Here is a 56,436-nt window from a genome sequence, read left to right on the forward strand (position 1 = left end):
GCGGTCATTGGCCGAGAGTTCTCGTTTGAATTGTTGGCTGCAGTGGTACCATCCAAGCCCAAAGAACTTGCGGCCGCTTTGGCGCTGCTTGTGGCGGCAGGCCTGATCGGCGCGCGAGGAAGTCCGCCGCAGGCGACCTACACCTTCAAGCACAGCCTCGTGCAGGAGGCGGCCTATTCGACCTTGCTGATCAGTCGTCGCCAGACGCTACACAAGCACATTGCCGAGGCGTTGCAGAGCAGGTTTACGCAGATAGCCGACGTGCAGCCGGAACTATTAGCCCATCATTTCGCTGAAGCGGGACTAATCTCGCAAGCGATTGATTGGTGGAATCGGGCTGCTTGCCGGTCAGCAGAGCGGTACAACAACGTTGAAGCGGTCAGCCAGTTCAATCGGGCTTTGAGGCTGCTGACGGAGCTTCCGGATGAATCGCCGCGGCAACGCCGGGAGTTCGAACTGCGGGTTGCACTCATTGAGCCGCTATATGCGACCCATGGCTATTCGGGGACGGAGGTCGAGCAGAACTACGCCCGGTTGCTTGAACTCGGCCAGGGCTTGACAGAAACGCGGCAACTGTTGCGCATCCTGTGGGGTCGGGCCGGCGGAGCTTTGGTACGGTGCGACTTTGCGCGTACCGATGCCTACGTTCAGAATTTTCTCGAGTTGGCGCACAATGCCGGAGATGCAACGTCGGCAGCGCAAGGAGTTCGAATAAATGCAATGATAGCGCTCGCTAGCGGCGAGCTGGTCATGGCGCGCGAGCGGTTCCTCGCAGTGATAGATCAATTTGAGCGCGCAGGCACGGCGACGACGCTCGGCAACTATCTGACGATTCCGCGTCCAACGACCCTGGCGCAATATTCGATCGCCGCGCAACAACTCGGGCTTCTAGACGAGGCAGAGGAACTATGTGCGCGCAGTTTGCGTGAGGCCCGCGAGAGCAGCCACCATCTTACAAGCTGCTATGTAATCTATCATTGCGCGATGAAAGCAATGGTTGATCAGGATCCTGCCACCGTTTTCTCGCTAGCTGAAGAGCTCGTTGAGATCATGGATAGCCATCATGTTTCCTACTGGGAATGTTTCACGGAAGCGCTTCTTGGCTGGGCCTCGGCCAAAACAGGCGCATTGGATACTGGCTTGGCCCGACTGCATCGCAGCGCGGATATCCGCGATAGAATGCAGACCAGGATCTGGAGTCCCTATTTCCTGATCAGCGAAGCCGAAATCCTGTTGCATAACCAGAGGGGCGGCGAGGCCGTCACGTTGTTGGATCAAGCAGCGACAGAGGCCAACGCGACTGGGCAGCACTACAGCGAGGCTGAAGGGTTTCGGGTACGAGCCTGCGCGAGACTGTCCCAAGGCGCACCGCTCGCGGAGGTCGAGGCGCTGTTTCAGCAAGGACTGGCAATTGCGCGACGGCAGAGCGCGCGGCTGTTCGAACTACGGACCGCGACGAGCCTGGCACAAGTTTGGCGGGATGTCGGACGACTTGATGATGCACGCGCGCTGCTCGCGCCTACTTTGGCTTGGTTTACCGGCTGTCGCGGCAGCGTGGACCTGAACCAGGCTCGCGAGGTGTCGAACAGCATGAGTTAATTCGATCTTGCGAGCTCTGCTCATCGCGGCTTGGGAAGAATCAGTTTGTATCGCTGCCAACGGGAGCACTGTCAGCCGCGCTTATTCCCTGAGTCTCTCACCTAGATACTTGCGAAGGAATATTGCGCCGTCGCGACTCCTCCCGGCATGCAGCTGCTTAACCATCTGTTAACCATAGCTTAGTCATGATGCTGCTGGTGTGTATGTGTTCTCGACGAGCTTGAACTGCATGGCGCAGCGTAGTTCCAGAGCGCCGGTTGGTGGGGATAAGGACGTCCTGAGCTTCCCCTCACCGCTGGCACCAGACAAGGGAGCAACAGCCCTCGATCTGGTATATCAAGCGGCCGATGTCTTCCGCGGTATGGAGGAGCGCGCCCGCGAGACCGAAGCCCGTGCCCAGTCGCTTTGCACGAGTGCCCTGGAAAGATTGCGGCTTGCGGAAACGCGAGCGGAGGCCGCCGAGCAGGCACAACGTGAACTGATCGTCGCTGCCGAACGTAAGTTGCAACATGCGTGCCGAGCGCTGGAACAAGCCCAGTCCTGTATTGAAGCACAGAAGGACAAGTTGACGGCCGCGGAGCTTCGTGCCGAAGTTGCCGAAGCCGAAACGCGACAAGCCAAGGAAGCGCTCGCGCTCGTTGAAGAGGCCATTCGCAAGCGTCTGCTGTGCGCAAACCCGCATGCCGATGGCAGATTGGCGGCGGTAGCTTGATCGATTGCGACTACAATGGCTCACCGGGTGCTACCGCTCGGGGGCGCGGCACGGGCGAACTCACCCCGCTGTGAGCCTGGCAGTACCGCCTCCTTTAGCATTTGAAATCGGGTGGGATGGGGTTCGACCCAAATAGGGTCCGGTGCAGCCTGAGAGACTCATTTTACTTACGGGACCACACGCCGCGTGACCCGCACGCGCCAACTCAGAACCGGGCGGTAACCAACTATTAACCATGTTGGGCGGGGGGCGCTGAAAGAGAGTCCGACCTTGCCGATCCGCTTGCAAGGGATCATTCTAAGGCTGGGTTGATCGAAGCGGCTCTCGCGCCACCAGCGCCCTAGCGACCGGAGCCAATGATGCCAGTGCCCGACGGGGCCCGCGCCGACAGTGCCAGCGTCCTAGCGGCCAGAGAAAGCGAGCATCGACCTCCGCGCCCCACGCCGCGCAAGCGCTGGCGCGACGGAGGGGCGCGGTTGGGGTAACGCCCAACGCGTAGGAGGTTGCCATGCACCTTCATTCATACCGGGACGAAAGTCGCTCCAGGCACTTCGACTTGATCGGCCACAACTGGTCAATTGACCTGATCACAGTAACGGCTGCTGGCATCCTGGTGGTGGGCTTCGCCGGCGCCATCGCAGCCTTGCTGGTCCGATAAGGCCCTTGGTCTGTGCTCCAGTTGCAAAGCCGGGCGCGCTGCAGGACGGACGAACCGGGCTAAGGTCGGGAAGGCGTCGTCTTGACCGGCGGCAGGCCGGTACGATCGATCACGTCTTCGCCGACGATCTTCACGGGCTTCGCATCTCGATCAAAGGACATGAGGGCAAATAGCCGATCTCGACGGTGAAGCACGTCGAGAGCTGATTGATCTCGTTTGGTCCGGATCTATTCCGCGCAGCGTGCCGTATGGGCCATGAAGATCCGCCTCCAAGCACCAAGATCGGTCCTACCGCGCGGCCCGACAGAAACACTGGATCACGGTGAAGAACCGAAGCCATCCGGCGATGGAGCGCGAGATCCAAGGAACGTCCGCTCGTCAATCCGGTTGGCAAGTGAGGTCTCGCGATCGCATCTTGCCAGACCTGGAGCGACTTCGTTGGCAAAAGAATTGGTCTCGAGGACTGAGCTTGAACTCATTGCTCTTCAGGAAATTCGAAGCTTTCCTGGTGCCGAATTGGTTATCCCCGTCGAGCTCGAGTGCGACTTTGGTCGGTCTGCCGGCATAAATTGGACACTCCATGTCGTCGCGAAGGAAGGGGCCGATCTTGATCGTATCCACCACGCGGCCAAGACGACCAGTGACCGGCTGAAGCGCAGATACGATCTTCGGTTGGGCTAATTCCGCTCGCTCAGCAGAGGCGACCGCATGGCAGGCAACGAAGCGATCGAGCAACAAAGGTGGAACTATGACCGTCCTCCTTCACGTCAACACTGGCAAACAGGTTGGCGATGCAGAGCACATCAAAGTCTTCGCCACGGCTGATACGGCGGAACGGTGGTTTGAGGAGAAACGACCCGGAGGGTGTGGCGTTCGAATACGAGGTTGTGGAGTGAATCACGTAGGCCGAAGACAGCGATTTGCATACCGGCAATCGCAGCCCTTGCGCCGGCTATGAGCGCGGCACTAGAGGCCGCGAATTGCGGTGATCGAGGCACGCGTCGGAGCCGGACTCGTTGACGCCATAGCCGAGCTTGCCCATGCCCCCGGTGATGCCGATGGCACGCGCGCGAACTTGGCGCTGGGCCCCACGGAATCGATGCCCTAACTTGTCGATCGACTTGACCTAGATCAATCCCTTCTCGGTAACGCGCAAGCTGCGCACGTAATAGCCTTCTCTCTGAACGGCTGACCTGATCTCGTCGCTGACTTTGCAAACCCTCTTTCTGCTCCTGCGCCACTTATGCCTGGAGCCAAGCGCGGGTATCGTTGAGCCCGCGCTTAGGACGAGCAAGTCGCGCTTATCGTTGCGATAGACATCAAACATCTTTCGCCCCCGTTGATCATACTGAAACAAAAATCGACATATATTTCGGTCTCGACCGCGCAGCCTAATGTCTCGGATGTCGACGCGGGTTGTAAATGTGCAACGGTCGCCACTTTCTGCGTCACGGTGTCCCGGTTGGGAAGGTACTGATACATGCCCCCAGCGCATCAGCGTCATCCTTGGCATGTACAGTTGTCATTCTGACTGCTCGCCGAGAGTCGAGCGCTGCCCAGATCGAACCTTGATCTAGATCAAGCCGAGGATAGCCGGAGCGGTGTGCGTCACCCGGCGGAAATGGGTGATCAAGGAGTTCGACCAAGCTCGACCAAAAACTTAGGGCGGGTATACCGTCTGGATGTGGCCGCCAGCTTTGAGAATTTGTGCTTGGAAATCAACGCGGAAACATCTTCATAAATGATTGAGTGGGAGTAGGGGGGCGGCTGGCATCGCGCGGCTTAGAGTAGTTTGGTCGAGTTGTTTTCGCCTCTTTTGCGTTGAGTTTCTGACCGAAGTAGTGAGCTTGACCTATCCCAGCAGAGGTCCGAAATCCATTACGTCTTAACTGATGGAGTATCGCGGCGCGCTCGATCGTACAAATGGATCGGGCGTTTAAAGTCTGGCTGGGAGCACCGACAGGTTTTGGCGCAAAGCGGCCGAAAGCCGAATTGCCGCTCCCGCCGGAATTTGCGGCAGTCCGGCTCCGCGCAGTGCTCTGCGCAGCTTCAAAACAACCCTCATGGGGACGTGCACTATAGTAGATCAAGCGGACTCTGGAGGCAGCGGATTTGGGCAGCTGACCTGGCGGAGTTGCAGCATTAGCGGCAGCGATCCCGCGCGGCTCCAATTGCTATGCCGTTCGTGTAGTCCGGTTCGGCATTCCGCCGGCCGCCACGATCTCCGCGCTCAAGACCTCGATCGTCGTGCGATGCCGCATTGCCGTCTGCCGAATGAGCGCGAACGCGTCCTTTTCTGACATGTCGTGACCGCGCATGATCTGCAGGACGGCGGCGAACACGACCCGCCGGGACCGGATGCGATCCTCCAGCTTTTCGATGTGCGCGGCTTGCTCCAATCTTTGTTGCGCTGAATCGAACGCGACCACAAGTGCGGTGTAGAGCCCTGCAGAACGGAGCGGCTTGACGAGAAATGACGCGGGTCGCAGGTCCAGCAGCCACTTCAATCGACTGGGCGTTTCAGTTCCGATCAGCGCAATAATCGGGATGCTGCCTTTCCACAAGATGGCATGGTCGGACTTGATGGGAATGCAGTCTGCATCCAACAGGATGACGTCGGAAGACTGGTCACGCGGCGGCTCGGCCGGATCATGCTCGGAAATCGTCATGCCGAGGCGACTGAGCTGGCGGCGTACAATCGGGATTTCGCGCTCATCCCTCATCACCATGAGAGCGCGACGGCCACGGACGGAAAAGGGGGATGGTCTGGTCATTTCACGATACGCAAATGGTTCGAGCGTTTCGCTGCTGCATCATTTCTCTTTCCCGACCTCCTGCCAATCGCGCTCAGGTCGAGGTTCGAAAGATAGGGATCAGGACGTTCAGGGGCATCCGCTTCCCAGAAGATGCTGAACTGACATCCAGGCATGGAGCGTGCCAGCCGCGGCGTAAGGAAGCAGTGATTGTTCTCGGGATCGACCCAAACCGGACCCTGCGGGGAATCGTAGCGATGATTTGCCGCGGCGCGCCGCACGGCGCCAACCTCCGCCGAACCCGCGCGGCGGATGGCGCGGGCAAGCAGCATGACGCACACATAAGTGGACTGTCCGTCGACCGAGAGGCTGCTGTCCTCGCCATGGCGCGCCTTCCATCGCGCCACAAAGCTGCGATTTTCGGCACCCTCGATGCTCTCGAAATAAGCGGATGAGGTGATGCACCCGACCGAGGCCGCCGATCCGATCAGCTTGAGCTCAGGCTCGCACAGGCTGCAGCTCAGCATCGGGATCGAGAGGCCGGCACGCGTCGCCGCCGCATGGAGGGCGCGCATGAACGCGTAGCTGGATTCGCCGACCAGCGTATTGAACACGACCGGGGGTCTTCGGTCGATGACCTCCGTGACGATGTGGTCCACCGCGGTCTCACCGAGTTCGAGCAGGCGTTCGGCAAGGATACGGCCGCTGGCGCTGGTCACGATTTCGCGGATGACGCGGTTCATTTCCCAGGTCCAGATATAATTGGACCCGATGCAGAATACGTCGGCGGAGATGTGGTCGAGCATGTGACGCACCAGCGGCACGACATGCTGGTTGGGTGCGGCGCCGACATAGATGACGTGGTCGCTGCTTTCGAACCCTTCGTAGCGCGCGGGATGCCAGAGCAGCCGCTCGGTCCGTTCGACGATCGGAATGACCTGCTTGCGTGAGGCCGAAGTGTAGCAGCCGACGATATGACCGACGTGCTCCTCGCGAATGAGATCGGCGCAGGCGGTGTGATATTCGGCGACGACCCCGCCGGGATCGCGGAGGTGAGCTGTGAACGTGAAGTCGAACGCGTCGCTCTGGTTGATTTCGTCGACCGCCATCAACGCGCTCTTGCGCATTTCGCCGGCCATCATGGTGTAGGGTCCCGACTGGGAGAACACGAGGCCGAGAGGGATGGACGGCTTGCTCACGAAGAAACCCAGATGCTGTGCGGCAACAGTCTCGTCGCAGGAAACTAGGCCTTGCTTCCTTGCATCGTCAATCCGCACTGCACGCCATTGATGCGGCCAGCATAAAAAAGGTGCTGACGTCGCATTGACAAGGCTGGCGGCGCTAAGACACAATAACGGCTACGTGAGCGCGTGCATGGCGAAAGAGTTCTCGCACAGCCGATGACGTCTGAGTGACGACTTCCAAGTTTCGATCTGCACCGTAACCTACGCGACCATTGATAGCATCGGCATTGTTGCCATTCGGGGCCTTCTCGGGCCGCGGGTGGCTTTTTTCGTTTTGTCTCCCCGACATGAAGGGTGGAGCATGGCAGTTCGCCTTCCGACGCTGGAGCAGATCGAGGGTCTCGGCGCCGACTTTGGTCTCGTCCTCACCACCGATGAGATCGCTGCATTTCAGCAGGCTTTCAAGGGGCCGTTGACGTCCTACGGCCGCCTGGACGAGCTGGTGCCGCCGACGCTGGCGCCGGTCGCGCCTCGCTCGCCGGGCTATCGGCCTGTGGCGTCCGAAAATCCTTACGGCGCCTGGTACTGGAAAACGAACATCCGCACCGGCGCAGAAGGGGTGTTGAACGGCAAGAAGATCGCGATCAAGGACAATATCTGCGTCGCCGGCGTGCCCATGATGAACGGCTCGGCGCTGCTCGAAGGCTACGTCCCCGAACTTGACGCCACCGTCGTGACGCGGATCCTCGACGCCGGTGGCACCATCGCCGGCAAGGCAGCGTGCGAGGATCTCTGCTTTTCAGGCGCGAGCCATACTTGCGCCGGCGGCGTGATCCGCAATCCGCACAATCCGGCTCACAGCGCCGGCGGTTCCTCCGGCGGCAGTGCCGCGCTGGTGGCATCGGGTGAGGTCCCGATGGCGCTCGGCGGCGACCAGGGCGGCTCGATCAGGACGCCGTCGAGCTGGTGCGGCGTCTACGGTCTGAAGCCGACCTGGGGCCTGGTGCCGACCACCGGCTCGATGCCGATCAGCTATTCGGTCGATCATTGCGGCCCGATGTGCGCTTCGGTCGAAGACGTCGCACGCCTGCTGACGGTCATCGCCGGTCACGACGGCTGGGACACCCGGACCATTGCCGCGCGCACCGGCGACTATATGGCGGCGCTCGGCAATCCGGCGAAGGGATTGCGCATCGGCGTATTGCGCGAAGGGTTTGGGCATCCCGAGAGCGATCCCGCGGTCAACGAGAAAGTCCAGCAAACCATTGCGGCGCTGGGCAAAGCAGGCATCGCAAGTGAGGACGTCTCCGTGCCATGGCATCTCGATGGACCGCACGTCTGGAGCGGCGTCATCCTGGAGGGCGCCGCCGAGATGATGCTGAAAGGCTACGGCGTCGGCAACAACGTCCAGGGCTACTATCCGGTCTCGATGCAGGAGGCGCTTGCGCGCGGCATGGGGACGCGGATCAACGACGTGTCGCCGACGGTGAAGCTGGTGCTGATGCTCGGCGAATACATGCATCGCTACTATCACGGGCGCTATCATTCAAAGGCGCAAAATCTCCGGCTCTTGCTGCGTCGGGCCTACGATGACGCGCTGCAGAAATTCGACGCGCTGGTGATGCCGACGATTCCATTTACCGCGACGCCGATCCCGCCGCCCGATGCGCCGCTCAACACCGTGATCGACGTCGCGCTCAACATGCAGGCCAACACCTGCTCGTTCGACGTTTCCGGGCATCCTGCCTTCACCGTGCCATGCGGCCGCGTCAATGGTTTGCCGGTCGGCCTGATGCTGGTCGGGCGCCACTTCGAGGAGGCGACGCTGATACGGCTGGCGCGGGCGATCGAGGCCGCCGGAGACTGGAAATCGAACTGAACAAGGCAAATCCGGCGTCGGCGTGCTTGCATTGTCGATTGCCGCCGAGGATTTCGCAATGACCGACGAAACCTGGCTGAAGAGCTCGATCATGGCAAAGCGCGGCCTCGCAAAGGGCCACGCGGGACGACGCCACGAGCTCACGATCGAAAAGCAGGGTCCTTTCCATTACGTCTACGGTCCTTACACAAAGCCGGTTCTCACCATCGATCCCGGCGACGTCGTCGCCGTCGAGACCGAAGACGCCTTTGGCGGCGTCATCACCAGCGAGAAGGACAGTCCGACCGCAAAGCTGAAGTTTCCCTTCCTCAACCCGCAATGCGGCCCGATTGCCGTCAACGGCATCGGGAAGGGCGATTGTCTGGCTGTGCATATTCTTGCCGTGGAGACCCGCGGCGCGCAGCCGGCCGGCAAGACCTGCATCATTCCGGAATTCGGCGGCCTTGTCGGAACCGCGTCGACCGCATTGCTCAATCCGCCGTTGCCGGAGCGGGTGAGGGTCATGCATGTCGACAAGGACGGCGTGCGCTGGAGCGACAAGATCACGCTGCCGTACCAGCCGTTCATTGGCACCATCGGCATATCGCCCGAGATCGAGGCGATCTCGTCGCTGCAGCCGGACTATCACGGCGGCAACATGGACCTGCCGGACGTCGCGCCGGGCGCGATCCTGTACTTCCCCGTGCATGTCAAGGGCGGCTTTCTCTATGTCGGCGACTGCCATGCCGCCCAGGGTGACGGCGAATTGTCGGGCGTCGCGATCGAGCAGCGCGCGACCGTGACGATGCAGATCGACGTCATCAAGGACTGGAGCTTTGCGTGGCCGCGGCTCGAGACCAGGGAATTTATCATGACGATCGGCAGCGCCCGGCCGCTCGAGGATGCGGCGCGCATCGCGTATCGCGAGCTGGTTCGCTGGATGAGCGCCGATTACGGCTTCGACGAGATCGACGCCTACATGCTGCTCAGCCAGGCCGGGCGGATGCGGCTCGGCAACATGGTCGACCCGAAATACACGATGGGCGCGTCAATTCTGAAGAAATACCTGACTTCATGAAACATCGGCAACCGCGAGGAGGACTAGTGCTATGAGGGTCAATCGCAGAACGTTCATGCAGGGTACGGCGGCCACCGCTGCCGCCGGGATGTTTTCCTCCAGCGCCGTTGCGGAAGAGCCGATCAACGTCGCCAGCATTCACGATCTCTCCGGCGGCCTCGACATCTACGGCAAGCCGATGGTCGACGCGATGACCCTTGCCATCGAGGAGGCCAATGCGGCGGGTGGTCTCTTGGGCCGACCGCTCAAGCTGATCAACTACGACACCCAGTCGAACATGCAGCTCTACACCCAGTTCGCGCAGCAGGCGGCCCTGAAGGACAAGGTCGCGGTCGTCCATGGCGGCATCACCTCGGCCTCGCGCGAGGTGATCCGGCCCGTGCTCGACAAGTTCAAGACGCTCTATTTCTACAACACCCAGTATGAAGGCGGCGTCTGCGATCGCAATCAGTTCGACACCGGTGTCACTCCGGCGCAGACGGTGGAGAAGCTGGTGCCCTATGCCATGAAGAAATGGGGCAAGAAGGTTTACGTGATCGCGGCCGACTACAATTACGGCCAGATCACCTCGCAATGGGTGAAGAAATACGTCATCGAGAACGGCGGCGAGGTTCCCGCGATCGACTTCTTCCCGCTCGACGTCACCAATTTCGGCCCGACCATCTCCAAGATCCAGGCAGCCAAGCCGGATTTCGTCTGGTCGGCGCTGGTCGGCGGCGCGCACATCTCGTTCTATCGCCAATGGGCGGCCGCCGGCATGCGCAAGAGCATTCCAATGGCGTCGACCACTTTTGCGGTCGGCAACGAGCACATCGTGCTGTCCCCCGATGAATGCAACGGCATGCTGATCTGCTACAATTATTTCCAGGACCTGAAGAACCCGGTCAACGAGAAGTTCGTCGCAAGCTTCCTCAAGCGCTTCGGCGCCGACTATCCCAACATCACCGAGCTCGCGATGGGAACCTATCAGGGGTTCCGGCTGTGGGCCGAAGCGGTGAAGAAGGCCGGGAGTATCGACCGGATGAAGGTCATCGAAGCCCTCGAAACCGGCATCAGCATCGACGCGCCGTCCGGCAAGGTCACGATCGATCCGCCGACGCATCATTGCGTGCTCGACGTCCACATCGCCGAGGTCGCCGACAAGAAGCTCAAGGTGCTGGAGGATTTCGCCCAGCAGAAGCCGGCCGATACCGCCGCGGTCTGCGATCTCATCAAGAACCCGACCGACAACCAGCAATATGTGATCAAGATTTGAAAGCGGGCCGACCCTCAATTCTTCCTTGGGAAAGGTGAAAGTGGATCTCGTCGCTCTCCTGGCCATCCAGGTCCTGTATGCGATCGCCAGCCTGGCGCTGATCAGCGTCGGGCTGGCGATCATCTTCGGCATGATGCGCGTCATCAACCTCGCGCATGGTGAGTTCCTGATGCTCGGCGGCTATGCGGCCATCGTCGCCACCAGCCACGGCATCAGCATCTGGATCGCGATGCTGGTGGTGGCGCCCATCGTGGTCGGCCTCATCGGCGTCATCGTCGAGCGGACCATCATCCGCTTTCTCTATGGCCGCATGATCGACACCATGCTGGCGACCTGGGGTCTCAGCCTGTTCCTGGTCGGGCTGACCACGGCGATCTTCGGCAATACCACGGTCGGCATCTCGGCGCCGCTCGGCAGCTTCCAGATCGGCGCCTACCGTACCAGCGTCTACACGCTGTTCGTGATCGCGGTCGCGGCCGTGGTGCTCGCTGCGATCTTCGCACTTATACGCTGGACGCGGCTCGGCCTGATCGCGCGCGGAACGATGCAGAACGCCAACATGGCGGCAGCGCTGGGCGTCAATCCGCCGCGCGTCTATGCCGTCACGTTCGGCGCCGGCGCCGCGCTATCGGGGCTCGCTGGCGCGGTGCTGGCGCCGGTCTCCGGCGTCTTTCCCACCATTGGGGTCGCCTATGTCGCCAAATCCTTCATCACGGTGATCGGCGGCGGCGCCGCCATCCTCAGCGGCACGGTGTCGGCATCGGCGCTGTTCGGGACCATCAACCAGATCGCGACCTTCGTCACCACGCCGGTGTTCGGTGAAGTCGCGTTGCTCGCGGCCGCAATCATCCTGATCCGCCTGCTGCCGCAAGGCATCACCGGCCGCTTCTTCCGGAGAGGGCTGTGAACGCCCGCTCGCTCAATCTTGTCGGCCTCGGCCTCGTCGGCGTGGTCGGAGTTGCGTTCCTTGTGCTGGTGCCGCGCGTCGTCGAGCTCGACGTCGTGCTTGAGCTCACGGTCTACATGATCATGGCGATCCTGGCGCTGAGCCTCGCTCTGGTCTGGGGCTATGGCGGCATCCTTTGTTTCGGCCAGTCGGCGTTCTTTGGGCTCGGCGCGTATACCTACGCAATCGCGATGTTCAACATCGGCGAGAGCACGGTCCCGCTTCTGCTCGCCGTCATCGTGCCGGCGGCCTTTGCGGCGCTGCTCGGCTATTTCATGTTCTACGGTCGCATCAGCGACGTGTATCTCGGCGTCATTACGCTGACGGTGACGCTGATCCTGTTCAATTCCATCAACTCGACGGCGGGACCGGAATTCCATATCGGCTCGGCACGGCTCGGCGGCTTCAACGGCATTCCCGGCATCCCGCCGCTGAATTTCCCGGGCAACAAGGCTGCGCCGATCGATCTCGAAGGCATGTTCTATCTGGCGACTGCCGCACTGCTCGCGACCTATTTTGGATTGCGCCTGCTGCTGGCGAGCCGGTTCGGCCGCATCATCGTCGGCATCCGGGAAAACGAACGGCGCGCCGAGCTGCTCGGCTATGATCCGCGCGCCTACAAGCTTGCGACATTCACCATCGGTGGTGCGCTGGCCGGATTTGCCGGCTGCCTGTTCGCCAATTGGGGCAACTTCGTCAGTCCCACGATCTTCGGTCTCGCCCAGTCCGCGCAAATCATCATCTGGGTCATCGTCGGCGGGCGCGGCACGCTGATTGGGCCGATCGTCGGCTGCATCGGCATTCAATGGCTCACCACCGCGCTCGGCGCCAACCAACCGAGCGGCGGCTCGGACCTGTGGGCCAAGATCTTCGCCAATGCACCGTTGATCTTCGGCATCATCCTGATTGCCTTCGTGCTTCTGGTGCCCAAGGGGCTGGTGCCGACGCTTGGCGATATCGGCCAGTCGCTGCTCGCCTCGCGTGGCAAGGGAGCCAAGCGGCTCCAGCCCAAACGGGCGGAGGAGGGCTGATGGCCGCACCGCTGCTTCAGACCCAGGATCTCAGCATGCATTTCGGCGGCGTTCGCGCCGTGCGCCATGTCAATTTCTCGCTGGCCGAAGGCGAGCTGCGTTGCCTGATCGGTCCCAACGGGGCGGGCAAGAGCACATTCTTCAAGATGCTGACCGGGCAACTGGAGCCGACCCATGGCCAGGTGCTGTTCCGCGGCAAGGACATTTCGCACGCGCATGCCCACGACATCGCTCGGCTCGGCATCGGCATCAAGACCCAGGTGCCGAGCGTCTTCGATGGTCTTTCGGTGCGTGAAAATATCTGGCTGGCGGCAAACCGCCTTCATGCCGGCGACAAGACGAGGCGCGTCGTCGACGAGATGCTGACGCGGGTCGGCCTGACGGAAGCCGCCGATCGCCTGGTGGGGCAGCTGGCCCACGGACAGCGGCAATGGGTCGAGCTCGGGCTCGTGCTGGCGACCGATCCTGAATTGATCCTGCTCGACGAGCCCGCCGCCGGCATGACCCATGAGGAGGTCAACAAGACGGCTGAATTGGTGCGCGAGATCAACCGTACCAAGGCGCTGATCGTCGTCGAGCACGACATGCAGTTCATCCGCATGATCGCTAAGCAGGTCACCGTCTTCAACCAGGGGAGCGTGCTGGTCGAGGACACCGTGGACAACATCATGCGCAATCCGCAGGTGCGCGACGTCTACCTGGGCAAACAGGCGGCCGCATGATGCTCGATGTACAGGGATTGCGAACGGGGTACGGCCGGATTCCGATCCTCAACGGGGTGAGCTTCTCCGTCAATGAGGGCGAATTCATCGGCATCCTCGGCCACAACGGCATGGGCAAGACCACGCTGCTGAAGGCGCTGATGGGGTTTTTGCCGGCGACCAGCGGCCGTGTGATGTTCGGCCATGACGATGTCACGGCGATCGAGCCCTACCGGCGCGCGCGGCTCGGCCTCGGCTACGTGCCACAGGGCCGCGAGATATTCCCCGGGCTCACCGTCTACGAGAATCTGCGCATGGGCTGCAGCACGCAGGACGGCGTGGAAGGCGACATCATCGCAACCGTGCTGGAGGAGTTTCCCCGCCTGAAGCCGTTGCTCGATCGCCCCGGCGGCGCGCTGTCGGGCGGCGAGCAGCAATTGCTGGCGATCGCGCGCTGCCTTTGCGGCGACCCGCGGCTGATCCTGCTCGACGAGCCGACGGAAGGCATCCAGCCCTCGATCATCGACGAGATCGCCGACACCCTGCAGCGGCTCCGGGCCAGGAGCGGGCTCACCATGATCCTGGTCGAGCAGAATCTGGACTTCATTGCTTCGCTGTCGCAGCGGATCCTGATTATCCAGAAGGGCGCGATTACCCGGGAAGTGGCGCCGGGCGAGCTCGGCGACGCAAGCCTCGTCGGAGAATTCGTCGGTATCGCAACGTAGGCCCGCCGCACGCGGGCATGATCAGAGGGAGACCCAAGCCATGGCCGTCAGGAGACCTACACTCGATCAGCTGCGCAGCGTCGCCGAGGATCTCGGCATGCATATGGGCGATGCAGAGCTCAAATCCTACGACGCGCTGATGCAGGCGAACTACGCCGCCTACGATGCGGTCGATGCCATGCCGGACTATGTGCCGGCAGTGAAGTATCCGCGCACGCCCGGCTATCGTCCCGAGGGCGAGGAAAACAAGTTCAACGCCTGGTACGTCAAGACCGAGATCAAGGGCGCCCCGAACGGCAAGCTTGCCGGCAAGAAGATCGCGCTCAAGGACAACATCTCCCTCGCCGGCGTCCCGATGATGAACGGCGCATCGACACTGGAGGGCTATATCCCCGATACGGATGCCACGATTGTCACCCGCATGCTCGACGCCGGCGGCACCATCGTCGGCAAGGTGCATTGCGAATATTTCTGCTTCTCCGGCGGCAGCCACACCTGTGCGGCGGGTCCCGTACACAATCCGCACAAGATGGGATACTCCGCCGGTGGTTCGTCCTCAGGCAGCGCGGTGGTGGTGGCGACCGGTGAGGCCGATATGGCGATCGGTGGCGATCAGGGCGGCTCGATCCGCATTCCGGCCGCTTTCAGCGGCATCTACGGCATGAAGGCGACTTATGGCCTTGTGCCCTATACGGGCGTGATGCCGATCGAGCTCACGATCGACCACACCGGCCCGATGACGGCCAATGTGCGCGACAACGCGCTGCTGCTGGAGGTGCTGGCAGGACCCGACGGACTTGATCCGAGGCAGGGCGCGCTCAAGGTCGGAAAGTACAGTGACGAGATCGACGGCGGCGTCCGAGGATTGCGTATCGGCGTCGTGAGAGAAGGATTTGGTCATCCGAGCTCGGAGCCGGACGTCGACGCGAAGGTCAAGGCTGGTGCCGACCTGTTCCGCAAGCTCGGCGCCACTGTCGAGGACGTCTCGGTCCCGATGCACCTCGCCGCGCCGGCGATCTGGCTGCCGATCGCCGCCGAAGGCGCCACCGAGTTCATGATGAAGGGCAACGGCATGGGAACGAACTGGCGCGGTCTCTACAACACCACGCTGCTTGACGCCCACTCCGCCTGGAAGCATCGCGCGGACGAACTGTCCGACAGCCTCAAGATCACGATGCTGCTCGGCCAATATTTCACCAAGCACTATCGCGGGCACTTCTACGCCAAGGCGCAGAATTTGAACCGCAAGCTGCGCGCAGCCTATGACGAGGCTTTGGCCAAATACGATCTGTTGCTGATGCCGACCCTGCCGATGAAGGCGACGCCGATACCCCCGGCGGATGCGCCGCGCGAGCTCTACATTCAGCGCGCGTTCGAGATGGTTCCCAATACTGCGCCGTTCAACGCCAGCGGACATCCGGCGATGAGCCTTCCCTGCGGCCTGAGCAACGGTCTTCCGATCGGGCTGATGTTGATCGGCAAGTATTTTGACGAGCCGACGATCTATCGCGCCGCCGCCGCATTCGAGGGCGCCGGCGACTGGAAGAAGATGTAACCGGACCGAGGCGGCCTGCCGGCATGCGAGCAGGCCGCCGCACCAGCAACGGAGGCGACCATGGATCTCGGATTGCAGGGAAAGAGAGCGCTCGTAACCGGCGGCAGCAAGGGCATCGGGCTTGCAATCGCAGAGCTGTTCGCGGCCGAGGGCGCCAACGTCGCGATCTGCGCGCGCCAAGCCGACGAGGTTGGCAACGTCGTGAAGAGGCTCGCGGCGAAAGGAGTCAAATCGTGGGGCAGGGCGATCGATGTCGCCGATCCGGTCGCGTTGAAGGGCTGGATCGACGGAGCCGCCGCTGAGCTCGGCGGCATCGATACCATCGTCTGCAACGTCAGCGCGCTGGCGGTCGGCGACACGCCGGAGACATGGGAGAAATCATTTCGTACCGACATGATGCACACCGTCAATTCAGTCGCGGCCGCGGTGCCTTATCTGGAGAAGTCGAAATCGGCTTCGATCATCATCGTCTCGAGCGTGTCGGGCTTCGAGGTCGATTTCGCCGCCGGCTCGTACGGCGCCTTCAAGGCGGCCCTGATCCACTATGCCAAGGGCCTGAGCAACCAGCTGATCGCCAAGGGCATCCGCGTTAACGCGGTGTCGCCGGGCAACACCTATTTCGAAGGCGGCATCTGGCAGAACATCGAGCGCGGCATGCCGGATCTCTACAAGACGGCGATGTCGCTCAACCCGACCGGACGCATGGGCACGCCGCAGGAAGTTGCGGCCGGCGTCGTTTTCCTGGCGAGCCCGGTCGCGAGCCGCATCTCGGGCACCAACCTCATCATCGATGGGGCGCTCACAAAGGCTGTCTAGCCAGACGTTCGTCGAAGTGGTTGTTGTAACTCGCATAGGAATGGCGACGATGTCGAGGCGCATGTTGGGAGAACGAAAAGATCATGCGGATTCGAGTTGCGCTGGCTTCCGAAGACGCCAAGTTGAACGCTAGACTCCTTCTTCTGAGATCTTTGTAGGGGCGAAGGCCGTTGGGAGTGGCGTCGCGCATTCGGCCGCGCGCCTTAAGACCCACTCGCAGGCCACTCTATTGGACGAGGCACCCTGGTCGAAGCCCCAGGGCCGGCAGCTCTTGGCGCAAAGCGGCCCAGTATGGCTGGCGCGCAGTGGCAAGTGAATGCGAGGCGCATTGAACGAATGGACCAGCGCGTTCCTCGTCTCTGACGGTATTTGAAGCCACGGCGCACCAGTGCGGGCATGGCAATCTTTGGCTACGCGGGTAGCGCTGATCAGTCGATTGACTCCAATAGGTAGTGGATTCGCCAGCATTGCGAATGGCTCGAATTTTTCTGTGAATTCAAGACCGAAAGATTGCGGCGGACATCCCGTCGGGAGTTGTCCGTCAAACTTGAAGATTTGTGATTGCAAATCAAGGGCGAAACGTCGTCCGAAATGATTGAGTGGGTAGTGCGGCCGGCTAGCATAGCGCACTGTGGCGCAGTTTGTTCGAGTTGTTCTCGCCTCCTTCGCGTTGAGAGTTCTGATCGATGTGGTGAGCTTGGCTTATCGCAGCAGAAGTCCGAAATCCATTGCGTCTTCACTCATGGAGTATCGCAGCGCGCTCGATCGTACAAAAGAGTCGAGCGCTTAAAGCCCGGCTTGGCACACCGGCAGGTTTTGGCGCAAAGCGGACTCACTGGCCGTCATGTCCGCACTGCAATCCTTGAGCGGTTTCCGTTTGCGACGGATCACCGCTCCTCAATACGCCCCGGCTTAAGCCATTGTCTTGAAGGGGCTTTTTCAATCGAGGAATGAAAGACCCGTGTGCAGCTACGGTGACTACCTACGGATCGCGTTCGACGACGGTTGATGCCGGCGCAAAAGCGGACGCGACCAACTGCATCGCAGATCTCGACAGATGCATCATTGACCGCTGCAGGCCGAGATGATCGCTCAATGTTGCCCCCTCATGCTTGGGGCGGAATAGACCGCGCTCGTGAAGGATAGGAATTACGAGTACAGAGCAATACGGCGTGGATAGCGCGCCCGAACTGCTTGCGGCGTCGAAAACCGCTGGCGGGATATCAACGCGCTACGGGTTCATTGCCGCGGGCGATACGAGACACTGCGTTGTAACATTCAAAATTCGGAAACGTCTCCGACAGCGAAGCCAGCGAAGCGACCTGGCCGGTAGGGCTTCGGATCGACGATGGGCGCCGCCCCGGTCACGATATCCGCGACCAGATGGCCGGAGCCTGGACCGATACCAAAGCCGTGGCCGCTGAAGCCCGCGGCCAACATCAAGCCGGGTAGACTCGAAACCTCTCCGATGACCGGCACGCCATCGGGTGTCGAGTCGATGTAGCCCGCCCATGCAGCCGTGATTTTCGTGTCCCGCAGTGCAGGTAGAAGTTCGAGGGCGCGCCGGTGCGTGAGTTGAATCGTGCTTCGATCTGGTGCCGGATCCAGAATGCGAACACGCTCCATCGGCGTCGGGCCGTCGAGCCGCCAACGACGGAGCGTTTCATGTCCCGACCTTACACCCTCGAGGCCGCCGGGGAGCAGACTGCGCCAGCGCCGCAGGAACATCGGGAGGAATTGCGGGGCGAAGCGCAGTTGCTGCGCGGTCGGATCGACCCGCCCTCGGCCGCTGATGGCGAGTGTATATCCGCCATCGCAGCGTTTCGTCACCGAAATGCTGGAGGTATGCATTGCATCGGGCAAGCCCTTCGCGCCCTGCGATACTGAAAGGATCGACGACCGGATTGATGCGAGCGGAAGGCGGATGCCGGACTGGTGGCAGAAGGAGGAGGACCACGCCCCGCCTGCCAATATGGCGACCTTCGTGCGAATCGTGCCGCGCTCGGTCACGACCCCACTCACCCGACCGCTTTGGGTCTCCAATCCACGCGCCGCGCAGATCTGGTGCACGGTGCTTCCAGTTTTCAGAATGGCCCGCGCGACCGCAGGCGCCGCATTGGCGGGATCGGCGATGCCGTCGCTCGCCGAGAGGACGCCGCCCTTCCAGGCCCGCCCGGTGGCTGTCCCATGGGATGTCGCTTCGGTCGCATCAAGCATGCGAGTGTTGACGCCGACGCCCCGGGCGAAGTCGCGCCAGCGCGCCCAGCCCTCAAGTTCGGTCTCATCGTTGCTCAGATAGAGGAGGCCGCAGCGAGAGAAACCGGTATTCTCGCCGCTTTCAGCGCCAAACCGCTCCCACAGGTCCAGGCTTTTGGTCGCCATCGGCAGCTCTCGGGCATCGCGGTTTTGCTGGCGGCACCAGCCCCAGTTTCGGCTGGATTGCTCGGCTCCGATCCGACCCTTCTCCACGAGTGCGATCCTGAGGCCCCGCATTGCGAGATAGTAGGCGGCGAAGACCCCGACGATCCCGCCTCCGATGATTACCGCGTCGGCGCTGGCGGGGAGATCCGGCGATGTCTCAATGTGGCTGAGTGGCGCGGTCATCCTGCGTTCCTGGACTTGGACAGCTGCATCCTAGCTCGCGCGGTCGAGCGGGCGGCACCAGATTTCGTGACATCTCAGCATTTTATGCTGTATGCTCTCAGTGCTATAAAATGCTGTTCTGTCCGGATCTTGCTCGTCAGTGATGGACGCTTACCGCAGTCGAAGTAAGATTGTGGTCGCGCTGCGCCGAATTTTCTGCTGCGGCTACTCGACGGAGGACGGTCAATGAAGCTGGATCGGATCGACATCAAAATCCTCCACGAGCTCCAGAAGAACGGGCGCATCACGAACGTCGAGCTTGCCGAGTTGGTCAATCTGTCGCCCAGCCCATGTCTCATGCGCGTGAAAAGATTGCAGACCGAGGGCTATATCGACGGCTACTCCGCCCAGATCAACATGCGCAAGCTGGGCCAGACCCTCACCGTGTTCACGGAAGTGACGTTGAAGAACCATCGGCAGATCGATTTTGCCCGCTTCCTGAGTGCGGTCGAGAAGGTCGACCAGCTCATCGAGTGCCATCTGGTCTCGGGAGGCTACGACTACATGCTCAAATTCGTCACCGCCGATATCGGCGAGTACCAGACGATCATGGAGCGTCTGACGGACATGGATATCGGCATCGACAAGTATTTCAGTTTCGTCGTGCTGAAGTCGCCCATCGTCCGCTCTCACATGCCGCTGACCAGCCTCTTTCCGCTTTGATTGCCGCCGGCACGGGGTATCTCTTAGTTGTGACAATAGGTTCGCACCTGCTCGGCGTCCTGATGCAATGTGTCGAGCCAGGCCGGGTCCAGCTTCGGTACCGAAGAGAACAGAAGCCGACTATAGGGGTGCTCTGGCGCTTTCAACCTGGCCGGCGCGATCTCCTCGACCTTTTGACCGCGATGCATCACGATGATTTCGTCGCAGATTGCCTGAACGACGGAAAGATCATGGCTGATGAAGATGTAGGACAGCCCGAGCTCTCGCTGCAGGTCCTTCAAGAGCTGGATCACCGCGGCCGCTACCACGGTATCAAGCGCCGAGGTGATCTCGTCGCACAGGATAAGGGTTGGTTCGGCAGCGAGCGCGCGCGCGAAATTCACTCGCTGCTTCTGACCGCCTGAAAGTTCTCCCGGCCGCCGATGGCGTATCGACTTGGGGAGCCGGACAAGATCGAGAAGCTCGCCGATGCGCGCATCGCGCGCTTTACCCTTCATGCCATGGTAGAAGGTAAGAGGTCGCCCCAGAATGTCTTCCACCGATTTCGCAGGATTGAGTGCGGTGTCGGCATGCTGAAACACGATCTGTATCTGGCGAAGTTCGTCGCGCGTGCGGCTGCGGCCGGCTCTCCCCAATTCCAGGCCGTTGAACATGATGTCCCCCGCATGGGTTGGCAGGATGCCAGCGATTGCCCGAGCAAGGGTCGATTTTCCGCAGCCGGACTCGCCGATGATGCCCAGATTTCGACCGCGATCCAGCCTAAGGCTCATCGATTTAACGGCACTGACCAATGGTTCTCCGCTGCCCGCACGAGAGCCGTAGCCCACGGTCAGCTCGTTCACCAGAAGCAGCGCCTGCTTTGTGGCTTCCTCGCTTTCTGGTGGCCGCTCTTGTGCCTTCGGCCTGAACGCCGCCAGGAGCTCGCGCGTATAGGGGTGGCGGGCATCTTCAAGAATCTTGCTGGTCGAGCCCGCTTCTTGGATTTCACCGTTTCTCAGCACGACGATCCCGTCGGCGATCTGGGCGACGACGGCCAGATCGTGGGAGACATACACGCCGGCAATCTGATGTTGGGTTGTGACAGCCTTGAACGCGCGCAGCACCTCCACTTGTGTGGTAACATCAAGCGCTGTGGTGGGCTCGTCGAAGATGATGATCTTCGGCTGGCCGATCAGGGCCATGGCGGCGGCCAGGCGCTGCAACTGGCCGCCCGAGACCTGATGAGGATAGCGGCTGCCAATCGTTTCCGGCTCCGGCAGCGACAGGCCCCTAAACAGCGAAATGGCTTTCGCTCGTGCCTCGCCGGCCGTCATGAGCCCATGGATTCGGGCCACTTCGATGACTTGATCCATGATCGTGATCGCCGGGTTGAACGCGGCGGCAGCGCTCTGCGGTACGTAGGCGACCGTCGTGCCGCGGAGGTGGGACCGTTCCGACTCCGAAAGGCTGACCATGTCGATGCCATCCACCCGCACTTCGCCGCCTGTAATTCTGCAGCCCTGCCGGGCGTAGCCCAGGAGCGTCATGGCAATCGTCGTCTTGCCTGAGCCGCTCTCGCCGATCAGGGCGACGATCTCGCCCTCGGCGATATCGAGGCTGACGTCCTTGATGATCTCGATCTGCCTGCCTGAGTCGGTCGTCGCTTCAACCTTCAGGTTACGGATCTCGACGAGGTTTCGCGTCATTCGACACTCCGATCGCGGATCCTGGTCGGCAGATTGTCGATCAGAAGATTGACGCTGATGGTGAGACTTGCGATGGCCAGCGAAGGAAGGATCACCGCCGGCGCACCAAAGGGCAGGCCGCCAATGTTCTCGCGCACAAGCGCGCCCCAGTCGGCGTAGGGTGGTTGTACGCCGAGTCCGAGAAAAGACAGACCGGAGAGCAGAAGCACAATGAAGACGAAACGCAGGCCGAGATCGGCCAGCACGGGGCCGAGAATGTTGGGCAGGATCTCGGAGGCGATGAGATAGGGAAGGCGTTCGCCTCGAATACGGGCCACCACCATGAAGTCCATCGTGTTGACATTGACCGAGAGGGCGCGGGCGAAGCGGTAGGCGCCCGGGATGTAGATCACAGCCAACGTCCCGATCAGCGCCGGGATCGACGAGCCGACCGCGGCGACAACTACGAGGCCGAATAGCTTGCTGGGGATCGAGTTCAGCGCATCGAGAAACCGGCTCAGCAAAGTGTCTAACCAGCCTCCGGCAACCGCCGCGGTCATGCCGAGTGCGACGCCGGCAAAACAGGCGATGGAGACGGCAGCAAGCGAGATGCCAAGCGTATAACGCGCTCCCATCAGGATGCGGGAAAAGATATCCCGTCCCAGATAATCGGAGCCGAACCATAAGTCCCGGCTCATCGGCCCGAAATAATCCGTATCGACGATCTCGCCGACGGAATGCGGGATCATGTGCGGAGCGAAAAGCGCCACGACAACCCAGAGAAAGATAACGCCAAGGGCTGAGAGGCCTACAAGATTGGCGCGGTAGCCCAATCGAATCCCGCGACGATCGGACAAAGTCGAATTCGTCATCGGAGCCTCGGATTGGACAAGACGGCGATGATATCGGCCGCCGTTATCAAGAACAGATAACCAACACAGAAGATCATCGCGCATGTCTGGATCAGCGGGAGGTCGCGGGTAGAGACGGCATCAACCATCAGCTTTGCTATGCCCGGATAGTTGAAGATCGTCTCCACAATGATCACACCGCCGAGCAAATACGACAGCGAAAGCGCGACCGAATTGACGATGGGGCCAAGCGCATTTGGCAGCGCATGTTTCAGCACCAATCTGGAACGTGAGGCCCCCTTTAGGAGCGCCATCTCCACATAGGGTGTGTTCAACGTCTCGACTACGGCGGCGCGGGTCATTCGGATCATCTGCGCAGAGACACCGAATGTGAGCGTCACAACCGGCATCGCATAGACCCGCAGCAGGTCATGGAACGACTTGATCTCGTTGGTGAGCGACAAGGCCGGCAGCCATCTGAGATAGACTGCGAACAGCAGGACGGCCAGAGTCGCGATCATGAACTCCGGTACGGAGATGATGCCGATGGTGGCGACCGTAACAAACCGGTCGTAGAGTGTGCCGCGCCAGATCGCGGCGGTGATGCCGAGCGTCAGGGCGAGGGGCACCGAGACTGCGGCGGTCAACCCGGCAAGCTTCATCGTGTTGGCAAATCGTCCGCGTATCAAGTCGGCGATTGGCACATTGTTGGCATAAGATGTTCCGAAATCGCCCCGGAAGAGGCCGCCGATCCATCTCAAGAATCGAAGGATTGCCGGGTCGTTGAGATGCATCGCGTTGCGCAAGCCCTCGATCGCTTCGGGCGTCGCCGACTGTCCGAGCAGGATCGTGGCCGTATCGCCTGGCAACAGCGCGGTGGCAAAGAAAACCGCAAATGAAACGATCACGAGTGTGATCAAGGCGATGAGCAGCCGCCTTATCACGAGCGACGAAACCTGTTTCCTCACATTCGCGCTCCCGCATTTCGTCAGTCCTCGGTCCCGATATCAGGACCGAGGCCGAGACCTCGAAGGCCGATCAGGCGGTAAGCCAGATATATTCGGCGAAGGCATAACCCATCATGCCTCCGAGCGGGTTGGGCTCAAGTCCTTTCAGCTTGTCGGTGATGGCGTCCACATTGGAGATATAGGCCGGAATGATGGTGCCGGCTTCTTCCGACACCATGATCTGCATGTCGTTGTAGATTTCACGACGCTTGGCCTGATCGAGCGCCCCACGAGCCTCGATCAGCATCTTGTCGAACTTTTCCGAGCTGTATCGGCTCTCGTTCCATGGCGCATCCGACTTGTAGAGCAGGGAGAACAGAATGTCGGGCGTCGGACGTGGGTTGATGTTGCCGAAGTGGATTGGCGCCTTCAGCCAGTAGTTGTTCCAGTAACCATCGGTGGGTACGCGCTTCACGTCGAGCTTCAAACCAATCTGCGCGGCAGTCGCCTGAACGATCATGGCCATGTCGATCGCCGAATTGGCAGCATCGGAGGTGATGACCTCGATGGACTGGCCGAGAACACCGGCCTTTTGGAAATGGAATTTGGCCTTCTCCGGATCGAACTGCTTCGGTTTGAGGGCCGCGTTGTGGAAGAAGTTGGCTGGCGACACCGGTTGATCGTTGCCGACGACGCCGAAGCCGCGCAACGCAGACTTCACAATCTGCTGCCGATTGACCAGATATTTCATGCCCTCGACGAAGTCCCGGTTGTTGCCGGGCGCCATGTCCATGCGAATGTTCAGGTCCGTGTAGGTGCCAGAAGTGGTCGTAGATAGTGTGAAGCCGTTCACGCCCTCGAACAGACGCACCGAACGAGGATTGATGGCGGCAGCGAGGTGAATGTCTCCGGAAAGCAGGGCGTTGATACGCGCGTTTTCATCCTGGATGGCGAAGAACTCGAATGAGTCGACATTCGAGCTTTCTTTGAAGTAGTTGGGATTCCGTACGCCGATCGAGCGCACGCCGGGCTCGAACTGCTTGCATTTGAAAGCGCCGGTCCCGTTACCGGACGAGAAATCAGTCGTGCCGTCGGCCACGATCATGAAGTGGTGCATGGACAGGATCGTCGGAAGATCTGCGTTGGGGCTCGCCAGCGTGACCTCAAGCGTATTCTTGTCGACGGCCCTGAATCCCGTCATCTGAGCGGCGATCGTTGCGACCTTCGATCCCGTTGCCTTGTCCTGATGACGCTTCAGCGAGAAGATGACGTCATCGGCGGTAAGGTCCTTGCCATTGTGGAAGGTAACGCCTTTCTTCAGCTTGATTGTCCAGCTCTGCGCATCGCTGGTCTCGATCGACTCGGCGAGCTCCATCTGGGGTACGCCCGCCTTGTCGAGAAATGTCAGGCGGTTGTAGAAGGAGCAGCAGCGCACATAGTCGGTCGAGAGCGAGGCTTTGGCGGGATCGAGCGTGTCGGCAGTCGAGGAGGACCAGCCGGCTGCCTTCAAGGCGCCTCCTTTGACGGGCGTCGCGGCTACCGCCTCGGACGCGCGTCCGACGATGGCGCTGGCGGCGGTCAACGCCACGCCGCTCGCCAGCATCAGCTTCAAAAGATCGCGCCGCGAAGCCCCGCTGCGGATGGCGCTCTCGACCATGGCATCGTCTGAAGAGGACCAGTTCGTCGTCTTGTGGCTCATGTTAATCCCCTCGTCGCTGGCTGGTGGCTGATGCTGCGGTGAGCGGCAGATTATTCTGCCGGCCATTGCGGCGGATGCCTGCTGTCTCGTCGAAACGATCCGGCTGCGGCGTCTCACCTGGCTTGCATTCTTTCCCGCGCTCGAAGTCTCGCAGGTTAGTCCCGCGATGGTGGACGAAAAAACCGGGGCCGACGGCACAAAATTGCGAAGATGCGGCGATTTGTAGTATTTCAGACCTGCCGTCAGCCGCGCGCTTGTGCATGCCTATTAATGTTGCAATGCGGCGCGCACATCGGCATCGGCCAGTGTTTCGTCGAGGGTCTTGGCCGTGCGCTCGATGATGGCTTCGATATCGGAGTCGGAACAACACAGTGGCGGGGCATAACCCAGCACGCCTGTCGGGAAGGCCCGGATGATCAGGCCGTTTTTCCAGGCACGGTCAAAGATGCGCCTTGCAGGTTCTGCCGCGATCGGAAGCGGGGTCTTTTGTTTCTTGTCGGTGACAAGTTCGATGGCGGCCAACATGCCGCGGCCGCGCACGTCCCCGACGAGGGGATGATCCTTTAGCGATTGAAGGCCCGCCATCAGGCGTGCGCCCGCTTTCACGCCATTGGCCAGCAGCCCGATTTCGTAGAGGCGCAGCACTTCCAGGGCAACCGCGGCACTCACGGGATGAGCAGAGTAGGTGTATCCTTGTCCGACCGCGCTCGAACCTGCCGCATCGGCGATCGTGCCGTAGACATGATCGGACAGGAAGACAGCACCCATCGGCACATAGCCTGAGGTCAATCCCTTGGCGACCGTCATGATGTCCGGCACGATTTCGTCCTCGCTGCACGCAAAAAGCGGACCCGTTCTGCCGAACCCGGTAATGACCTCGTCCGCCACGAAGAGGATGCCGTAGGCCTGACAGCGCGCGCGCATTGCCTTCATCCAGCCCTTCGGTGGCACGAGCACGCCGCCTGATCCCTGGATCGGCTCCGCATAGAACGCGGCGACGCGTTGCGGGCCTCCGATCTCCGCAATTTTCGCATCGAGCGCCGCCAGCGAGGCCGCGATGATGGCATTCCCATCGTGTCCGGCAGGATTGCGATACACATAGTGCGAGGGGATCTTGTGCTGCCAGCTGAGCGGCACGCCAAAGCCGGCATGGAAGGTAGACAGTGCAGTCAGCCCGGCGCCGACCGTCGAGGACCCGTGATAACCTTGCTCGATGGAGATGAATTGGTCGCGCTGCGGCTCACCTCGGGCATGCCAGTAGTAGCGAATGAAGCGTACGGAGCTGTCGACTGCGTCCGAACCGCCGAGGGTGAAATAAACGTGGTCCAGGTCGCCCGGAGCCCGCTGCGCCAATTCCGCCGCAAGCCGAATCGCCGGTTCCGAGCCAAGGCTGAAATAGCCCGTTGCGTAGGGAAGCTCACGCATCTGCCTCGAAGCGGCCGCAACGATGCTCTCGTGCCCATAGCCGGCATTGACGCACCAGAGTCCGGCGAAGCCGTCGACGAGCTGGTGGCCGGAGGCATCCGTCACCGTCGCTCCCTCGGCCGATCTCAGCACCTTGACGCCGGTTGCCTCGTGGCCCCGATAGGAGGTGACCGGATGGATGAGATGGGCCCGATCGAGCTCAATGAGTGAGTTGCTGAGCATTCAAGTCTCCGCTTATCCGAAAGCCTGGCTGGCAAGGGCGAATGTGGTGAGCGGCGCGGCGCCGGATCGCCGAATGACAGGGCGCTGCATGGCAATGCCCTCGTCTACGCGGACGAGTCCCTGGTCAGCCAGCCAAGGCCCGAGCGCGGTCGCTTCGGCTGTATCCACGCGAACGAAATGCCCTTGCCGGCCGGCCATCATATAGGCGAGCAGAGCCTTGCCGTCCTCAGCGCTCGCGGCCACCACGGGGCCGATTACCTCGCCCCTGCCAAAGCAGCGCAAAGCACCAAATCCAGTAATCCCCGAGCCGTCCCCAAGCACTGCGAGACGGCCGATCTTGGCAAGAACGCGAAGCAGTTCTTCTCGGTCTGCGCCGAACGCCCTTCTGTCGAGATCAACGATCGCGGATATCTCGTGCGGCTCTGCTAGCCGGACTTTGGTAGGAGCCTCGACATGTCGGACCTGGCCCTGATGCTGGATAATGCTGCCGGTTTGGCAAAAACCGAGCTTTTCATAGAGTGGCAACCCTTCGGGGGTTGCAATGAGCCGCAACGCGCGCGAGCCTGCCAGCGCGATGGCTGCCTCCATAAGCCTGCGGCCCAATCCGTGCCCGCGGGCAGCTTCATCGACGATCACCATGTTGATGGTCGCGACATCTTGCTTGTAGGGCGTCATCAAAACTGTCCCGAGGACAGTCGAGGCCATTGCGTCCAGAGCGACGATCCCCGCGCTGAGATAGAGCGCCATTTCCCAATCCTCGAGGCGGTGCGGCCAGTTGGCTTGGTGCGAAAGGCGTGCGGCACCTGCGAGATGCTCGGCGCGGAACGCGGTGAGCAAGATGGTGCTCGTGGTCATCGACTCGTTTCCTCTGTCCGGCTCCAGTGTCCTGTCTTAGAGGCGCGCAGATCGTCTGAAGGGCGCGGCGCCAACAGTATCTTCCACCGCAGCCGACGGAGAAACCGCATCTTATGCCGCGCGGGCGCTCTATCATTTCCACTGTGACATCGCGCGAACGCGCCAGGATGAATATGATGAGCCAATTTCGCCCGAAATACGTAACCTTTGACTGCTACGGCACGCTGACCAATTTTCAGATGGCAAAAGCAGCGCAGGATCTCTTCGGCGCGCTTCTCTCGGAGGCGCAGATGATCGAATTCATCAGAGATTTCGTGGCGTATCGGCTCGACGAGGTTCTCGGCGACTGGAAGCCCTACGCCGAGGTGGTTCACAACGCGCTGGAGCGCGCCTGCAAGCGCAACGGCGTCGCTTTCAAGGTCGAGCACGCGCAGATGGTCTACGACCGCGTGCCGACCTGGGGACCGCATCCCGACGTTCCTGCTGGCCTTGCCAAAGTCGCCAAGGAAATTCCGCTCGTCATCCTCTCGAACGCCATGGATGTGCAGATCCCGTCCAACGTCGCGAAGCTTGGCGCGCCGTTCCATGCGGTGATTACGGCCGAGCAGGCCAAGTCCTACAAGCCGCGCATGAAGGGCTTCGAGCACATGTTCGATGCGCTGGGCTGCGGGCCGGAAGACGTGGTGCACTGTTCCTCCTCGTTCCGGTATGATCTGATGACGGCGCATGACCTCGGCATCAAGAACAAGGTGTGGGTCAATCGTGGACATGAGCCCGCCAACCCCTATTACGGCTATGTTGAGATCAGAGATATTGCCGGACTGCCAGGCGTGTTCGGCCTCTGAAGTCACAGGATCTGCGGTGAAATACGTCTCTTACTGGCACGACACCGCACCAGTCTTCGGCGGCGGCGCTGAAGGTCCCGTCGAGGGGCACTATGACGTTGCCGTGATTGGGGGCGGCTTCACGGGCCTGGGAGCGGCGCGCCAGCTCGCCAGGGCGGGGATCAGGATCGTTGTTCTCGAAGCAGACCGTGTGAGCAGCGGAGCCTCGGGCCGGAACGGAGGCCACCTCAACAACGGCCTGGCTCATAGCTATCTTGCCGCGAAAGCGGAATTGGGCAAGGAGCGAGCGACCGCGCTCTACCACGCGCTCGATGCCTCGATCGACACGCTCGAAACGCTGATCGCGGAGGAGGGCATTGAGTGCAGTTTTCGTCGTGCCGGCAAGCTGAAGCTGGCGTCCAAGCCAAAGCACTTTGACGCGATCGCGCGCAATTTCGAGGCGGTCCATCGCGAGGTGGATCTGGAGACCGCGTTGCTGTCGGCCCAGGATCTTAGCTCTGAGGTGGGCTCTCCCTTCTTTGGCGCGATGCTCTCGAAGAAGAGCGCCATGATGCACATGGGGCGCTATGGCGTCGGATTGGCCGAGGCAGCCAAACGCCGCGGCGCGATCATCTTTGAGCAGGCGGCCGTGACTGGCCATGCGCGGGAAGGATCTCGCCACCGCCTGACGACGTCGCGAGGGAGCCTCACCGCGGACCAGGTGTTGTTGGCGACGGGGGCCTATACCACACCGAATTTCCGCTACTTCCGTCGGCGGATCGTCACTGTCGGCAGCTTCATCGTCGCGACCCGGCCACTGAACGCCGCTGAAGTCGCAGCGACGATGCCGGGCAACCGCACCTGCGTTACCTCGCTGAACGTCGGCAATTACTTTCGGCTCGCTCCCGATAATCGTTTGATTTTCGGTGGACGCGCGCGATTCTCGGCGACCTCCGATCAGCGCTCCGACGCCAAGAGCGGCGCGGTGCTCGCGGATAGTCTCGCGCACATCTTTCCGCAATTTGCCGGCATTGCGATCGACTATTGCTGGGGTGGGCTCGTCGACATGACCAGCGACCGCTATCCGCGTGCCGGCTACCAGGACGGGCTATGGTACGCAATGGGCTATTCGGGCCATGGTGCGCAGCTGTCGACCCATCTCGGCATGATTGTCGCTGACGCGATGCTGGGACGAGAAGACAGAAATCCGATGAAAGGTCTGTCCTGGCCCGCGGTGCCCGGCCATTTTGGCAAGCCGTGGTTCCTGCCGCTGGTGGGGATGTACTACAAGGTGCTCGATCGCGTTCAGTAGTACGAACGCGAGAACTGTCCGCTTCAACCTCGGACGCAATCCGGGAGCATCGAGGGCCAAGTTGGTGCCGCGGGGCTGCGTGTTGGCGGGAGAGGGCGCAGGCAGTGCGCCCTCCGGCTCGCCACCGGTCAATCCAGCCCGCCGATATGGAAGGTCTTCAGCTCCAGATATTCCTCGATCCCGACCTGCGCTCCTTCGCGCCCCAGGCCGGATTGCTTGACGCCGCCGAAAGGGGCCACTTCCGTCGACACCATGCCCGTGTTGAGACCGACCATGCCGGCCTCCAGCGCCTCCGCAACACGCCATGATCGCTTCAGATCTCTGGTGTAGAAATAGGCGGCGAGCCCGAACGGCGTCGCATTTGCGATGGCGATCGCATCCTCGTCGGTCTCGAAGCGGAAGAGCGGCGCGACCGGGCCAAATGTTTCTTCGTGCGCCAGCACCATCTCGGTATTTGCATTGGTGAGCACGATCGGCGCTGTAAATTGTGCGCCTTCGGGCAGTGCAGCCGATCGGGTGGCAATACGAGCGCCCTTGGACAGCGCGTCTGCGACATGGCGGTTGATCTTGCTGATCGCGGCCTCGTTGATCATGGGTCCAATCGCAACACCCGGCTCAAGACCCGGACCCACTTTCATGTTGTTGGCGCGGGCGACGAGCTTCTCCGCGAATGCATCGTAGATGCCCGCTTGCACGAGAATCCGATTGGCGCATACACAGGTCTGGCCGCCATTGCGGAATTTTGATGCGACCGCACCCTCGACGGCGAGATCGAGGTCGGCATCATCGAAAACGATAAACGGCGCATTTCCGCCGAGCTCAAGACTGACTCGCTTGACGCTATCAGCGGCGCCGCGCATCAGGAGCGAGCCGACACGGGTCGAACCCGTGAACGAGATTTTGCGCACGGTTTCGCTGGCCATGATCTCTGCGCCGATCTCCGTCGGCAGGCCCGTGACCACGTTGATCACGCCCGCCGGTATCCCGGCGCGCTCGGCCAGAACGCCGAGAGCCAGCGCCGAATAGGGCGTGAAATCGGAGGGCTTGATCACGACCGTGCACCCCGCCGCGAGCGCGGGCGCCACCTTGCGTGTGATCATCGCGTTCGGGAAATTCCAGGGCGTGATGATGCCGCACACGCCAACCGGCTCCTTGAGAACCACGATGCGCCGGTCGGCCTTTGGTGACGGGATCGTCGTGCCGCCGATGCGTCGGGCTTCCTCGGCGAACCATTTGACGAAAGAAGCACCGTAGCGGATCTCGCTTTTGGCCTCATCCAACGGCTTGCCCTGTTCGAGCGTCAGAATTCGCGCCAGATCATCCAGATGCGCGATCATGAGCCCGTGCCAGGTCTCCAGAAGCGCGGCGCGCTCGGCGTTCGTTCTTGCGCGCCAGGCGGGGTAGGCCCTGGCGGCGGCCGCAATGGCGGCGCGCGTGTCATCCCGCCCCATATCTGGCACAGTGCCGAGAACCGTCTGCGTCGCCGGATCGATGACGTCGATCGTCTTGCCCGAGAGCGCTCCCTGCCATTCGCCACCGATCAAGCCCTGCTGGCGGAAGAGCCCGTTGTCGCTCAGCTTCTGCATATTCCGATCCTCGTCTGTTAGGAGAGCTTTGAAAGCACTGCGGCGGTCACGGCATCGGTCCGCTCTTTGCCTTGGATCGTACCGATGCCCCGAGATGTGGTCGCCTCCAGCGCGGCCATGACGCGAGCCGCAGCCTCGCGCTCGCCGAGATGGTCGAGCATCATTGCCCCCGACCAGATGGCCGCGATCGGGTTGGCAACGCCGAGACGCGCGATGTCGGGCGCCGAGCCATGAACGGGTTCGAACATCGAAGGAGCGCTGCGGTCCGGGTTGATATTGGCGGAGGCGGCAAAGCCGAGCCCGCCCTGGATGGCCGCGCCAATATCGGTCAGGATGTCGCCGAACAGATTGGAAGCGACGACGACATCGAGGCTCTCCGGCGCAAGGATCATGCGCGCAGCGAGCGCATCCACGTGGTAATTGTTGACTTCGACATCCGGGTACTCAGCGGCAATGCGCCGCGTCATGTCGTCCCAGAAAACCATCGAGAATTTTTGGGCATTCGACTTGGTGACCGAGGCGAGCTTTCCGCGCCGCTTGCGCGCCTGATCGAATCCGAAGCGCAAGATCCGCTCCACGCCGGCGCGCGTAAACACCGCGGTCTCGACTGCGACCTCGTCGGAGGTGCCCTGATGCACGCGCCCGCCCGCGCCCGCATACTCGCCTTCGGTGTTCTCGCGAATGCAGAGAATGTCGAACTTGGTCGCTTTCAGCGGGCCGTTGACGCCGGGGAGCAGGCGGTGCGGCCGAACGTTGGCATATTGCGCAAACTCCTTGCGAATCGGCAGCAGGAGCCCATGCAGCGACACTGCGTCCGGCACTTCCGCCGGCCAGCCGACGGCGCCGAGCAGGATTGCATCGAACTTCCGAAGGGCGTTGAGGCCCTCGCCAGGCATCATCATCCCGGTGTCCTTGTAGTAGGCACAGGACCACGGAAATCGGGTGCCATTGAGCGCGAAGCCCGAATGCCTGGCGGCAGCCTCGAGCACCGCCCATGCGGCGTCCGTCACATCGCGGCCAATACCGTCGCCCGGAAGGAGTGCAATCGCGTAATTCTTCATGCTGCTTTCTAAACGTGAATGAGCACGCTCTTCGAGCGGCGGTTGGCGTGATAGGCGTCGCGGCCAAGGTCCTTGCCGATGCCGGAGCGCTTGTAGCCTCCCGTCGGCAGGATGTGGTCACGCGATCGGCCGTAACGGTTGACCCACACAGTTCCGGCCGGGATTGCGCGCGCCAGCCGCATCACGCGAGAGACGTCGCGGGTGAAGAGCCCGGCGGCAAGACCGTAGGTCGGATGGTCGGCGAGCGCCAAGGCCTCGTCCTCGGTGGTAAACGTCTGCAGCGTCAAGACCGGGCCGAAGATCTCTTCGGTGATGGCGGGAGAAGAGTGATCCACGTTCGCAAGAATCGTCGGCGCATAGAAATAGCCGTTGCCCTCCATCGGTACGCCGCCGGTGAGGCGCTCGGCCTCCTGCGCACATGCTGCTTGCACGATTGCGTGAATCCGCGAGCGCTGGCGCTCGGAGATGATCGGGGAATAGGTCGTTGTGGCGTCCCAGGTAGGGCCTGCGCGAACGGCTTTCATACGAGCGAGGATGGCGTCAACGAGCGGCTCGGCCACAAAGGCATGCGCGATCAACCGCGAGCCGGCGACACAGGCCTGGCCGGCGTTGGCGATAATGCTCCCGGCAATCGCGGCGGCGGCCTGGTCGAGATCAGCGTCCGCAAACACGATCTGTGGGCTTTTGCCGCCGAGCTCGAGCGTCATCGGCTTGACGCCGGTGCGCGCAATGTTGGCCATGATCGCAGATCCCGCAGCGGTCGATCCGGTGAAACTCACTTTGGCGATGTCGGGATGTCCCGTAATGGCGGCGCCCGTCGTCAGCCCGTCACCGAGCACGACGTTGATGAGTCCCGCAGGCAGGCCCGCCTTGACCGCCAACTGGGCGAGCAAGACGGACGACAACGGCGTCAGTTCGGACGGCTTGAGCACGACCGCATTGCCCGCCGCGAGGGCCGGTCCGAGCTTCCAGCCAGCCATCGAGACTGGAAAATTCCAGGGCGTGATGGCGCCGACGACCCCGAACGGCTCGGTCATGATCATGCCGAGATGCTCTTCGTCGGTGGGCACGAGATCACTGCCTTCCTTGTCGGCGAATTCAGCGAAGAAGCGGATCTGCTCTGCCGTGACCGCGATGTCTCCCGCAATCAGTTGTCCCACCGGGCGGGTGGACGAGACCGCCTCGAGCTTGGCGAGCGTTTCGGCCTCGCTCTCGATCAGATCGGCCCATTGCCGGAGCACGGTCGTCCGCTCTCGGGGCCGCACGCCGCCCCAGTTGCTGGTCTTCAAAGCCTTCCTGGCGGTCTGGACCGCCTCGTCCACAATCTCCTCGGAGGCGATGGGACACTCCGCGTAGAACGCGCCGTCCGAAGGACGGCGCATCGGAAGCAGACCGGGAGACTCCAGCAGCCGATTGCCGACGAAGTGGCCGATGGGCAGCGAAACCTGATCCGGATCGAAGCTCAGGCTCATGACACCGTGACGTAGATCTTGCGGACAGTCTCGACGGTCTTCCACACGCCGGTAAATCCGGGCTTCATGACGAAGCTGTCGCCGGCTCTGAAGGTGAGGGGGGCGCCGCCGTCGGGTGTGATCTCGACGAGGCCGGAGATAATGTGGCAGAACTCGAACGTCTCCCCCTTGATCGAGCGCGTCTCGCCAGGGGTCGCCTCCCAGACGCCGGTATGTATGCGTTCACCCTTGGCCACGTCCTGCGCCCAGGTCTTGAAATTGGGTGCGCCGGTAATGAGCCGCTCCGGCAGCGGCGTGGATTCTTTCGGGGCAAAGGCCGGATTTGGATCAATCAGCTTCAGCAGCATGTTAGCTCCTCTCAGTAACTGCGAGTCCGATCCACGAGCCCGATGGGATCGAGGCCCAACTCGTATCGCTTGATGTTTTCGATGACCGCACGTGCGGCAGTTTCCGCCTGAGTTACGCCCGCCACGTGCGGGGTGAGCAGCACTTTCGGATGAGCCCACAACTCATCGCCGGCAGGTAGAGGCTCCGGCTCGGTGACGTCGATGACCGCGCCCGCGAGCTGACCTGCGTCCAATGCAGCGAGCAGTGCGGGTTGATCAAGTTGGGCTCCGCGCCCTGCGTGGACGAGCGCAGCTCCCTTCGGCAGCCGCGCAAACAGGTCCCCATTCAGGATCCCGCGTGTCTCCCCGGTGAGAGGGAGCAGGCAGACGAGGATATCAGTCTCCGCGAGCATTTGGGCCAGACCGGCTTGTCCGCAATATGTCGTGACACCGTCGATCCTCTTTTCGGATCTGCTCCAGCCGCTCAAGCGAAAGTCGAAAGGCCTCAAGCTGTCCAGCACGGCGCGCGCGAGCACGCCAAGGCCGAGCAGCCCGACCCGCCGGTCGGCAGCCTGCTTCTGCGGGAGAGCTCGCCATTGGCGGCGTCGCTGCAAATCAAGATAGGTGGGCAGGTTGCGGTGGAGCGCCAGCACCGCGAGCGTGACGTACTCCTGCATCATGCGGATGATGCCGTCTTCCACCATCCGCACCACCTTTACTTCGGGCGGAAGCGCGGCGAGCGGAAATTGGTCGACGCCAGCCCCAACGGAGAACAGAATTTCAAGGTTGCGGTAACGTTCAAGTGCTTCTGGCACAGTCCAACTGACCACATACCGCACCTGATCGGGATCAACGGTGGTCGGGTCGATTGCGAAGGGAAGGTGTGGGAGCTCGCGAGCGAACGCGCTGCGAAATACCGCCCCACGCTGCGCGTCGGAATTAAAGAGAAAGGTCATGGGCTATCTTGAAGCGCAGAGAATGGCGGGGTTCGCCGGACGAAGCCATCGTAACGGGCGGTACCCTGGTTTCATGCCGAATGCGGTGGCGATTTGGTGGATTGTTTCGTGAGGCGGCCGTTCTGAAATGTATTCTGCCGCGGGGCCGGGTTTATGCTGGGATTGACCCGATGCCTTGGAGCGAGCCGAATTGCCATCATTCGACCTGCGTCGGGCGCCAAGCCGAGGAAAGTCATGAAAAGTCGCGTTTCCAATTCGCTGACGATCGATGCTTTCGAGGCTCGCGCGGTCGACATCGACAAGGTCGAGCTGGAGCAGCTTCATGCACTTTCGATCGGCGTCGGCTGGCCGCACAGAGCTGAGGACTGGCAGTTCCTGCGCGACGTCGGCCATGGCATCGTCGCTCACGACGAGATCGGACGGGTGCTGGGTTCAGCCATGTGGTTTCCTCATGGCTCGGATTTTGCCACTGTCGGCATGGTCATTACCTCTCCTCGGCTTCAGGCACTCGGCACCGCACAATGGCTCATGAAGCGCGCTTTCTCCGAGTGCAAGGGACGCAATCTGCGCCTCAACGCCACGCGGGCAGCGCGGAAGCTTTATCTCTCGCTCGGTTTTCGATCCGAGAGCACAGTCTTCCAACGTCAAGGCGAGGCGCGTCGGTCCGGTGAGACGCCAGATCCTCTGGCAGGAGCAGATCTACGCCGTCTGGGCGACGCGGATCTCGGGGCTGTCACTGGGCTCGATGCGCGCGCGTTTGGTGCATCGCGTGTAAAGCTGCTCACGGCTCTCTTGGATCAATCCGTAGGGTTCGGGCTCTACCGAGACGGTCGCCTCGAGGCCTTTGCGCTCTGCCGTCCGTTTGGGCGAGGCCATCTCGTGGGTCCCGTCGTGGCGTCAAACGACAAGGACGCGATCGTGGTGGCTGCACCGCATGTGGCTGCCCATGAGGGGGAGTTTCTGAGGGTTGATACACACCTCGCCGAGGGTGAGTTCTGCACTTTCGTGGCTTCGTCAGGCCTCGCTCTCTTTGACACCGTGACGACGATGTCGCTGGGGGGAACCTTCCTCAATCCCAATGACCGTTCTGGAGGCATGCCCGTGACCTACGCGCTTGCGAGCCAGGCACTTGGATAGCGCAAATCACCTAGTGTTCGCCACGCCTGCCATTGTTGCGCTCGCGCTACTTGACTCGCACCACCGCGCCGTCATCCACCGGTGCAAATCCGGCAGATGTAAGCCCGATCAGTAGCGCAAAAAACGACCGCGAGCACGTGCGGACAATTTTGAGCGGTCTTCTCTTCCTTGCGTATAACCTAACGCTGCTCAGATTGCGCAGGTTCTGATGTACTCGGGATTTGTCTAGGCGCCTCTCTGCTAGGACTTGATAGCCCTCTTGCTCGCTGGGCGCCGACGAGAGCCGGGCGTTGGGCACAATGGTCGAAAACTACGGTACAAAATACGGCAGGATACGCCGTGGTTGACACCGTAGATTGCTCGCAGCTCGCACAAGAAATGCGAACAATTCCAGCGAAATTTGACTGACACCCCTTCCGCCGACAAGAGGGCTCCTTCTAACGAGAGCCAAGATCTTCAGTTCGTCGACAAATCCGGGCACTCGGCGAATATTCTAGGGTACGATTGCAACCAGTTCGCGCTCCTCAACCGAGAACTTGAAGGTAGCCCGTACCAACTGGTTGCGCGATGGCGGCGCCGGGCGCAGAGCGAACTTTCAGTCGTACAAAACGCGAGCTGGCGGAGAAGGCCGCTTCTGGCGCAAAGCGGGTCAGTATGGCTGGTGCGCAGCGGCGAGGGAACGTGAGGGGGCATCGAACGACCGGACCAAGCGCGCTCCTGATCTCTGACGGTATTTGAACCTACGCCGAACCAGTGCGGTAATGGCAGTCCTGGCCACGCAGGCAGTGCTGATCAGTCAATTGACTCCGATAGGTAGCGAAATCGCCAGGATTGCGAACGGCTCGAATTTTCCTGTGAATTCAAGGCCGAAAAATTGGGACGGGCATACCGTCGGCATTTGTCCGTCAGCTCCAAGAATTTGTGCTTGGAAATCAACGCGGAAACATCTTCCCGAATGATTGAATGGGAGTAGGGGTATAAGCAGCCGAAATGGGTAGCGATATCTACGACCCGAGGTTTGTGAAGGGTGTTTTCGATCGCTGCTCAGACCGGTACATCGCTTTCAGCCTGATCTGTTCGTTCGGTTTCACGGAGCGTTGGCGCGCGCAATGTGTCGCAGCGATGCCTGCGCCAGAGGGCGAAGGCGCCCGCGGTTACGATCTGATGGCTGGGACGGGCGAAGTCTGGCCCCACCTGTTGAAGCGTTTCAACGATCTCGGCTCAATCACGGCCGTCGATATCTCGTCCGGCATGCATCGTCGCGCCATGGAGCGCCTTCACGCTCACCGCTCCCACCGGATCGAGTTCATCGAAGACGACGTGCTCGCAAGCGATCTGCCCTCGGAGAGTGCGGACTTCGTCATCTCCACTTTCGGAATGAAGACATTCAACCCTGGGCAACATGCGCAACTGGTCGCCTTGATCGCGCGCGTGCTGAAACCCGGCGGAGTCGTCTCCATGATCGAGGCTTCCGATCCGAAAGGATGGTGGCTCCGCCCGTTGTACCTGTTGCACCTCAAGGTCGTCTTGCCGCTCATAGAACGCATCTTCCTTCGCGGCGCGCAGGACTTTGCGATGATCGGCACCTACAGCACCAACTTCGGCAGTGCTATCCAAATCGCGGCTATGCTGCGCGATCACGGGCTGGAGGTGGAGTTTTCAAAGTACTTCTTTGGCTGCGCCACTGGCGTTGCTGGGCGCAAAATCGGGCCGATTGGCAAGACCAGCGCGTAGGATGGGTGGAGCGCAGCGACAGATGAGTTGCACGGGCGCTCCTCACAAAGAACGTAGGCTATGCCTGTCGCGCCAAGCGGCATAAGCATCTCACGAACAATGCGAGCCTCGCATTCTACATACCACAGTGGATGCGGAAGTTCCGAAGCGACATCAATCATGGCCCTGAGTGGCCGGCATCGATCGCGAACAAAAAAGTGCCTTATTGTCGCTGCGGCCCAACACGAATAATTCTGTCTTCGGGACGAATATACTCGCGCATCGTCAGCAAGATAGCGGTGCATCCTAACAGCAGGACATAGATGTCAAATGGCGTGGCAATAGTTACAGGAGCCAGTCGCGGTCTAGGACGCGGCATTGCAAGGGCGCTTGGGGGAAAGGGTTTAACTGTTTATGTAACCGGCCGAAATCTTGAAGAACTTGAACGCGCAGCCGAGGAAGTCGATTCCAGAGGTGGTAAAGGCATTGTCGCTCAGTGCGACCATGCAGACGACTCGCAGGTTGAGGCTTTATTTGCGCGGGTGCGGCAGGAGTCCGGACGGCTGGATATTCTCGTGAACAATGCCGCGGCAGTGGACCTTCGGGCACTCCCGGCGCCCGGTGGATTTTGGGAGAAGTCGCTTGGCCTCGCCGATATGATCACGGTCGGACTCCGGTCCAACTATGTAGCTTCCTACTTCGCTGCCCCCCTCATGATCGAGACGCGCAAAAGTGTGATGGTGCATATCTCGTTCTACGGAGCGGTCTCATATCACTACGGGCCGGCCTATGGCGCAGCAAAGGCGGGTACCGACAAGATGAGCTTCGACATGGCTGTCGACTTGCGGCCCCATGGGGTGGCCTCGCTATCGATTTGGCCCGGGCTGATCCTGTCCGACATGTTCAAGGCAGTTCCTAAGGAAAATCTTCCCACGAAGCTGGTCGACGATCTTCCGAATTTCGAGATGCCGGAGTTTACGGGCCTTGTGATCGAGCGTCTCTGGCGGGATCCGGATGTTATGATGCGATCAGGTGAGACGTTTATTGCGGCCCAACTCGGGATAGAGTTCGGCATCGAGGACCTCGATGGAAAGCAACCTCGGCTCTATCCGGAGTTGGGCAGCCCTGCGGGCCGCTTTGTCATTCCTAGAAGGGATTCGTAGTAGAGGCGGGTCGCAGGGCGAGATAAAGTCACGCTGTTCTAGCGTAATTTTATCCCGGTCTTTTCCCTTTCCTTGGTTCTATCGTAGCGCATGTGTGCATCGCCGATTTCCGTGTCATGCGTTCTTGCCCATTTGGTAAGACTACGAACTGTCTCAACAAGACTGAGGCCAAGCGAAGTAAGTTCGTAGCTAACGCTCAAGGGAATGGTATCGAGAGGCGTTCTCATTACGATGCCGTCACGTTCGAGTAGGCGCAGGGTAAGCGTCAGCATTCTTTGGGAGATTCCGCTGGTGCTGCGACGGATGTCGACATATCGCTTTGGCCCTTCGGCAAGCGCAGAGATGACCAGCAAGCTCCATTTATCTCCGACGCGATTTAGAATCTCACGGGTACGCTCACAGTAATTATTATGCAGGTGCTTATCGTGCATCGGCGGGCATCTCATTGGTGAACAAAACGAAAATACGTGTCTATCTCAAGCCATGAACGCGTTGAAGAGTCTCAATTACACCATGGCCGTTGCTGAGTTGGGCAGCGCGTAGGATGGGTAGAGCGCAGCGATACCCATCAATCCGTTTTGCGCGGCGCAATCGATGGGTATCGCTTCGCTCCACCGATCCTACGAACTACGCGACATCTTCTCAAATCGCTTGATCAGCCGTTCCCGCTTCATCCGCGACAACCGCTGGATCCAGAATACCCCGCCGAGCTGATCAATCTCGTGCTGGTGGCATACCGCGCGCAAGGCCTCCGACTCTTCGGTCTGCATGTTGCCGTCGACATCCTGATAGCTGATCCGGACGCGGGCGTGGCGCGTGACCTCATCGTTGACGCCGGGCATCGAGACGCTGCCTTCGCGGTGCAGGATCATCTCGGGTGACGCCCATTCGATCTCGGGATTGACGTAAGTCTGCGGGCCGTCCTTGGCGTCTAACTCGAGCACCACGACGCGCAAGGGGATGCCGATATGTGGCGCCGTGATGCCGATGCCGGGTGCGGCGCGCATCGTTTCGAGCAGATCGTTGGCTAGCTCTCGCAACGCGTCGTCGAACACGGTCACGGGCCGTGCCGGGAGCGCGAGCCGGCGGTCGGGATAGCGGACGATCGGGCGGATGGTCATGATCTCTGGTGTTCGACGGCAACGATTCCGAAACAGCGTAGCGCGGGCGGCTTTGCTGCCCCAAGCAAACCGCTGCGCCGTCAGCCAACCTCGATGTTCATCTCGGCAATCAGCCGCTCGCGACCCGCCAGGGAGTTTAGCGCCTTGTCACCCAATTCCCTCGCGACGAGGTTGAGCAGCGCTTCGCAGAAGACGACATAGGCGCCCATGCTGTTCGAATAGAAGCTGCTCGCGTGGGGGATGAAGAAAGCATGCGCGGCGGGAGGAACGAGCGGTGACGACCGGGAATCCGTAATCGCGATAACCGTCTGGCCGTTCGAAGCCGCGACCCGGGCCACCTCCGCGACGCTGCGCGTATAGGGCGCGCAGCTGGCGACGATGACGACGTCGCCCCGGTCGAGCTGAGACAATGCCTCGGCGACGCCGAGGCGCGGCGCGTCCAGAAGCGCGACGTCCGAGCGCACCATGCCCAGGCAATAGGTGAGAAAGCTCGCCAGCGAGTGGAATTGGCGAACGCCATGGACACGAACGCGGCGGGCGCTTGCCAGCAGCCGGGTGGCCCCTTGCAGAGCGGCTCCGTCCAGCTGTCCGAGGAATCCGTCGACATTCGCTGCCGTTTCGCGCGCCAGCTGCGCGAACGCCTCGACTTCGGCATTGCCGACGGACGGCGCGGCCATGAGCCGGCCGGCCTGGCGGCTATAGAAATACTGCTGGTCGTTGGCGATGGCCTTGCGGAAGACCGCCTGGAAATCGCTGAAGCCTTCGAAGCCGAGGCGCTTCGCCAGTCTGGTCAGCGTCGACGGATTGATGCCGAACTGATCGGCGAGCTCCGAGATCGAGCGAACTGCCGACTGTTCCGGCGCTTCCACCAGTTTTGCGAAGACATCATGCGCTTTGGCGCCGAGCGAAAAGCCTGCCTCGTCGCGGCCGATCGAGAGCGCGAGTGCCCGGAGATCCTCGATGGTGCGCGGCGGCTCCGCGACGGTTTCCTCTGGCATCACGCTGATCCTGTTCACGCCGCGAAGGGCACCAACCCATCCCGCATATCGAAGCGAGCTGCTTCGTGCGATCCATCGTAGACAGACCACTCGACCTTGTCAGCCCCGACCCGGAAGAGGGCGCTTGCGAGCGTGTTCTCGACGTCGCTATCGGCCGGATCTGTGCGGTAGATCGGCAATTCCGCGTCGGCTGCGTCCCACAAGATGCCGAGCGCGCGTCCCTGGGGTTCCGACTGGAGCGTTTGGCCGAGCAGCTCCTCGCCGCGCCGTTGTCGCACGCCGGACGAACCGGTGACGATCTGTGACATGCGGCCGGTGTCCGCATGGATCAGATGATTGGAATGGACACGCGGCGCCTGGACCCGATCGACCGACAGGGCCCGGGCGGTGAACTCGACGCTGAGAAGCCGCTCGTCCCCGGCTTGCGCCAAAGTCAGGTGAAATGCGCCGGCGCGCGGCGCGGATTTGAGCACGGTGAGGGCGCCGTCGAGGTCCGCTGCGTCGAGGATCGCGCGGGCGAGCACCATGCGCGGCGTGCCGGCGCCGCCGGCCAGCGGCCTGATATTGTTGACGGTCTGCACCAGTCCCTTCGACGTCGCCGCAAATGTGTGTCCCGGCAGCGAGCCTGGGTACACGAAGGCTGCGAACGCTGCGCCTCCTTCGGATGCAACATGGGCAAGCGCGCAGTTGCCGGCAAAGTCGGGGTCGCCATCCTCGTTGTGGCCGATCACATGCGCAGAGCCGGGCAATTGCACGGTCGTGCAGCCGTCCGGCGCCATCGCCCAGATATCGCCGCGGCAGTTCCACAGGAAAACGTCGTCGAAAGGCATTGCCAGCCCGATGGCGAGGCCCTGCAGCTCGGCCCAGTATCTCGGAAACCGATCCCGGACGATGGCCGCCATCTCGCCGATCGAGGGATCGCCGCGGCGCGTGGTGAGTTCGCGCCACGCAGCGGAGATGCGGAAATGGTCGTGCAGGGCCGCCCGGCCGAAGCGCCCAAGGGCAGCTCCGACATCAAATGGCGAACCTGCGACATCGATGAAGGAAAGCCGGCGGCCGGCGTCATACGACATGTTGCAGAAACTCTTTCAGGCGAGGGTTTTGCGGATTTGCCAGCAGCTCCCGTGGCTCGCCGTCGACGGCGATCTTGCCTCCTTCCATGAAGATCAGCCTGGTGCCGACCTTGCGGGCAAAGGCCATCTCGTGGGTGACCACGATCATGGTCATGCCTTCCTCGGCCAGCGCCTGCATGACGCGCAGCACCTCATGCCTCAGTTCTGGATCGAGCGCCGACGTCGGCTCGTCGAACAGCATCAGCTTCGGCTTGACGGCGAGCGCGCGGGCGATCGCGACGCGTTGCTGCTGGCCGCCGGAAAGCTCGCTCGGATAGTGGTGGGCGCGGTCGGCGAGGCCGACCTTGCCGAGCATTTCCAGCGCCTGCTTTCGCGCATCCTGATGCGACTCGCCGCGCACGCGGCGCGGGCCAAAGGCGACGTTCTCGAGCGCCGTCATTTGCGGAAACAGGTTGAACTGCTGGAAGACCATGCCGGCTTCCTGGCGGATCAAGCGGACCATGCGGCCGCCGGCCTTGACGCTGATGCCGTCGACGACGAGATCACCGCCGTTGATCTCCTCCAGCGCGTTGATGCAGCGGAGCAGCGTCGACTTGCCGGAACCGGAGGGACCGATCAGCACGACCTTCTCGCCAGGCTCGATCGACAGGTCGACCTGGTCGAGGATCGTGACCTGGCCGAACCGCTTGGTGACCTTCTTGAACTCCACGATGCTCACAGGATGCGCATCCTCTTTTCGGTCATCCTGAGGATAAGCGTGAGCGCGCCGGTCATGATCAGGTAGAACATCGCCACGGCGGACCAGATTTCGACGGCGCGAAAGTTGGCCGCCATGATTTCCTGGCCTTGCCGCGTGAGTTCGCCGACACCGATGACGATGAAGAGCGACGTATCCTTCAGGCTGACGATGAACTGGTTGCCGAGCGCCGGAATCATGCGGCGGAAGGCGAGCGGGCCGATGATGTAGAGAAGCACCTTCCAGAGTGGCAGGCCGAGCGCCAGGCCGGCTTCGCGCAATCCGCGATGGACGGAGAGAAACGAGCCGCGCACGATCTCGGCGATATAGGCTCCGGCGTTGACGATGATGGCCATGATCGCCGCCGCGAGCGGGTAGATGCGGACATTCGCGAGGATCGGCAGCGCGAAATAGATGAACATCACCTGCACGATGATCGGCGTGCCGCGTATGATCTCGACATAGGCGAAGGCAATGGCGTTGAGGACGGCATTGCCGTAGGCGCGCGCCAGGCCGGCGGCGAAGCCGATCAGCAGTCCGCCGGCGAGCCCGGCCAGCGCGATCAGCACGGTGAGGCGGGCACCCTTCAAGAGCTCAGGCAGGGCCTGCCAGATAACCGACCACTCGAAATCCATGAGAGCTTTCCTTCAAGAGAAGGCGCGCCGGCGGCCATGCCGGCGCGCGCGGGATCAGCTCTTCGGCGGCTCGGCGCCGAACCACTTCTTGTAGATGGCGGTGTAGGTGCCGTCGCCCTTCAGCTTGATGAGCGAGGCGTTGACCTTGGCGATGAGCTCGCTGCCCTTCGGGAAGGCCATGCCATATTGCTGGGCCATCATCTGGGGACCTACGGTCTTCACTTTCCCCTGACCGTTGGTCTTGATGTAGTAGAGGACGTTGGGGGTGTCGTGCATTGCGGCGTCCGCGCGTCCGGTCGCGACTTCGAGATAGGCGTTGTCGCTGTTGGGAAAGAGGCGGAGCTCCGTCCCCTTGAAGTGCTCCTTGGCGTAGTCGGTTGCCGACGTGCCGGTCTTCACGGCGAGTGTCTTGCCGGGAAGGTCTTCCGGACCCTTGATCGTGCTGTTGACCGGCACCATCAGCAGGAAGCCGCTGTCGTAATAGCCGTCCGAAAAGTCGATGACCTTCCTGCGCTCGTCCTTAATGGTAATGCCGGCCAGCCCGACGTCGACCTGCTTGGTCTGGAGCGCCGGGATGATGCCGTTGAAGTCCATCGGCTGCAGCGTGTAGGTCACGCCGATATCCTTGGCGATGGCGGCCCACAGGTCGATGTCGAAGCCGACATACTTGTCGCCCTCCTTGAACTCGAACGGAACGAAAGCGGTGTCGGTAGCGACGATCAGGTCGCCGGCACGAGCAGGTTGGCCGACGGCGAGGGTTGCCGCGAAGGCTGCGGCGGCGGTCAGGCTGGCGAGCGTGAACTTCATTGCAGGGTTCCCCTTTGCTGGGATTGCCACACGGGACCCCGTCAGCATCGCACAGATATGGAAAATTAAAAGTGCATTCTTTTGTGCAATGCATTGGACATTTGCGTATTCCGGAGGCATCCAGTCAGCGCGGCTCCTTTGCATGGGGTTGTTTTCGAGTTTTTGGTGTCAGCGGCTGTTTGCACGCCTGAGCTTGCGTGCTCCGCGAGCGGTGGCTGCGCCCTGCGCTGCATCGGCGCCGCGATATCTGACGTGCTCGATGAAGGCGCGCAGTTTTGGCAGGACCTGACGTTTCCCCGGATAGTACAGAAAGACCCCCGGTCCCATGACTGCAAAGGGCGCGAGCAGCGCTTGCAATCGGCCGTCGGCAATCGGCGCTCTGGCGAGCGGGGCGGGCACCTGCGCAAGTCCAACACCTCTGATCGCCGCACCGAGCAGCGTGGCATAGTCGTGCGCGATGAGCGGCCCCGAGACGATGGCCTCGACCGACTTGTTGCCGTCGACGAAGGGCCAGGGCGCGATCGACCCGTTCGCGCGACGCAGGCGCAGGCAGGCGTGCTGACGAAGATCGTCGATTGCCGCCGGCCGCTTCCGCCCGCGCATATAGTCGGGGCTGCCGACGACCATGAACGGGAACGGCTGCGTCAGCCGCACGGCAATCATATCAGGCGCGATGAGCTGGCCGAGCCGGATGCCGGCATCGAAGCCGCCTGCGGCAAGATCGACCATCTCCTCGCTTGCGGCGATCTCCACCTCGATCTCGGGATAGGCCTGGCAGAAGGCGGCGATCACCGGCTCGAGGATCAGCGGAACGACCGAGCGGGGAACGGCGAGGCGCAACATCCCGGCCGGTCGCTGCCCGAGATCGCGCGCGGCCTCGCTCGCCGCAACGAGCTCCTCGAAGGCGGGTTTTGCGCGCGACAGGAATCGTTCGCCGGCTTCGGTCAGTCCGACACTGCGCGTCGTGCGCGCGAACAGCGCAGCTCCAATGCGCGCCTCGAGCGTGCGGACGGCCTGGCTGACCGCCGACGGGGTCACCCCGAGCTCGGCGGCCGCGCGCCGAAAATTGCGGTGCTGGGCAACGGCGAGAAATGCCTCCACGCCGTCGAGCGCGCTCTGCCTGACTGTGAAGTTCTGCTTCATAGCCCGTCGACATTATCGCGGATAGTCGCGCGCCGGAAGCGGTCCTATGTCTGCAGGGAGACCTGAAACTCAACGGAGTCTGGCTGTGACCAATATCCTTGATGGCGTACGCGACCACTATCGCGCGACCGGCTTGACGGAGCGTCTGAAGACGGCGCTCTCCGTTCTTGGGCCGGAGGACCAACCGCTCGTGCCCCAGCAACTGGCCATGCTCGACCAGTTCCACACCCGCGGGCTCGCGGCGACGGCGGAACTTGCCAAGCTGGCCGGAATTGCCGCCGACATGCCGGTTCTCGATGTCGGTTCGGGCGTCGGCGGGCCGGCGCGCTTTCTCGCGGCGACGTATGGCTGCCGGGTGATCGGCGTCGATCTCAGCGAGCCGTTCGTCGAGGCCGCGCGTTACCTGACGGAGCGCACGGGAATGAGCGGGCGGGTGTCGTTCGAGGCCGCCAGCGCGTTGGACCTCCCGTTCGACGACGGCCGTTTCGAGGTGGCGTTGCTACAGCATGTCGCCATGAACATTCCGGATCGCACACGACTCTATCGCGAGATCCGGCGCGTGCTGAAGGTGGGCGGCAGGTTTGCGACTTTCGACATCGTATCGAAAGGCGACGAGCCGCACTATCCGGTTCCGTGGGCGCGAACGCCGGCGACGAGCTTTCTTCTCTCCGCCGCTGCCACACGCGAGGCGATCGAAGCAGCCGGTTTCCGCTCGCTTGTCTGGCAAGACGACAGCGAAGCCGCCAAGGCCTGGGCCACCCAGCTGCGCGCATCAGGCCCGCCGCCATCGCTCAATCTCGGCGTGGTGATGGGGCCGGGCTTCGCCGAGCTTTCCGCGAACCTCGGACGAAATATTTTGGAAGGCCGGCTCGGCGTCCTGACTGCGGTGTTCGAGGCCGCGCCTATCAGCGTGTGAAAGGAATCCAGATGTCACCGGCAACCGTCTTCCAGATCCATCTCGTTCTTGGCTACGTCCCGTGGCTGCTCTGGCTCCGTACCTATGGGTGGCCCTGGCTGAAGTCGATGGACCAGGTCGAGGCGCATCGCGCCATCGCCACCTTGCACAGCTTCCGCTTCTTCGGACTCGTTTTTCTCGTTCCCGGCGTTATCGGGCCTCAATTGCCGACCGGCTTCGCGACCTTCGCCGCCTACGGTGACTTCGCGACCGGATTGCTGGCCATGCTGGCGCTTCTCACGGTGCGCATCCGTCCGATGTTCTGGCTGTTCGTCATTGCCTTCAATCTCGTCGGGGCCGCTGACATCCTCATCGACTACTATCACGGCAATCAGCTCGGCCTTGCGCCGCTGGCCGGGGAATTGGGCGCCACTTACGCGATCCCGATCATCTACGTGCCGCTGCTGATGATCACGCATGTGGCTGCGTTCTATCTGCTGATGTATTCGCGGGGGCGGGAAGGTTCCGTCGCGATGGCCGCATAGGGGACCTGATTGAGGGCTTCGGATAGGGCCTGATCAAATCCGAGCGCGCGGCAAAATGCGACATCGAATGGCCCTATGCGCGGCGCAGGATGCAAATGGGTTGAAGCCCTGATCGTTTCTCATTTGCATCCAATCGTCGACAACGGAGAAGCCCATGAAGATCGTCGTCATCGGCGGCACCGGCCTGATCGGTTCGAAGGTGGTCGCCATTCTGCGCCAGGGCGGCCACGAGGTCGTCGCGGCCTCGCAAAAGAGCGGCGTCAACGTCATCACCGGCGAGGGGCTCAAGGAGGCCATGGCCGGCACGCAGGTGGTGATCGATCTCGCCAATTCGCCGTCATTCGAAGACAAGGCTGTGCTGGAGTTCTTCCAGACCGCCGGCCGCAATGTTCTCGCCGCCGAGGCCACAGCGGGCGTCCGACACCATGTCGCGCTCTCCATTGTCGGAACCGACCGCACGCCCGACAACGGCTATTTCCGCGCGAAGGTCGCACAGGAGAAACTGATCGAAGCCTCCCGCGTCCCCTACACCATCGTTCGTGCGACCCAGTTCATGGAGTTTCTCGGCGCCATCGCCGCATCGAGTGTGCAAGCAAACACGGTCAGGATGTCGCCCGGCCTGTTTCAGCCGATCGCGGCAGAAGACGTTGCCGCCATGGTTGCCGATGTGGCGCTCGCGGCGCCGCGCAACGGCATCATCGAGATCGCCGGCCCCGACCGCGCGCCGTTCAACGACATCGTCGCCCGCTATCTGAAAGCCATCGGCGACCCGCGAACGGTCGTGCGCGACCCCGAGGCGCGGTACTTCGGCGGCCGGGTCGAAGAGCACTCGCTGGTCCCGCTCGGCGAGGCGCGTCTCGGCCGTATCGGCCTCGACGAATGGCTGCGCGGCGCGCGGGCAGCGGGCTGATCCTGCCGACGAGCGACGCGTTCATGCTGTCATGAACCGCGCGACACGAGCAGCCGCCTGCGGTTGCATCGGGCGCGCGCATGGCAGCACATGGCAGCAAGAGACGCTTTGATCGCGCCTGGGCAGCGGTTCCATCCTTGCGAAAAATTTCACTAGTATGGATGGTGGTCCTGTCGGATCGCGCGCTGCCTGTTCGTCTTCATCCAGAGACATCTGTATGGGAGACCAGACATGAAACCTTCCAACTATCGCTGGGTGATCGTCGCCGCTGGCGGCCTGCTCAGCTGTGTCGCGATCGGCGGCATGTTTTCGTTGCCGGTATTCTTGAAGCCGATCGCAAATGAGACCGGGTGGTCGGTGACGGGCATCTCCAGCGCGATGACGATCGGGTTTTTGGCGATGGCCTTCACCAGCATGGCCTGGGGTACGCTGACCGACCGGTTTGGACCGCTGCCGGTGGTGCTGACGGGATCGGTCGTGCTGACGCTGAGCCTGACGCTCGCGAGCCACGCGACCTCGCTGATCGCGTTCCAGTTCATCTTCGGCCTGTTGGTCGGCGCCTCCTGCGCCGCGATCTTCGCGCCGATGATGGCGACCGTGACCGGCTGGTTCGACACCCATCGCAGCCTTGCGGTCTCGCTGGTGTCGGCCGGCATGGGCATGGCGCCGATGACGATGTCGCCGCTCGCAGCCTGGCTCGTCTCCAACCATGACTGGCGCACCTCGATGCAGATCGTGGCGCTGGTGGTCGGCGCGATCATGATCCCGGCTTCGCTTCTGGTGCGCCGTCCGCCGGCGCTGGCGAATCCGCAGGCGGCAACTTCCGAAGTGGGCGCTCAGCAAGCTGAGATGTCGCTGTCGGAGGCGCTGCGCTCGCCGCAATTCCTGATCCTGGTCGCGACCAATTTCTTCTGCTGCGCGACGCATTCCGGCCCGATCATCCACACCGTCAGCTATGCCGTGAGCTGCGGCATCCCGCTGATCTCGGCGGTGACGATCTACAGCGTCGAGGGCTTTGCGGGCATGGGCGGCCGGATCGCCTTCGGCCTCATGGGCGACCGCTTCGGCGCCAAGCGTGTGCTGGTCTCGGGCCTGCTTGCGCAAGCCTTCGGCGCGCTCGCTTACGTCTTCGCGCACCAGCTCGCTACGTTCTATGCGGTCGCCGCCGTGTTCGGTTTCATCTATGCCGGTACCATGCCGCTCTACGCCTCGCTGGCGCGCGACAATTTCCCGCTGCGCATGATGGGCACGGTGATCGGCGGCACGGCGATGGCCGGCAGCCTCGGCATGGCGACCGGCCCGCTCGCCGGCGGCCTGATCTACGACGCGTTCTCGAGCTACGCCTGGCTCTATATCGGCTCCTGGGTGCTCGGCCTCTGCGCGTTCCTGATGGCGATGACGTTCAGGCCGTTTGCGAAGCCTCAAGGGGAGGCTGCGCCGGCGACGGCGTGAGCGAGGTCCTGTAGCCCGGGTGAGCGAAGCGACACCCGGGTTCTGTCGCACCAATCCCGCATGTCGCGGAGCCTGTCATCGGGCGTCGCGCCGACCCGGTGGCTCATGCGGGCTACGGCCGAAGCTGCGCTTCGATCGCAGCCTTGTCGATCACCGACCAGACCTGCCAGATTTTTCCGTCGCGGAATTCGTAGAACACGTTCTCGCAGAAGGCGACGCGCCTTCCGTTCACATCGAGCCCAAGGAATGTCCCGACCGGCGTGCAGTCGAATGTCAGCCGGCTCGCGATATGGGGCGGATCCGAGACCAGCAGCTCGATCTTGAAACGGAGGTCCGGAATCTCGCGAAAATCGCGCTCCAGCATCGCGCGATAGCCGGCGAGCCCGATCGGCTTCGCGTTGTGCGAGACGTCGTCATGGACGAACTGTCCGAGCGCCTGCCAATCCTGCCGGTTCAGGCAGGCGATGTAGTTCCGGTAGATCTCGGCGAGATCGGACTTCGCCATAGCATGCTCTCGTGCCGCGCAAGTTGGATCGCCGGTGCACCAAATCAGGGCCGTCGCCGCAGATGCTCGACGAGCGCGCGCAGTTTTGGCGCGCTGTTGCGGCGGCTCGGATAGTAGAGATAGAAGCCGGCGAAGAAGGGGCAATATTCCACGAGGATCGGCACCAGCTCGCCGCGCTCGAGAGCAGGCCGAAAGCTCGCTTCCATGCCAAAGGTGATGCCGGCTCCGGCCACAGCGAGCTTGATCATCAGCGCCATGTCGTTGGTGGTGATCTCCGGCGCGTACCGCTACGCTGAAGTCCTTGCCGTCCTCGGCAAACTCCCAGCGATAGGGCGCAGCTTTCGGCGCGGGACGCCAGCCGATGCAGCGATAGGATGCGAGCTTGGAGGGATGCGTGGGCACGCCGAAGCGGTCGCGAAAGGCGGGCGCGCAGACCGCGAGCTGGCGTTCCTCGCCCGCGATCGGCACCGCGATCATATCCTGCTCGATGACCTCACCGAGACGGACGCCGGCGTCATAGCCCGCGGCGACGATGTCGAACTGCTCGTCGGTCACGGTGATGTCGACCTGCACCTCTGGGTTTGCCGCGGAGAAAGACGCCAGAACTGGGCCCGAGAGAAAGTGCTCTGCGATCGAAGAGACCGCGAGCCGCAGGAGCCCGCGCGGGCGGCCGTGCAGCGCTTCGGTGTTGCCGAGCGCTGCCCGCATGTCGGCGATCGCGGGGGCGACGTCGGCGTGCAGGCGTTCGCCAGCTTCGGTCAGGCTGACACTGCGGGTCGTGCGGCGGACCAGCGCGATGCCGAGGGTTTCCTCCAGCCGACGGATTGTCTGGCTGACGGCCGAGCGCGTCACGCCGAGCCGGTCGGCTGCCGCGCGAAAATTCCGCTCCTCGGCCACAAGCGTGAAGACGGCGAGGGCGTTGAGATCGGGTTCCATTGGTTAGCATACCTTGCCAAACTGATAAGAAATCGTCGTCTTATCACGACATTGGCGCAGGCCTATTCCTCAGGCAACCGCTCGCGAAGAGCAGCCAGGAAAGGTCAGATTCATGCCCCTCGACAAAGTCATTCTCGTCACCGGTGCTTCCAGCGGCATCGGGGCAGGCATCGCGCGCGAGCTTGCCGCCGCGGGCGCAAAAGTCCTGCTGGGCGCACGGCGCGTCGATCGCTTGAGAGGACTTGCAGCCGAGCTGAACGGGGCGGGCGGGACAGCGCTGGCGCGTCCGCTCGATGTGACCAACCGCGTCAGCGTTGCGGCATTTGTCGATGCGGCCCGCGACGTATGGGGCCGCGTCGACGTCATCGTGAACAATGCCGGCGTGATGCCGCTGTCGCCGATGGCCTCGCTGAAAGTCGAGGAATGGGACCGGATGATCGACGTCAACATCAAGGGCGTGCTCTATGGTATCGCTGCGGTTCTGCCGGAGATGGTGGCGCGCGGCTCGGGCCATGTCATCAACATCGCCTCGATCGGTGCGCTCAGCGTGTCTCCGACGGCCGCGGTCTACTGCGCCACCAAATATGCTGTGCGGGCGATCTCGGACGGTTTGCGGCAGGAGCACGACAACATTCGCGTCACCTGCATCCATCCCGGCGTGGTCGAAAGCGAGCTTGCCGACACCATCACCGATCCCGTTACGGCCGAAGCGATCAAGTCCTATCGCGCCATCGCGCTCCAGCCTGACGCCATTGCCCGCGCGGTGTGCTTTGCGATCGAGCAGCCCGATGATGTCGATGTCAACGAGATCGTCGTGCGCCCGACGCGGACGGCCTCGGTCGCGCTGGATCGGTGATGATCAAAGCCGTTTTTCGAAGAACAGGTCGGGGTAGGGGTCGTCGTTGAAGCGCGGGATCTCGCTCCAGCCGGTCCTGCGGTAGAGCTGGCCGGCTTCGGGGAGGGCGCTGTTGGTGTCGAGGCGCAGCACCGTGATGCCGAGCTCGCGCGCCGCGTTCTCGCTCGCCTCCATCAGGCGCCGGCCGAGCCCCAGACCGCGCGCGGACGGGCAGACCCACAGCCGCTTGATCTCGGCATAGCCATGGTCGGTTCCCTTCAGCCCGACGCAGCCGATCGGGAGTGTGTCCGACATCGCGACAATGAACGTGCCGCGCGGGCGGACCATGTCCTTGGCGTCGGGGTCGCGCGACAGCTTGACGTCGAACCCCTGTTTGAAGCGGCGTGCGAGCTCGGCATAGTACTCGCCGAGGCAATAGCGCGCCTCGTCGCTGCGCGGGTTCATGTCGGTCAGCGTGGTGCGGCTTTGCCCGAGCGCGGAGCCGATCAAGTCCATCGCGGCGAGCAGCGCGTCGCGTTGCGAATGGCCCGCGAGCAGGGCCTCGGCCTGCGCGTTGGACAGCGCCTCGTAAGCACTGAACTCGCGCCGGCCGGCGCGCGTCAGCCGGGCGACGCGTCGACGCGCATCGTCCTCATGCGGGCTCGTCTCGATCATCCCTTCGTCTTCGAGCGAGCGCAGCAGGCGGCTCATCAGCCCGGAATCGAGGCCGAGATAGTCGCGGATCTCGGCGACATCGGAGCGTCCGTGGCCGATCGCATTGAGCACGCGCGCGGCACCGAGCGGCCGGCCGCGCCCGAGGAAGGAGGTATCGAGCGCACCGACGGCGGAGGTGACGGCACGGTTGAAGCGGCGGATACGGGAGATGGGGTCGAGCATATATCTGACTTTAGTCAGATAATATCTTCAGTCAATAGGGCGCTTCACTTCGCCAGCGCCAGCAGCGGCTTGTCCTTCTCGACGATATAGGTTGCAAGCTCGCTGGCGGTGCCGCTGCCGACGTTCTTCGCGGCATGGACGGTGCCGGCCGGGATGAACAGCACGTCGCCCGCCTTCAGCGTCACCGGGCCTTTGCCTGCGACATCATATTCGATCGCGCCCGCGAGCACGTAGATGATCTCTTCGCCGGGATGAGTGTGGTTTCCGAACGCCACGCCAGGCGCAAGATCGACGCGGACCTGGACGGCCTCGCGTCCGGGAGCGCTGAGGTCGTGACGCTGCAGATCGGTGCGCGTGACGCCGGGCTGGCCCTGTGCCGCGGCCGGCAGGGTGAGAAGATTTCCGGCGAGCAGGGCGGCGCTCGCCAGAACACGTACGGTTTTCAGGGGATGGTTGCTCATGGTTGGCTCCTTCGTCGGCTTGACCGCACCGCACGGACCCAGCCGATGTCGGCTGGTCCGCGTCGGAGATGTGCGGTTCGATCCGTTCAGATGAGGGTGGTGGTCACGTCGATGTTGCCGTGGACGGCCTTGGAGTAGGGGCAGATGCCGTGCGCGGCCTCGATCAGCTCCTGCGCGACCGCGCGGTCGACGCCGGGGACGCTGACGTTCAGTCGAGCGCGCAGGAAGAATGCGCCGCCGGCATTGTTGAGATCGATCTCGGCGTCGACTTCGGGCTCGCTCGGCAGCTTCACCTTGCGCTGCTGCGCCGCAAGCTGGAGCGCGCCGAGGTAGCAGGCCGACCAGGCAGCGGCGAAGAGATTTTCGGCGGCCGGATGCGGCTGTGCCAGCTTGATGTCGAGAAAACCGTCCGCTGAGTGTGCGGCGCCGTTGCTGCCCGCGGTGACGTGGGTCTTGCCGGTGAAGAGAACTTTTGCAGGCGTGGTCATGACGAGGTCCTTTCGCGTTATTTTGATCGTATCCGATCTAATCGTATGCGTGACGAAATAAACCTGGGCTCCGTCCAGGTCAAGCTCTTCCGATTTAATCGGATGCGATTTATATGGATCCAGAGATCACAAAGCCCGGAGGTTCCCGTGACCCGTTCGCCGAAATCCGCGCCGAGCGGCCGAAAACTGTCGAATTTCCTATGCTTTGCGGTCTATTCCGCAAATCTTGCCTTCGGCCGCGCCTACAAGCCGGTCCTGGATGCGGTCGGGCTGACCTACACCCAGTACATCGCCATGGTGGCGCTGTCGGAACAGGACGAGCAGACCGTCGGCGTGCTCGGCGAAAAGCTGTTCCTGGAATCCAACACGCTGACGCCGATCCTGAAGAAGCTCGAGCAGATGGGCTACATCCGCCGCCACCGCGATCCCGCGGACGAGCGGCAGGTGAGGGTGAGCCTCACGCCTTCGGGGAGAAAGCTGCTCGACAGGGATCTCGGGGCGCAGATCGTCGAGGCCAGCGGCCTCGGCGACGACTTTCCGGTGGTGCAGAAGACCGTGAGCCAGCTCCGCGATAACCTCCTGCGCGTAACGCAGGAGGTCGATGAGTCCTGAGCCGCGTAGAGCCGTTCTTCAAGTCGGCAACGGCTGGCCAGCCTGCTCCTTGACGATGTAGTCGGCGTACCAGTCCGGCCAATTCTCATCGAGCTTGCCGCCGGTCCGCTTCTCGTGCTCGCCATGCGCGCTGGCCGCGCGCCGCAGCGCGCTTGCGAGCTCGGTTGTCGAATTGAACGTCGTGTCGGCCTCGACGCGGCCCGGCAGGCGCGTCGTGATCTCCTGGAGCAGCCAGCCATTGTCGTCGGGATCTCGGAACGAGGCGAAGGAGCGGTAGCTGCTGCGCGCAGGCTCCGGGCCGCTGACGCGGCGCGAGCCGAAGAGGTAAGGCTCGTCCGGGCCGCTGTGCGTATCGCCACCGCCGTGAAAGACCTCGCCGACCTCGATGCCGCGAGCAACGAGCGCGTCGCGGGCGGCCTGGATGTCGGAGACGATCAGATACAGGCCCTGCGCGGAGCCGGGCTTGGCCGGCGTGACGTTCCTGCCGAAGATGACCGAGGCGTTCGAGCCCGGCGGGGTGAACTGGATCACGCGCCACTCATCGCCGGAGACGAAGTCGGCATCGAGCCGCCAGCCGAGCTTTGTGTAGAACGCCTTGGCGCGATCGACGTCGGAGACGGGCACGACGACGATCTCGAGCTTGAAGTCGACGGCACGGGTGATCTCAGTGCTTGCATTGACGCTGGTCATGGATCGCTCCTCGATATCCTCGATATGAGTATCGCGGCCGCTGACGTAGGTCATTCCGGCGGCCGGGCGAATACGCGCTGATCGGCAGACACAGTTTCGTCACGCGAACGAATAGCGGCCGGCTGGGCAGCGGCGTGCACATCGCAGGATGGCGTGAATTTGTGGCAAGTCAGCGGAGGGCCGCCAGCGGGACTATGTTTCGGGTCGGATCAGCTTGATGTCCTGGTCGGCGGCCCAGCCGGCAACGTCCTCGCGCTTCAGTGCGGTGCCCATTAGATCCGGAAACTGGTCGGGCGTGCAGGCGAAGACAGGGATGCCGAGGCCGGCGACCTTCGCCGAGAGTGTGGGATTGTAGGCTGGGCGACCGGTATCAGTGAGCGCCAGCAACACGATCACGTTGACGCCTCGCACCGCGAGCCGCGCCAGCCGGTCGACCAGTGCGTCCGCATTGCCGCCCTCATAGAGGTCGCTGATCAGGATCAGGTGTGCCTTGGCGGGCCGCTCGATGCGTTCCTCGCAATAAGCGACCGCCCGATTGATGTCGGTGCCGCCGCCGAGCTGGACGCCGAACAGCACCTCGACGGGATCGGCGAGCTCCTCGGTCAGGTCTACGATTGCTGTGTCGAAACAGACGAGCTTGGTTGCGACCACCGGCAGCGAGGCCATCACCGCCGCAAAGATCGAGGCATACACGACGGAGGTTGCCATCGATCCCGACTGATCGACGCACAGAATGACTTCCTCCAGATCGACGATGCGTCGCTGCTGGCGCAGGAAGCCGATCAGCCGTTCGGGCACTACGGTGCGGTGTTCGGGCTGGTAGTGTCGAAGATTGGCCTTGATCGTGCGCGGCCAGTCGATGTCGGCAAAACGAGGGCGGTTGGTGCGCAGCGAACGGTTCAGCGCACCGCGGATCGCATCCGCAGTGCGTCGCTCCAGCCGCTCCATCAGCTCGGCCACCACCTTCGCGATGACGACGCGGGCGGTGTCCTTGGTCTTCTCCGGCATCACGCCGCGTAGGGCGACCAGATCTGCGATCAAGTTGACGTCCGCATCGACGGTCGCGAGGAATTCGGGCTCGACCAGCATCTGGCGCAGACCCTTGCGCTCGAAGGCGTCCTTCTGGATCACCTGCACCACGGGGGCGGGGAAGAATTCGCGGATATCGCCGAGCCATTTCGCGACGCGCGGCGCCGACCCGCCGAGCCCGCCGCGACCCTTCTTCGGCGCTTCGTCACCATCGCCATAGAGCGTTGTCAGGGCCTCGGACATCCGGCGGTCGCTGTCGGACAGCGTCGGGCCGTTCT

Annotated in this window: 53 protein-coding genes and 1 pseudogene (1 of these 54 only partly in view); 24 read left to right on the forward strand and 30 right to left on the reverse strand. The window is 62.2% G+C overall.

Translation table 11 applies throughout. The annotated features are described in order from the left end of the window. The 3 genes from QQL28_RS26455 to QQL28_RS26465 form a co-directional block, all read left to right on the forward strand. A partial coding sequence (locus QQL28_RS26455; RefSeq protein WP_488798570.1) for an ATP-binding protein occupies positions 1-1,599 on the forward strand: 1,599 nt, incomplete at its 5' end. Between the two features lie 229 nt (positions 1,600-1,828). Further along, a complete protein-coding gene (locus QQL28_RS26460; protein ID WP_284270192.1) occupies positions 1,829-2,311 on the forward strand; it encodes a hypothetical protein in 483 nt (160 codons plus the stop codon). 508 nt (positions 2,312-2,819) lie between these two features. Then, complete coding sequence (locus QQL28_RS26465; RefSeq protein ID WP_284270194.1) at positions 2,820-2,969, forward strand: hypothetical protein; 150 nt, start codon at positions 2,820-2,822, stop codon at positions 2,967-2,969. Positions 2,970-4,095: 1,126 nt separating this feature from the next. Here the strand turns inward: QQL28_RS26465 and QQL28_RS26470 are convergent. From QQL28_RS26470 to QQL28_RS26480, 3 genes are all read right to left on the reverse strand, one after another. After that, entirely contained in the window at positions 4,096-4,296 is a 201-nt protein-coding gene (locus tag QQL28_RS26470; RefSeq protein ID WP_284270196.1) for a hypothetical protein, read from the reverse strand. Between the two features lie 847 nt (positions 4,297-5,143). Continuing rightward, positions 5,144-5,698, reverse strand: coding sequence for an ANTAR domain-containing response regulator (locus QQL28_RS26475; protein ID WP_284270198.1), 555 nt, complete (start codon positions 5,696-5,698; stop codon positions 5,144-5,146). Between the two features lie 41 nt (positions 5,699-5,739). After that, a complete protein-coding gene (locus QQL28_RS26480) occupies positions 5,740-6,921 on the reverse strand; it encodes a transporter substrate-binding domain-containing protein (RefSeq protein ID WP_284270200.1) in 1,182 nt (393 codons plus the stop codon). A 346-nt stretch (positions 6,922-7,267) separates the two neighbouring features. Between QQL28_RS26480 and QQL28_RS26485 the strand changes: the two genes are divergently transcribed. From QQL28_RS26485 to QQL28_RS26525, 9 genes are read left to right on the forward strand one after another with little or no spacing between them, the layout of a single operon-like run. Then, complete coding sequence (locus QQL28_RS26485) at positions 7,268-8,785, forward strand: amidase (RefSeq protein WP_284270202.1); 1,518 nt, start codon at positions 7,268-7,270, stop codon at positions 8,783-8,785. Positions 8,786-8,843: 58 nt separating this feature from the next. Beyond that, positions 8,844-9,842, forward strand: coding sequence for an acetamidase/formamidase family protein (locus QQL28_RS26490; protein ID WP_284270204.1), 999 nt, complete (start codon positions 8,844-8,846; stop codon positions 9,840-9,842). 31 nt (positions 9,843-9,873) lie between these two features. Beyond that, on the forward strand, positions 9,874-11,097 hold the full coding sequence (locus tag QQL28_RS26495; RefSeq protein WP_284270206.1) for an urea ABC transporter substrate-binding protein: 1,224 nt from the start codon (positions 9,874-9,876) through the stop codon (positions 11,095-11,097). Positions 11,098-11,137: 40 nt separating this feature from the next. Beyond that, the gene (locus QQL28_RS26500) at positions 11,138-12,004 is read left to right on the forward strand and encodes a branched-chain amino acid ABC transporter permease (protein WP_284270208.1); all 867 of its coding nucleotides are present in this window, start codon (positions 11,138-11,140) and stop codon (positions 12,002-12,004) included. Then, the gene (locus QQL28_RS26505; RefSeq protein WP_284270210.1) at positions 12,001-13,074 is read left to right on the forward strand and encodes an ABC transporter permease subunit; all 1,074 of its coding nucleotides are present in this window, start codon (positions 12,001-12,003) and stop codon (positions 13,072-13,074) included. Before QQL28_RS26500 ends, QQL28_RS26505 begins: the two co-directional genes overlap by 4 nt. Beyond that, complete coding sequence (locus QQL28_RS26510) at positions 13,074-13,796, forward strand: ATP-binding cassette domain-containing protein (RefSeq protein WP_284270212.1); 723 nt, start codon at positions 13,074-13,076, stop codon at positions 13,794-13,796. Before QQL28_RS26505 ends, QQL28_RS26510 begins: the two co-directional genes overlap by 1 nt. Beyond that, complete coding sequence (locus QQL28_RS26515) at positions 13,793-14,500, forward strand: ABC transporter ATP-binding protein (RefSeq protein ID WP_284270214.1); 708 nt, start codon at positions 13,793-13,795, stop codon at positions 14,498-14,500. Before QQL28_RS26510 ends, QQL28_RS26515 begins: the two co-directional genes overlap by 4 nt. A 40-nt stretch (positions 14,501-14,540) precedes the next feature. Then, a complete protein-coding gene (locus tag QQL28_RS26520; protein WP_284270215.1) occupies positions 14,541-16,055 on the forward strand; it encodes an amidase in 1,515 nt (504 codons plus the stop codon). Positions 16,056-16,115: 60 nt separating this feature from the next. Then, positions 16,116-16,871 carry an SDR family NAD(P)-dependent oxidoreductase gene (locus QQL28_RS26525; protein ID WP_284270217.1) on the forward strand — a complete coding sequence of 252 codons (756 nt, stop codon included), beginning with the start codon at positions 16,116-16,118 and terminating at the stop codon, positions 16,869-16,871. A gap of 1,278 nt (positions 16,872-18,149) precedes the next feature. Here the strand turns inward: QQL28_RS26525 and QQL28_RS26530 are convergent. Further along, a complete protein-coding gene (locus QQL28_RS26530; RefSeq protein ID WP_284270219.1) occupies positions 18,150-19,475 on the reverse strand; it encodes an NAD(P)/FAD-dependent oxidoreductase in 1,326 nt (441 codons plus the stop codon). A 225-nt stretch (positions 19,476-19,700) separates the two neighbouring features. Here QQL28_RS26530 and QQL28_RS26535 point away from each other — a divergent pair, with 225 nt between their 5' ends. Next, positions 19,701-20,177, forward strand: coding sequence for an Lrp/AsnC family transcriptional regulator (locus QQL28_RS26535; protein WP_284270220.1), 477 nt, complete (start codon positions 19,701-19,703; stop codon positions 20,175-20,177). A gap of 23 nt (positions 20,178-20,200) precedes the next feature. On the opposite strand, the gene QQL28_RS26540 is transcribed toward QQL28_RS26535, so the two are convergent. From QQL28_RS26540 to QQL28_RS26565, 6 genes are all read right to left on the reverse strand, one after another. Then, a complete protein-coding gene (locus QQL28_RS26540) occupies positions 20,201-21,862 on the reverse strand; it encodes an ABC transporter ATP-binding protein (protein ID WP_284270222.1) in 1,662 nt (553 codons plus the stop codon). Continuing rightward, positions 21,859-22,713 (reverse strand): ABC transporter permease, encoded by an 855-nt coding sequence (locus QQL28_RS26545; RefSeq protein ID WP_284270428.1) that lies wholly within the window; start codon positions 22,711-22,713, stop codon positions 21,859-21,861. The genes QQL28_RS26540 and QQL28_RS26545 overlap by 4 nt, the downstream gene beginning before the upstream one ends. Continuing rightward, complete coding sequence (locus QQL28_RS26550) at positions 22,710-23,660, reverse strand: ABC transporter permease (RefSeq protein WP_284270224.1); 951 nt, start codon at positions 23,658-23,660, stop codon at positions 22,710-22,712. The genes QQL28_RS26545 and QQL28_RS26550 overlap by 4 nt, the downstream gene beginning before the upstream one ends. A 70-nt stretch (positions 23,661-23,730) precedes the next feature. After that, positions 23,731-25,338 (reverse strand): ABC transporter substrate-binding protein, encoded by a 1,608-nt coding sequence (locus tag QQL28_RS26555; protein ID WP_284270227.1) that lies wholly within the window; start codon positions 25,336-25,338, stop codon positions 23,731-23,733. A 267-nt stretch (positions 25,339-25,605) separates the two neighbouring features. Next, complete coding sequence (locus QQL28_RS26560) at positions 25,606-26,985, reverse strand: aspartate aminotransferase family protein (RefSeq protein ID WP_284270229.1); 1,380 nt, start codon at positions 26,983-26,985, stop codon at positions 25,606-25,608. Between the two features lie 12 nt (positions 26,986-26,997). Next, complete coding sequence (locus QQL28_RS26565) at positions 26,998-27,840, reverse strand: GNAT family N-acetyltransferase (RefSeq protein ID WP_284270231.1); 843 nt, start codon at positions 27,838-27,840, stop codon at positions 26,998-27,000. A gap of 176 nt (positions 27,841-28,016) precedes the next feature. Between QQL28_RS26565 and QQL28_RS26570 the strand changes: the two genes are divergently transcribed. Together QQL28_RS26570 and QQL28_RS26575 are read left to right on the forward strand one after the other, a co-directional pair. Then, positions 28,017-28,685: a haloacid dehalogenase type II gene (locus tag QQL28_RS26570; protein ID WP_284270233.1), complete on the forward strand. Its 669-nt coding sequence runs from the start codon at positions 28,017-28,019 to the stop codon at positions 28,683-28,685. 16 nt (positions 28,686-28,701) lie between these two features. Then, positions 28,702-29,976, forward strand: coding sequence for an NAD(P)/FAD-dependent oxidoreductase (locus QQL28_RS26575; protein ID WP_284270235.1), 1,275 nt, complete (start codon positions 28,702-28,704; stop codon positions 29,974-29,976). A 128-nt stretch (positions 29,977-30,104) separates the two neighbouring features. Here QQL28_RS26575 and QQL28_RS26580 read toward each other — a convergent pair whose 3' ends face one another. The 5 genes from QQL28_RS26580 to QQL28_RS26600 are packed head-to-tail and all read right to left on the reverse strand — an operon-like array spanning position 30,105 to position 35,377. After that, the gene (locus QQL28_RS26580) at positions 30,105-31,562 is read right to left on the reverse strand and encodes an NAD-dependent succinate-semialdehyde dehydrogenase (protein ID WP_284270238.1); all 1,458 of its coding nucleotides are present in this window, start codon (positions 31,560-31,562) and stop codon (positions 30,105-30,107) included. Positions 31,563-31,579: 17 nt separating this feature from the next. Next, positions 31,580-32,623, reverse strand: coding sequence for a tartrate dehydrogenase (locus tag QQL28_RS26585; RefSeq protein WP_284270239.1), 1,044 nt, complete (start codon positions 32,621-32,623; stop codon positions 31,580-31,582). Between the two features lie 8 nt (positions 32,624-32,631). Beyond that, a complete protein-coding gene (locus tag QQL28_RS26590) occupies positions 32,632-34,095 on the reverse strand; it encodes an aldehyde dehydrogenase family protein (protein WP_284270240.1) in 1,464 nt (487 codons plus the stop codon). Beyond that, the gene (locus tag QQL28_RS26595; RefSeq protein ID WP_284270241.1) at positions 34,092-34,442 is read right to left on the reverse strand and encodes a cupin domain-containing protein; all 351 of its coding nucleotides are present in this window, start codon (positions 34,440-34,442) and stop codon (positions 34,092-34,094) included. Before QQL28_RS26595 ends, QQL28_RS26590 begins: the two co-directional genes overlap by 4 nt. Positions 34,443-34,453: 11 nt before the next feature. Continuing rightward, positions 34,454-35,377, reverse strand: a complete 924-nt coding sequence (locus QQL28_RS26600; RefSeq protein WP_284270242.1) for a 2-hydroxyacid dehydrogenase — start codon at positions 35,375-35,377, stop codon at positions 34,454-34,456. A gap of 234 nt (positions 35,378-35,611) precedes the next feature. Between QQL28_RS26600 and QQL28_RS26605 the strand changes: the two genes are divergently transcribed. The 3 genes from QQL28_RS26605 to QQL28_RS26615 all read left to right on the forward strand — a co-directional run bounded on the left by QQL28_RS26605 (position 35,612) and on the right by QQL28_RS26615 (position 39,390). After that, positions 35,612-36,514 (forward strand): GNAT family N-acetyltransferase, encoded by a 903-nt coding sequence (locus tag QQL28_RS26605; protein WP_284270430.1) that lies wholly within the window; start codon positions 35,612-35,614, stop codon positions 36,512-36,514. Positions 36,515-37,504: 990 nt separating this feature from the next. Beyond that, a complete protein-coding gene (locus tag QQL28_RS26610; RefSeq protein WP_284270243.1) occupies positions 37,505-38,248 on the forward strand; it encodes a class I SAM-dependent methyltransferase in 744 nt (247 codons plus the stop codon). Between the two features lie 302 nt (positions 38,249-38,550). After that, complete coding sequence (locus tag QQL28_RS26615; protein WP_284270246.1) at positions 38,551-39,390, forward strand: SDR family NAD(P)-dependent oxidoreductase; 840 nt, start codon at positions 38,551-38,553, stop codon at positions 39,388-39,390. 38 nt (positions 39,391-39,428) lie between these two features. Here the strand turns inward: QQL28_RS26615 and QQL28_RS26620 are convergent, their stop codons facing one another. The 8 genes from QQL28_RS26620 to QQL28_RS26655 form a co-directional block, all read right to left on the reverse strand. Then, positions 39,429-39,821, reverse strand: coding sequence for a winged helix-turn-helix transcriptional regulator (locus tag QQL28_RS26620; protein ID WP_284270247.1), 393 nt, complete (start codon positions 39,819-39,821; stop codon positions 39,429-39,431). A gap of 189 nt (positions 39,822-40,010) precedes the next feature. Further along, positions 40,011-40,511, reverse strand: a complete 501-nt coding sequence (locus tag QQL28_RS26625; protein WP_284270249.1) for a peptide deformylase — start codon at positions 40,509-40,511, stop codon at positions 40,011-40,013. Positions 40,512-40,591: 80 nt separating this feature from the next. After that, positions 40,592-41,509 carry a MurR/RpiR family transcriptional regulator gene (locus QQL28_RS26630; protein ID WP_284270250.1) on the reverse strand — a complete coding sequence of 306 codons (918 nt, stop codon included), beginning with the start codon at positions 41,507-41,509 and terminating at the stop codon, positions 40,592-40,594. A 14-nt stretch (positions 41,510-41,523) separates the two neighbouring features. Further along, on the reverse strand, positions 41,524-42,582 hold the full coding sequence (locus QQL28_RS26635; RefSeq protein WP_284270251.1) for a C45 family autoproteolytic acyltransferase/hydrolase: 1,059 nt from the start codon (positions 42,580-42,582) through the stop codon (positions 41,524-41,526). Continuing rightward, positions 42,572-43,300 carry a glutamine ABC transporter ATP-binding protein GlnQ gene (gene glnQ, locus QQL28_RS26640; protein WP_284270252.1) on the reverse strand — a complete coding sequence of 243 codons (729 nt, stop codon included), beginning with the start codon at positions 43,298-43,300 and terminating at the stop codon, positions 42,572-42,574. Before glnQ ends, QQL28_RS26635 begins: the two co-directional genes overlap by 11 nt. Further along, positions 43,297-43,953 (reverse strand): glutamine ABC transporter permease GlnP, encoded by a 657-nt coding sequence (gene glnP, locus QQL28_RS26645; protein ID WP_284270253.1) that lies wholly within the window; start codon positions 43,951-43,953, stop codon positions 43,297-43,299. The genes glnQ and glnP overlap by 4 nt, the downstream gene beginning before the upstream one ends. A gap of 54 nt (positions 43,954-44,007) precedes the next feature. Further along, positions 44,008-44,760 (reverse strand): glutamine ABC transporter substrate-binding protein GlnH, encoded by a 753-nt coding sequence (glnH, locus tag QQL28_RS26650; protein WP_284270254.1) that lies wholly within the window; start codon positions 44,758-44,760, stop codon positions 44,008-44,010. Between the two features lie 168 nt (positions 44,761-44,928). After that, positions 44,929-45,903 carry a LysR family transcriptional regulator gene (locus QQL28_RS26655; RefSeq protein ID WP_284270255.1) on the reverse strand — a complete coding sequence of 325 codons (975 nt, stop codon included), beginning with the start codon at positions 45,901-45,903 and terminating at the stop codon, positions 44,929-44,931. Positions 45,904-45,988: 85 nt separating this feature from the next. Here QQL28_RS26655 and QQL28_RS26660 point away from each other — a divergent pair, with 85 nt between their 5' ends. From QQL28_RS26660 to QQL28_RS26675, 4 genes are all read left to right on the forward strand, one after another. Continuing rightward, positions 45,989-46,819 (forward strand): class I SAM-dependent methyltransferase, encoded by an 831-nt coding sequence (locus QQL28_RS26660; protein WP_284270256.1) that lies wholly within the window; start codon positions 45,989-45,991, stop codon positions 46,817-46,819. An 11-nt stretch (positions 46,820-46,830) separates the two neighbouring features. Then, positions 46,831-47,343: a DUF8737 domain-containing protein gene (locus QQL28_RS26665; RefSeq protein ID WP_284270258.1), complete on the forward strand. Its 513-nt coding sequence runs from the start codon at positions 46,831-46,833 to the stop codon at positions 47,341-47,343. A gap of 154 nt (positions 47,344-47,497) precedes the next feature. Then, the gene (locus QQL28_RS26670) at positions 47,498-48,253 is read left to right on the forward strand and encodes an SDR family oxidoreductase (RefSeq protein ID WP_284270260.1); all 756 of its coding nucleotides are present in this window, start codon (positions 47,498-47,500) and stop codon (positions 48,251-48,253) included. Between the two features lie 231 nt (positions 48,254-48,484). Further along, positions 48,485-49,705 carry an MFS transporter gene (locus QQL28_RS26675; RefSeq protein WP_284270262.1) on the forward strand — a complete coding sequence of 407 codons (1,221 nt, stop codon included), beginning with the start codon at positions 48,485-48,487 and terminating at the stop codon, positions 49,703-49,705. Positions 49,706-49,817: 112 nt separating this feature from the next. On the opposite strand, the gene QQL28_RS26680 is transcribed toward QQL28_RS26675, so the two are convergent. Together QQL28_RS26680 and QQL28_RS26685 are read right to left on the reverse strand one after the other, a co-directional pair. Then, positions 49,818-50,210, reverse strand: coding sequence for an ester cyclase (locus QQL28_RS26680; protein ID WP_284270264.1), 393 nt, complete (start codon positions 50,208-50,210; stop codon positions 49,818-49,820). Between the two features lie 44 nt (positions 50,211-50,254). Beyond that, positions 50,255-51,146 (reverse strand): annotated as a pseudogene (locus tag QQL28_RS26685) (LysR family transcriptional regulator). 112 nt (positions 51,147-51,258) lie between these two features. On the opposite strand from QQL28_RS26685, the gene QQL28_RS26690 reads away from it, so the two are divergent. Beyond that, positions 51,259-52,002, forward strand: a complete 744-nt coding sequence (locus QQL28_RS26690; protein WP_284270266.1) for an SDR family oxidoreductase — start codon at positions 51,259-51,261, stop codon at positions 52,000-52,002. Positions 52,003-52,005: 3 nt separating this feature from the next. Here QQL28_RS26690 and QQL28_RS26695 read toward each other — a convergent pair whose 3' ends face one another. The 3 genes from QQL28_RS26695 to QQL28_RS26705 all read right to left on the reverse strand — a co-directional run bounded on the left by QQL28_RS26695 (position 52,006) and on the right by QQL28_RS26705 (position 53,827). Beyond that, complete coding sequence (locus QQL28_RS26695; RefSeq protein WP_284270267.1) at positions 52,006-52,878, reverse strand: bifunctional helix-turn-helix transcriptional regulator/GNAT family N-acetyltransferase; 873 nt, start codon at positions 52,876-52,878, stop codon at positions 52,006-52,008. A gap of 44 nt (positions 52,879-52,922) precedes the next feature. After that, on the reverse strand, positions 52,923-53,339 hold the full coding sequence (locus QQL28_RS26700; protein ID WP_284270268.1) for a cupin domain-containing protein: 417 nt from the start codon (positions 53,337-53,339) through the stop codon (positions 52,923-52,925). Between the two features lie 86 nt (positions 53,340-53,425). After that, positions 53,426-53,827 (reverse strand): Ohr family peroxiredoxin, encoded by a 402-nt coding sequence (locus QQL28_RS26705; RefSeq protein ID WP_284270269.1) that lies wholly within the window; start codon positions 53,825-53,827, stop codon positions 53,426-53,428. 147 nt (positions 53,828-53,974) lie between these two features. On the opposite strand from QQL28_RS26705, the gene QQL28_RS26710 reads away from it, so the two are divergent. Beyond that, the gene (locus QQL28_RS26710) at positions 53,975-54,439 is read left to right on the forward strand and encodes a MarR family winged helix-turn-helix transcriptional regulator (RefSeq protein WP_284270270.1); all 465 of its coding nucleotides are present in this window, start codon (positions 53,975-53,977) and stop codon (positions 54,437-54,439) included. An 18-nt stretch (positions 54,440-54,457) separates the two neighbouring features. Here the strand turns inward: QQL28_RS26710 and QQL28_RS26715 are convergent, their stop codons facing one another. Both QQL28_RS26715 and QQL28_RS26720 read right to left on the reverse strand, forming a co-directional pair. Beyond that, a complete protein-coding gene (locus QQL28_RS26715; RefSeq protein WP_284270432.1) occupies positions 54,458-55,129 on the reverse strand; it encodes a VOC family protein in 672 nt (223 codons plus the stop codon). Between the two features lie 192 nt (positions 55,130-55,321). Further along, positions 55,322-56,436 carry the 3' portion of a VWA domain-containing protein gene (locus QQL28_RS26720; RefSeq protein WP_284270271.1) on the reverse strand. Its footprint extends 67 nt past the window's final position, so only the last 1,115 of its 1,182 coding nucleotides appear in the window; its start codon lies off the right edge, out of view — the gene reads right to left on this strand; its stop codon occupies positions 55,322-55,324.

It is taken from the genome of Bradyrhizobium iriomotense (assembly GCF_030160715.1).
Classification (GTDB): Bacteria; Pseudomonadota; Alphaproteobacteria; order Rhizobiales; family Xanthobacteraceae; genus Bradyrhizobium; species Bradyrhizobium iriomotense.

What these genes read in the sequence shown, in the direction of transcription:
- QQL28_RS26610 (WP_284270243.1), top strand. Translation starts at nt 37,505, where the DNA reads ATGGGTAGCGATATCTACGACCCGAGGTTTGTGAAGGGTGTTTTCGAT.
- QQL28_RS26635 (WP_284270251.1), bottom strand. Translation starts at nt 42,582, where the DNA reads ATGTCGTATGACGCCGGCCGCCGGCTTTCCTTCATCGATGTCGCAGGT.
- QQL28_RS26520 (WP_284270215.1), top strand. Translation starts at nt 14,541, where the DNA reads ATGGCCGTCAGGAGACCTACACTCGATCAGCTGCGCAGCGTCGCCGAG.
- QQL28_RS26485 (WP_284270202.1), top strand. Translation starts at nt 7,268, where the DNA reads ATGGCAGTTCGCCTTCCGACGCTGGAGCAGATCGAGGGTCTCGGCGCC.
- QQL28_RS26570 (WP_284270233.1), top strand. Translation starts at nt 28,017, where the DNA reads ATGAGCCAATTTCGCCCGAAATACGTAACCTTTGACTGCTACGGCACG.
- QQL28_RS26510 (WP_284270212.1), top strand. Translation starts at nt 13,074, where the DNA reads ATGGCCGCACCGCTGCTTCAGACCCAGGATCTCAGCATGCATTTCGGC.
- QQL28_RS26715 (WP_284270432.1), bottom strand. Translation starts at nt 55,129, where the DNA reads ATGACCAGCGTCAATGCAAGCACTGAGATCACCCGTGCCGTCGACTTC.
- glnP (WP_284270253.1), bottom strand. Translation starts at nt 43,953, where the DNA reads ATGGATTTCGAGTGGTCGGTTATCTGGCAGGCCCTGCCTGAGCTCTTG.
- QQL28_RS26705 (WP_284270269.1), bottom strand. Translation starts at nt 53,827, where the DNA reads ATGACCACGCCTGCAAAAGTTCTCTTCACCGGCAAGACCCACGTCACC.
- QQL28_RS26535 (WP_284270220.1), top strand. Translation starts at nt 19,701, where the DNA reads ATGAAGCTGGATCGGATCGACATCAAAATCCTCCACGAGCTCCAGAAG.
- QQL28_RS26525 (WP_284270217.1), top strand. Translation starts at nt 16,116, where the DNA reads ATGGATCTCGGATTGCAGGGAAAGAGAGCGCTCGTAACCGGCGGCAGC.
- QQL28_RS26630 (WP_284270250.1), bottom strand. Translation starts at nt 41,509, where the DNA reads ATGCCAGAGGAAACCGTCGCGGAGCCGCCGCGCACCATCGAGGATCTC.
- QQL28_RS26605 (WP_284270430.1), top strand. Translation starts at nt 35,612, where the DNA reads ATGAAAAGTCGCGTTTCCAATTCGCTGACGATCGATGCTTTCGAGGCT.
- QQL28_RS26625 (WP_284270249.1), bottom strand. Translation starts at nt 40,511, where the DNA reads ATGACCATCCGCCCGATCGTCCGCTATCCCGACCGCCGGCTCGCGCTC.
- QQL28_RS26555 (WP_284270227.1), bottom strand. Translation starts at nt 25,338, where the DNA reads ATGAGCCACAAGACGACGAACTGGTCCTCTTCAGACGATGCCATGGTC.
- QQL28_RS26490 (WP_284270204.1), top strand. Translation starts at nt 8,844, where the DNA reads ATGACCGACGAAACCTGGCTGAAGAGCTCGATCATGGCAAAGCGCGGC.
- QQL28_RS26460 (WP_284270192.1), top strand. Translation starts at nt 1,829, where the DNA reads ATGGCGCAGCGTAGTTCCAGAGCGCCGGTTGGTGGGGATAAGGACGTC.
- QQL28_RS26675 (WP_284270262.1), top strand. Translation starts at nt 48,485, where the DNA reads ATGAAACCTTCCAACTATCGCTGGGTGATCGTCGCCGCTGGCGGCCTG.
- QQL28_RS26680 (WP_284270264.1), bottom strand. Translation starts at nt 50,210, where the DNA reads ATGGCGAAGTCCGATCTCGCCGAGATCTACCGGAACTACATCGCCTGC.
- glnH (WP_284270254.1), bottom strand. Translation starts at nt 44,760, where the DNA reads ATGAAGTTCACGCTCGCCAGCCTGACCGCCGCCGCAGCCTTCGCGGCA.
- QQL28_RS26670 (WP_284270260.1), top strand. Translation starts at nt 47,498, where the DNA reads ATGAAGATCGTCGTCATCGGCGGCACCGGCCTGATCGGTTCGAAGGTG.
- QQL28_RS26695 (WP_284270267.1), bottom strand. Translation starts at nt 52,878, where the DNA reads ATGCTCGACCCCATCTCCCGTATCCGCCGCTTCAACCGTGCCGTCACC.
- QQL28_RS26690 (WP_284270266.1), top strand. Translation starts at nt 51,259, where the DNA reads ATGCCCCTCGACAAAGTCATTCTCGTCACCGGTGCTTCCAGCGGCATC.
- QQL28_RS26565 (WP_284270231.1), bottom strand. Translation starts at nt 27,840, where the DNA reads ATGACCACGAGCACCATCTTGCTCACCGCGTTCCGCGCCGAGCATCTC.
- QQL28_RS26655 (WP_284270255.1), bottom strand. Translation starts at nt 45,903, where the DNA reads ATGAAGCAGAACTTCACAGTCAGGCAGAGCGCGCTCGACGGCGTGGAG.
- QQL28_RS26530 (WP_284270219.1), bottom strand. Translation starts at nt 19,475, where the DNA reads ATGACCGCGCCACTCAGCCACATTGAGACATCGCCGGATCTCCCCGCC.
- QQL28_RS26475 (WP_284270198.1), bottom strand. Translation starts at nt 5,698, where the DNA reads ATGGTGATGAGGGATGAGCGCGAAATCCCGATTGTACGCCGCCAGCTC.
- QQL28_RS26595 (WP_284270241.1), bottom strand. Translation starts at nt 34,442, where the DNA reads ATGCTGCTGAAGCTGATTGATCCAAATCCGGCCTTTGCCCCGAAAGAA.
- QQL28_RS26560 (WP_284270229.1), bottom strand. Translation starts at nt 26,985, where the DNA reads ATGCTCAGCAACTCACTCATTGAGCTCGATCGGGCCCATCTCATCCAT.
- QQL28_RS26665 (WP_284270258.1), top strand. Translation starts at nt 46,831, where the DNA reads ATGTCACCGGCAACCGTCTTCCAGATCCATCTCGTTCTTGGCTACGTC.
- QQL28_RS26465 (WP_284270194.1), top strand. Translation starts at nt 2,820, where the DNA reads ATGCACCTTCATTCATACCGGGACGAAAGTCGCTCCAGGCACTTCGAC.
- QQL28_RS26470 (WP_284270196.1), bottom strand. Translation starts at nt 4,296, where the DNA reads ATGTTTGATGTCTATCGCAACGATAAGCGCGACTTGCTCGTCCTAAGC.
- QQL28_RS26580 (WP_284270238.1), bottom strand. Translation starts at nt 31,562, where the DNA reads ATGCAGAAGCTGAGCGACAACGGGCTCTTCCGCCAGCAGGGCTTGATC.
- QQL28_RS26495 (WP_284270206.1), top strand. Translation starts at nt 9,874, where the DNA reads ATGAGGGTCAATCGCAGAACGTTCATGCAGGGTACGGCGGCCACCGCT.
- QQL28_RS26700 (WP_284270268.1), bottom strand. Translation starts at nt 53,339, where the DNA reads ATGAGCAACCATCCCCTGAAAACCGTACGTGTTCTGGCGAGCGCCGCC.
- QQL28_RS26590 (WP_284270240.1), bottom strand. Translation starts at nt 34,095, where the DNA reads ATGAGCCTGAGCTTCGATCCGGATCAGGTTTCGCTGCCCATCGGCCAC.
- QQL28_RS26620 (WP_284270247.1), bottom strand. Translation starts at nt 39,821, where the DNA reads ATGCACGATAAGCACCTGCATAATAATTACTGTGAGCGTACCCGTGAG.
- QQL28_RS26540 (WP_284270222.1), bottom strand. Translation starts at nt 21,862, where the DNA reads ATGACGCGAAACCTCGTCGAGATCCGTAACCTGAAGGTTGAAGCGACG.
- QQL28_RS26585 (WP_284270239.1), bottom strand. Translation starts at nt 32,623, where the DNA reads ATGAAGAATTACGCGATTGCACTCCTTCCGGGCGACGGTATTGGCCGC.
- QQL28_RS26600 (WP_284270242.1), bottom strand. Translation starts at nt 35,377, where the DNA reads ATGACCTTTCTCTTTAATTCCGACGCGCAGCGTGGGGCGGTATTTCGC.
- QQL28_RS26515 (WP_284270214.1), top strand. Translation starts at nt 13,793, where the DNA reads ATGATGCTCGATGTACAGGGATTGCGAACGGGGTACGGCCGGATTCCG.
- QQL28_RS26545 (WP_284270428.1), bottom strand. Translation starts at nt 22,713, where the DNA reads ATGACGAATTCGACTTTGTCCGATCGTCGCGGGATTCGATTGGGCTAC.
- QQL28_RS26615 (WP_284270246.1), top strand. Translation starts at nt 38,551, where the DNA reads ATGTCAAATGGCGTGGCAATAGTTACAGGAGCCAGTCGCGGTCTAGGA.